Source organism: Lactococcus protaetiae (assembly GCF_006965445.1).
Taxonomy (GTDB): Bacteria; Bacillota; Bacilli; order Lactobacillales; family Streptococcaceae; genus Lactococcus; species Lactococcus protaetiae.
In genome coordinates, this window is sequence record NZ_CP041356.1 from 922,743 (window position 1) to 980,413 (window position 57,671).

The 57,671-nt window shown below is 38.2% G+C and carries 42 protein-coding genes and 8 pseudogenes (1 of these 50 only partly in view); 37 read left to right on the forward strand and 13 right to left on the reverse strand.

Annotation, left to right across the window (positions count from 1 at the left end; all coding sequences use genetic code 11):
• The first annotated feature begins 139 nt into the window (after positions 1-139).
• The 3 genes and pseudogenes from asnB to recA all read left to right on the forward strand — a co-directional run bounded on the left by asnB (position 140) and on the right by recA (position 4,687).
• Positions 140-1,731: pseudogene (asnB, locus tag FLP15_RS04635) on the forward strand (asparagine synthase B).
• A 287-nt stretch (positions 1,732-2,018) separates the two neighbouring features.
• Complete coding sequence (gene mutM / locus FLP15_RS04640) at positions 2,019-2,837, forward strand: DNA-formamidopyrimidine glycosylase (protein WP_142766187.1); 819 nt, start codon at positions 2,019-2,021, stop codon at positions 2,835-2,837.
• A 699-nt stretch (positions 2,838-3,536) separates the two neighbouring features.
• A pseudogene (recA, locus tag FLP15_RS04645) lies at positions 3,537-4,687 on the forward strand (recombinase RecA).
• 28 nt (positions 4,688-4,715) lie between these two features.
• Here recA and FLP15_RS04650 read toward each other — a convergent pair.
• Together FLP15_RS04650 and FLP15_RS04655 are read right to left on the reverse strand one after the other, a co-directional pair.
• A pseudogene (locus tag FLP15_RS04650) lies at positions 4,716-6,088 on the reverse strand (amino acid permease).
• A gap of 21 nt (positions 6,089-6,109) precedes the next feature.
• Positions 6,110-7,498, reverse strand: a complete 1,389-nt coding sequence (locus FLP15_RS04655; RefSeq protein WP_142766188.1) for an amino acid permease — start codon at positions 7,496-7,498, stop codon at positions 6,110-6,112.
• Positions 7,499-7,810: 312 nt separating this feature from the next.
• On the opposite strand from FLP15_RS04655, the gene FLP15_RS04660 reads away from it, so the two are divergent.
• The 3 genes from FLP15_RS04660 (at position 7,811) to FLP15_RS04670 (ending at position 9,701) form a co-directional block, all read left to right on the forward strand.
• On the forward strand, positions 7,811-8,194 hold the full coding sequence (locus tag FLP15_RS04660; RefSeq protein WP_142766189.1) for a YlbF family regulator: 384 nt from the start codon (positions 7,811-7,813) through the stop codon (positions 8,192-8,194).
• The gene (locus FLP15_RS04665) at positions 8,181-8,492 is read left to right on the forward strand and encodes a YlbG family protein (RefSeq protein WP_142767432.1); all 312 of its coding nucleotides are present in this window, start codon (positions 8,181-8,183) and stop codon (positions 8,490-8,492) included. The genes FLP15_RS04660 and FLP15_RS04665 overlap by 14 nt, the downstream gene beginning before the upstream one ends.
• A 690-nt stretch (positions 8,493-9,182) precedes the next feature.
• On the forward strand, positions 9,183-9,701 hold the full coding sequence (locus FLP15_RS04670; RefSeq protein ID WP_142766190.1) for a dithiol-disulfide isomerase: 519 nt from the start codon (positions 9,183-9,185) through the stop codon (positions 9,699-9,701).
• A 175-nt stretch (positions 9,702-9,876) separates the two neighbouring features.
• Here the strand turns inward: FLP15_RS04670 and FLP15_RS04675 are convergent.
• Positions 9,877-10,470, reverse strand: a pseudogene (locus FLP15_RS04675) (CYTH domain-containing protein).
• Positions 10,471-11,648: 1,178 nt separating this feature from the next.
• On the opposite strand from FLP15_RS04675, the gene FLP15_RS04680 reads away from it, so the two are divergent.
• From FLP15_RS04680 to FLP15_RS04690, 3 genes are read left to right on the forward strand one after another with little or no spacing between them, the layout of a single operon-like run.
• Positions 11,649-12,308, forward strand: a complete 660-nt coding sequence (locus FLP15_RS04680; RefSeq protein ID WP_120773135.1) for a GTP pyrophosphokinase — start codon at positions 11,649-11,651, stop codon at positions 12,306-12,308.
• On the forward strand, positions 12,295-13,107 hold the full coding sequence (locus tag FLP15_RS04685) for an NAD kinase (RefSeq protein WP_120773136.1): 813 nt from the start codon (positions 12,295-12,297) through the stop codon (positions 13,105-13,107). The genes FLP15_RS04680 and FLP15_RS04685 overlap by 14 nt, the downstream gene beginning before the upstream one ends.
• Entirely contained in the window at positions 13,107-13,988 is an 882-nt protein-coding gene (locus tag FLP15_RS04690; RefSeq protein ID WP_142766191.1) for an RluA family pseudouridine synthase, read from the forward strand. The genes FLP15_RS04685 and FLP15_RS04690 overlap by 1 nt, the downstream gene beginning before the upstream one ends.
• A 419-nt stretch (positions 13,989-14,407) precedes the next feature.
• Here the strand turns inward: FLP15_RS04690 and FLP15_RS04695 are convergent, their stop codons facing one another.
• Entirely contained in the window at positions 14,408-15,238 is an 831-nt protein-coding gene (locus FLP15_RS04695; RefSeq protein ID WP_142766192.1) for a peptidylprolyl isomerase, read from the reverse strand.
• Between the two features lie 384 nt (positions 15,239-15,622).
• On the opposite strand from FLP15_RS04695, the gene FLP15_RS04700 reads away from it, so the two are divergent.
• The 16 genes and pseudogenes from FLP15_RS04700 (at position 15,623) to FLP15_RS04760 (ending at position 30,242) form a co-directional block, all read left to right on the forward strand.
• A complete protein-coding gene (locus FLP15_RS04700; protein WP_142766193.1) occupies positions 15,623-16,261 on the forward strand; it encodes an amino acid ABC transporter permease in 639 nt (212 codons plus the stop codon).
• Positions 16,262-16,289: 28 nt separating this feature from the next.
• A pseudogene (locus tag FLP15_RS13805) lies at positions 16,290-16,550 on the forward strand (ATP-binding cassette domain-containing protein); the annotation flags it as partial.
• A 182-nt stretch (positions 16,551-16,732) separates the two neighbouring features.
• On the forward strand, positions 16,733-16,924 hold the full coding sequence (locus tag FLP15_RS13810) for a hypothetical protein (protein WP_223804779.1): 192 nt from the start codon (positions 16,733-16,735) through the stop codon (positions 16,922-16,924).
• A gap of 322 nt (positions 16,925-17,246) precedes the next feature.
• Positions 17,247-18,077, forward strand: a complete 831-nt coding sequence (locus tag FLP15_RS04710) for an amino acid ABC transporter substrate-binding protein (RefSeq protein WP_142766194.1) — start codon at positions 17,247-17,249, stop codon at positions 18,075-18,077.
• An 88-nt stretch (positions 18,078-18,165) separates the two neighbouring features.
• Entirely contained in the window at positions 18,166-19,197 is a 1,032-nt protein-coding gene (locus FLP15_RS04715; RefSeq protein ID WP_142766195.1) for a M20/M25/M40 family metallo-hydrolase, read from the forward strand.
• A 242-nt stretch (positions 19,198-19,439) separates the two neighbouring features.
• Positions 19,440-20,873, forward strand: coding sequence for an amino acid permease (locus tag FLP15_RS04720; protein ID WP_142766196.1), 1,434 nt, complete (start codon positions 19,440-19,442; stop codon positions 20,871-20,873).
• 115 nt (positions 20,874-20,988) lie between these two features.
• Positions 20,989-21,471, forward strand: a complete 483-nt coding sequence (locus FLP15_RS04725) for an SRPBCC domain-containing protein (RefSeq protein WP_142766197.1) — start codon at positions 20,989-20,991, stop codon at positions 21,469-21,471.
• Between the two features lie 113 nt (positions 21,472-21,584).
• On the forward strand, positions 21,585-22,403 hold the full coding sequence (locus FLP15_RS04730; RefSeq protein ID WP_142766198.1) for an ATP-binding cassette domain-containing protein: 819 nt from the start codon (positions 21,585-21,587) through the stop codon (positions 22,401-22,403).
• Positions 22,404-22,673: 270 nt separating this feature from the next.
• Entirely contained in the window at positions 22,674-23,414 is a 741-nt protein-coding gene (locus tag FLP15_RS04735) for an ABC transporter permease (protein ID WP_223804728.1), read from the forward strand.
• Between the two features lie 1,007 nt (positions 23,415-24,421).
• Positions 24,422-24,994 carry a hypothetical protein gene (locus FLP15_RS13025; RefSeq protein WP_223804729.1) on the forward strand — a complete coding sequence of 191 codons (573 nt, stop codon included), beginning with the start codon at positions 24,422-24,424 and terminating at the stop codon, positions 24,992-24,994.
• A gap of 119 nt (positions 24,995-25,113) precedes the next feature.
• On the forward strand, positions 25,114-26,193 hold the full coding sequence (locus tag FLP15_RS13560) for a cbb3-type cytochrome c oxidase subunit I (protein WP_280954088.1): 1,080 nt from the start codon (positions 25,114-25,116) through the stop codon (positions 26,191-26,193).
• A gap of 44 nt (positions 26,194-26,237) precedes the next feature.
• The gene (locus FLP15_RS13565) at positions 26,238-26,765 is read left to right on the forward strand and encodes a cbb3-type cytochrome c oxidase subunit I (RefSeq protein WP_280954089.1); all 528 of its coding nucleotides are present in this window, start codon (positions 26,238-26,240) and stop codon (positions 26,763-26,765) included.
• 228 nt (positions 26,766-26,993) lie between these two features.
• Positions 26,994-27,356: a hypothetical protein gene (locus tag FLP15_RS04745; RefSeq protein ID WP_142766199.1), complete on the forward strand. Its 363-nt coding sequence runs from the start codon at positions 26,994-26,996 to the stop codon at positions 27,354-27,356.
• A 253-nt stretch (positions 27,357-27,609) separates the two neighbouring features.
• A pseudogene (locus tag FLP15_RS04750) lies at positions 27,610-28,502 on the forward strand (NADPH-dependent FMN reductase).
• Positions 28,502-29,479 carry an FAD:protein FMN transferase gene (locus FLP15_RS04755; RefSeq protein WP_142766200.1) on the forward strand — a complete coding sequence of 326 codons (978 nt, stop codon included), beginning with the start codon at positions 28,502-28,504 and terminating at the stop codon, positions 29,477-29,479. The pseudogene FLP15_RS04750 and the gene FLP15_RS04755 overlap by 1 nt, the downstream one beginning before the upstream one ends.
• Positions 29,480-29,765: 286 nt before the next feature.
• Complete coding sequence (locus FLP15_RS04760; protein WP_142766201.1) at positions 29,766-30,242, forward strand: PAS domain-containing protein; 477 nt, start codon at positions 29,766-29,768, stop codon at positions 30,240-30,242.
• A 441-nt stretch (positions 30,243-30,683) separates the two neighbouring features.
• Here the strand turns inward: FLP15_RS04760 and lysS are convergent, their stop codons facing one another.
• Both lysS and FLP15_RS04770 read right to left on the reverse strand, forming a co-directional pair.
• On the reverse strand, positions 30,684-32,135 hold the full coding sequence (gene lysS, locus FLP15_RS04765; RefSeq protein ID WP_190288375.1) for a lysine--tRNA ligase: 1,452 nt from the start codon (positions 32,133-32,135) through the stop codon (positions 30,684-30,686).
• A gap of 460 nt (positions 32,136-32,595) precedes the next feature.
• The gene (locus FLP15_RS04770; RefSeq protein ID WP_142766203.1) at positions 32,596-33,690 is read right to left on the reverse strand and encodes a YeiH family protein; all 1,095 of its coding nucleotides are present in this window, start codon (positions 33,688-33,690) and stop codon (positions 32,596-32,598) included.
• Between the two features lie 77 nt (positions 33,691-33,767).
• On the opposite strand from FLP15_RS04770, the gene FLP15_RS04775 reads away from it, so the two are divergent.
• The 5 genes and pseudogenes from FLP15_RS04775 to FLP15_RS04795 all read left to right on the forward strand — a co-directional run bounded on the left by FLP15_RS04775 (position 33,768) and on the right by FLP15_RS04795 (position 39,781).
• Positions 33,768-34,598, forward strand: a complete 831-nt coding sequence (locus tag FLP15_RS04775; protein WP_142766204.1) for a LysR family transcriptional regulator — start codon at positions 33,768-33,770, stop codon at positions 34,596-34,598.
• A 382-nt stretch (positions 34,599-34,980) separates the two neighbouring features.
• Complete coding sequence (gene thiI / locus FLP15_RS04780; RefSeq protein WP_142766205.1) at positions 34,981-36,201, forward strand: tRNA uracil 4-sulfurtransferase ThiI; 1,221 nt, start codon at positions 34,981-34,983, stop codon at positions 36,199-36,201.
• Positions 36,202-36,546: 345 nt separating this feature from the next.
• Positions 36,547-37,958, forward strand: a pseudogene (locus tag FLP15_RS04785) (MFS transporter).
• Between the two features lie 451 nt (positions 37,959-38,409).
• The gene (locus FLP15_RS04790) at positions 38,410-39,009 is read left to right on the forward strand and encodes an FMN-dependent NADH-azoreductase (RefSeq protein ID WP_142766206.1); all 600 of its coding nucleotides are present in this window, start codon (positions 38,410-38,412) and stop codon (positions 39,007-39,009) included.
• Positions 39,010-39,347: 338 nt separating this feature from the next.
• Positions 39,348-39,781 (forward strand): annotated as a pseudogene (locus tag FLP15_RS04795) (OsmC family protein).
• Positions 39,782-40,093: 312 nt separating this feature from the next.
• On the opposite strand, the gene FLP15_RS04800 reads toward FLP15_RS04795, so the two are convergent.
• The 3 genes from FLP15_RS04800 to tyrS all read right to left on the reverse strand — a co-directional run bounded on the left by FLP15_RS04800 (position 40,094) and on the right by tyrS (position 44,708).
• Positions 40,094-42,133 (reverse strand): cation:proton antiporter, encoded by a 2,040-nt coding sequence (locus FLP15_RS04800; RefSeq protein ID WP_142766207.1) that lies wholly within the window; start codon positions 42,131-42,133, stop codon positions 40,094-40,096.
• Between the two features lie 591 nt (positions 42,134-42,724).
• Positions 42,725-43,195, reverse strand: coding sequence for a hypothetical protein (locus FLP15_RS04805; RefSeq protein ID WP_142766208.1), 471 nt, complete (start codon positions 43,193-43,195; stop codon positions 42,725-42,727).
• A 253-nt stretch (positions 43,196-43,448) separates the two neighbouring features.
• Positions 43,449-44,708 (reverse strand): tyrosine--tRNA ligase, encoded by a 1,260-nt coding sequence (gene tyrS, locus FLP15_RS04810; RefSeq protein ID WP_142766209.1) that lies wholly within the window; start codon positions 44,706-44,708, stop codon positions 43,449-43,451.
• A 636-nt stretch (positions 44,709-45,344) separates the two neighbouring features.
• Between tyrS and FLP15_RS04815 the strand changes: the two genes are divergently transcribed.
• Entirely contained in the window at positions 45,345-47,807 is a 2,463-nt protein-coding gene (locus FLP15_RS04815; protein ID WP_142766210.1) for a transglycosylase domain-containing protein, read from the forward strand.
• Positions 47,808-47,898: 91 nt separating this feature from the next.
• Here FLP15_RS04815 and FLP15_RS04820 read toward each other — a convergent pair whose 3' ends face one another.
• Both FLP15_RS04820 and pepA read right to left on the reverse strand, forming a co-directional pair.
• Entirely contained in the window at positions 47,899-48,435 is a 537-nt protein-coding gene (locus FLP15_RS04820) for a GNAT family N-acetyltransferase (RefSeq protein WP_223804730.1), read from the reverse strand.
• Between the two features lie 225 nt (positions 48,436-48,660).
• Entirely contained in the window at positions 48,661-49,728 is a 1,068-nt protein-coding gene (pepA, locus tag FLP15_RS04825; protein ID WP_142766212.1) for a glutamyl aminopeptidase, read from the reverse strand.
• Between the two features lie 829 nt (positions 49,729-50,557).
• Between pepA and FLP15_RS04830 the strand changes: the two genes are divergently transcribed.
• From FLP15_RS04830 to groL, 6 genes are all read left to right on the forward strand, one after another.
• Entirely contained in the window at positions 50,558-50,851 is a 294-nt protein-coding gene (locus FLP15_RS04830; protein ID WP_142766213.1) for a hypothetical protein, read from the forward strand.
• A gap of 32 nt (positions 50,852-50,883) precedes the next feature.
• Positions 50,884-51,201 carry a thioredoxin family protein gene (locus FLP15_RS04835; RefSeq protein WP_120773171.1) on the forward strand — a complete coding sequence of 106 codons (318 nt, stop codon included), beginning with the start codon at positions 50,884-50,886 and terminating at the stop codon, positions 51,199-51,201.
• A gap of 89 nt (positions 51,202-51,290) precedes the next feature.
• Positions 51,291-51,926 (forward strand): YtpR family tRNA-binding protein, encoded by a 636-nt coding sequence (ytpR, locus tag FLP15_RS04840; protein WP_142766214.1) that lies wholly within the window; start codon positions 51,291-51,293, stop codon positions 51,924-51,926.
• 258 nt (positions 51,927-52,184) lie between these two features.
• Entirely contained in the window at positions 52,185-52,574 is a 390-nt protein-coding gene (locus tag FLP15_RS04845) for a single-stranded DNA-binding protein (RefSeq protein ID WP_120773173.1), read from the forward strand.
• Between the two features lie 749 nt (positions 52,575-53,323).
• Positions 53,324-53,608, forward strand: a complete 285-nt coding sequence (groES, locus tag FLP15_RS04850; RefSeq protein WP_142766215.1) for a co-chaperone GroES — start codon at positions 53,324-53,326, stop codon at positions 53,606-53,608.
• A 184-nt stretch (positions 53,609-53,792) separates the two neighbouring features.
• Positions 53,793-55,415, forward strand: coding sequence for a chaperonin GroEL (gene groL / locus FLP15_RS04855; protein WP_142766216.1), 1,623 nt, complete (start codon positions 53,793-53,795; stop codon positions 55,413-55,415).
• A gap of 250 nt (positions 55,416-55,665) precedes the next feature.
• Here groL and FLP15_RS04860 read toward each other — a convergent pair whose 3' ends face one another.
• Both FLP15_RS04860 and FLP15_RS04865 read right to left on the reverse strand, forming a co-directional pair.
• Positions 55,666-56,478 (reverse strand): MBL fold metallo-hydrolase, encoded by an 813-nt coding sequence (locus tag FLP15_RS04860; protein ID WP_142766217.1) that lies wholly within the window; start codon positions 56,476-56,478, stop codon positions 55,666-55,668.
• Between the two features lie 98 nt (positions 56,479-56,576).
• Positions 56,577-57,671, reverse strand: partial view of an ATP-binding protein gene (locus tag FLP15_RS04865; RefSeq protein ID WP_142766218.1) — the 3' portion only. Its footprint extends 339 nt past the window's final position; 1,095 of the gene's 1,434 nt are visible here — the last part of the coding sequence; its start codon lies beyond the right edge, outside the window; its stop codon occupies positions 56,577-56,579.

A 57,671-nucleotide genomic window follows, 5' to 3' on the forward strand; every position in this document is an offset into this window, starting at 1 on the left:
GGTGAATCAAGGTTGTCAGTGTACTGACAGCTTTTTTCAGTGCTGATAGCCATTGATTTGATGTTCAGTTTTACATTTTTTATGAATTTTTCTGATAATTGTGATATAATGTTGAAAATTATGATTATTGGGGGAAATTATGTGCGGATTTTTATTTATGGGAACATCTGATTTGACGATAGCGGAGTTTAAAGCAAATTTGCAATTGATAGAGCATCGGGGACCAGATGACCAACAGCACGTTCGTGACACATTGGGAAATGATTTTGGCTTTCATCGTCTGTCAATCATGGATTTGTCGGTATGTGGTAGGCAACCATTTGGATTGAACGGCAAGCGGTTGATGTGTAATGGTGAGATTTATAATTTTATTATTTTACGAAAGTTTTTAGAGGCTCAAGGTTATGAGTTCGCTGGAAATTCAGACTGTGAGGTGTTGATTCCATTGTTTGAAACACAAGGTATTGAAAACATGGTGAAAATGTTAGATGCAGAATTTGCCTTTGTGTTGGTTGATGAAAATACGGGTGAAACCTTTGCGGCACGTGATCCGTTTGGGATTCGCCCATTATTTTATGGCTATGCCAAAGAAACAGGAAAGATTTGTTTTGCCTCAGAGGCTAAAGCGCTTGTAAAATCTTGTCGTGATGTTTCACCATTTCCACCAGGATATTATTATGCAAATGGTGAGTTTTATGTGTATCATGATATTTCAGCAGTGAAACAGATGGTAGAAGAACCTCTCGCAGAGATTTCAGGGCATATTCGCAGAAAATTAGAACGTGCAGTAAAAAAACGTCTACACGCTGATGCACCGATGGGATATTTATTATCTGGCGGTCTTGATTCATCCTTGGTTTGTGCGATTGCTGCTAGGGAATTGGAGCAGCCGATTAAAACTTTTGCAATCGGTATGGAAACTGATCCTATTGATTTGAAATATGCGCGTGAGGTAGCTGATTTCTTGAAAACAGACCACACAGAAGTTTTAATGACAAAAGATGATGTACTTGGTGCGCTTCGTGATGTCATTTGGCACTTGGAAACATGGGATATTACAACGATTCGTGCTTCTATTGGGATGTATTTGATTTGTAAATACATTCGTGAGAATACAGATTTGAAAGTTCTGATGACTGGCGAAGTTTCAGACGAAATGTTTGGCTACAAATATACAGACTTTGCGCCAAATGCGAGCGAATTTCAAAATGAAGCATCTAAAAGAGTCCATGAGCTTTATATGTACGATGTTTTGCGTGCTGACCGTTGTTTAGCGGCACATTCACTTGAAGCGCGTGTACCGTTTGCAGACTTGGATTTTGCAAACTATGTGATGTCTATTAATCCACAACGCAAACTCAATACCTACGGCAAAGGAAAATATTTGTTGCGCCATGCTTTTGAGGGGACAGAACTTTTGCCAGATGAAATTTTATTCCGCGAAAAAGCTGCTTTTTCAGATGCCGTTGGTCATTCAATGGTTGACTATTTGAAAGAATTTGCAGAAAATAAATATACTGATGAGGAACTAGCTACGGCTAGGGAAAAGTACCCTTCGCACACACCTTTTACTAAAGAATCACTCCTTTATCGTGATATTTTTGAAGAATTTTATCCTGGATATGATGGTTGGATTGTTGACTTCTGGATGCCAAATTCAAAATGGGTAGGTGAGGAAGTGAAAGACCCTCAGCACGTGTTTTGTCAAACTATGGAGACTCTGGCAAGTAGGAAGAAGCAGGGGATACGGTTAATTCGTGATATAAATGTTAAAATGATTACTGACAGATATTCTGTCAGTAATTTTGATTTCTGTCAGAGTTGACCCTTAGGTTGAAGGTTATAGTGTTTACAGTGAGAATGTCAATCAGGAAAATTATCGTGATATGATATCATGATGTGCGAAGTGTAATTGTGTAATTGCACTGATTGAAAGGATTCATAGAAATTTAGAATATGAATGTTGTGCCAGAATATCAATGGAGAAAGGAGTCCTGCTCGTCAGGAAAATTTGAATTATGCCAGAATTACCAGAAGTTGAAAATGTTCGTCAAGGCTTGGAGCGTATCGTGGTGGGGAAAAAAATTCAATCGGTAGAATCGAGATATCCACGCATGATTTTGACAGGTTTTGATGATTTAAAAGCTAAATTGACTCATCATGTGATTACGGGAGTTACGAGAAGAGGAAAATATTTAATCTTTGAGTTTGATGATGAATTTCGATTAATTTCACATTTACGAATGGAAGGAAAATATCGATTGATTGGACTTGAAGAATCGATTGAAAAACATGACCATATTGCCGTAAAATTTGCTGACAGCCAATTGATTTATGCTGATGTAAGGAAATTCGGGACATGGGAGCTGATAAGTGCTGACAAACTTTCAGATTATTTTGTCAGTAAAAAAATAGGACCAGAGCCAACCTATGAAGCTTTTGACGAATCCATTTTCCTAAAAAAACTGCAACATTCGACAAAGAAAATAAAGCCCTATCTCCTAGAGCAGACGCTTGTAGCGGGACTTGGCAATATCTATGTGGACGAAGTCTTGTGGCGGGCAAAGATTCACCCAGAAACAATAGCGAAAGTGCTGACAAAAGCAAAGGTCCATCTCCTACACGATGAAATCATTGAGCTTTTGGGACAGGCAGTAGCGCTTGGTGGCTCAACAGTTCGAACTTATGCTAATGCATTGGGTAAATCCGGCACAATGCAAGAAGAGTTAAAAGTCTATGGTAAGACAGGTGAACCTTGTGTACGCTGTGGTACACCGATTGAGAAAATCAAGGTAGCAGGTCGTGGAACACACTTTTGCCCAACTTGTCAAAAATGATAAGCACTGACAGTATTCTGTCAGGATACTTTGAAGTGATTACTTTATCAGTGGGAGATTCTTTCTCTTCCGCTGATGTTAGTAGAACGAAAGCAAAGCTTAGTGTTGCTTATCCCGCCACCTAAAAGAGGTGGGGGAATTGCCACTCCGACTAGGTGCTTTGCCTTTTGCTCTTGCTGCTTTAGCAGCTAAGCAAATGGACAGCGGAGCAACGAAGTTGCGGAGACCGTTCGCAGAACGGCGTGCGAAGCACGTAGCACCGTAGCGAGGATGGACAGCGTAGCCCAAAGGGCGAAGATAGCAGACACTTGCTTGGTTAAAAAAACATAAAATATCTTGACTAAAAATTAAAAAAATAAGTGACAAAGTTCAATAAAAAACGTATAAAATAATAGCGCTAGGGACTTATAAAAAATCGTGAAAAATGCTATAATTATACGGTAAGTTGTTTCATGTTTTGTTGATGTACCACACAGAGATTGCGATAAAAAAGTGAACCTTGTGTTGTCTTTGAACATAAGCTATAAAGCTCTCAGTGTAACAACTAGGCGACCCATAGACAAAGCGAAACTCTTTGGGACAGGGCGCACTAAATTAAGAAGTCTAGTTGCTTAACGACACCTACCGACTACAAAGGCTGTTTAAAAAAGTGGGATTGACTTCACAAGTTGAACAAAAAAGAAGAGATGGAGATAAATTTTGGCAACAAAGAAAAAAACAAATTTTGATGATATTACCAAGAAATATGGAGCAGAGCGAGATAAAGCATTAGCTGATGCACTCGCATTGATTGAGAAAGATTTTGGGAAGGGCTCACTCATGCGTCTCGGAGAAGCAGCTAATCAAAAAGTATCAGTAGTAAGCTCAGGTTCACTTGCACTTGACATTGCACTTGGTGCAGGTGGATACCCTAAAGGACGTATCGTAGAGATTTATGGTCCAGAATCATCTGGTAAAACAACAGTCGCGCTTCATGCTGTTGCAGCCATTCAAAAAGAGGGTGGGATTGCAGCCTATATCGATGCAGAAAACGCACTTGATCCAGAATATGCCAAAGCACTTGGGTTAACATTGATGAGCTCCTGCTCTCACAACCAGACTATGGTGAACAAGGTCTGCAAATTGCTGAAAAACTGATTACGTCAGGAGCAGTTGACCTTGTTGTTATTGACTCAGTTGCAGCACTCGTTCCCAAAGCCGAAATTGATGGAGAAATTGGTGATAGTTCAGTTGGTTTGCAAGCTCGTATGATGTCTCAAGCGATGCGTAAACTTGCAGGACACATCAATAAAACAAAAACAACAGCAATTTTTATCAACCAATTGCGTGAAAAAGTAGGTGTGATGTTTGGTTCACCTGAGACAACTCCTGGTGGACGTGCGCTCAAGTTCTATGCATCAGTTCGTCTTGATGTCCGTGGCTCAACAAAAATCGAAGAAGGTTCGGGTGATAACAAAACTCAAATCGGTAAAGAAACAAAAATCAAAGTTGTTAAGAATAAAGTTGCTCCACCGTTCAAAGTTGCGCTTGTTGACATCATGTTTGGTGAAGGAATTTCAAAAACAGGTGAATTACTGAAAATTGCAGTAGATGAAGGAATCATCAAAAAATCAGGTGCATGGTTCGCTTATAATGACGAAAAAATCGGTCAGGGAGCGGAAAAAGCTAAGGGATATCTCAAAGAACATCAAGAAGTCTTTGATGAGATTGACCACAAAATTCGTGCTGCACATGGACTTCTTGGAGAAGCTACAGAAACTACAGCAGATGAGGCACCAGCTAAAACAACGAAAGCTAAAAAAGTAGATCTTCCAGAATCAGAAGAAATTGAACTCGAACTTGAAGACTAATCAAAACAACAAATAAAAAAGCAGTTGGTTATCCAACTGTTTTTGTTTTTCTAAAGATAGTGATAAGTCCAAAAATAACAATCCAAATGACTGAACCAATGGCAGGAACAAGTGTCTCCTTAAAGAAGAAAAGAGAGATAAAGATAAGCCCAAAACCAAGAATTGCAATAGGGACTAGGAACTTTGCTCCTGGAAGTATAAAGCCTTTAGCATCAAAATCAGGAGATTTCCTAAATTTGAGATAAGCTACTAAAGTCATAAGATAGACGACCAAAAAAAGATTAGTCGCAACGCTTGTAATGAATACAAAACCATTAGAAACGGCAGGAATCATCGAAATGAAAGGAGTCAAAAAGATGAGCAATGATGTGAAAAATAGTGCATTTATAGGAATTCCAGATTTTGAGAATTTTGTAAATGGTTTTAAGATTCTATCACCATTGATTTTTGAGAGTGAGTAAAGATTGCGAGTTGTTGAAAATAAAGCAGAATTTAAAGCAGAAGCCGCTGAAGTTAGAACAACGAAATTGATTAGAGCAGCTGCCCATTTAATCCCAATAAGCTCGAAAATCATAACAAACGGAGATTTATCAGCAGGGATGTCTTGCCAATGATAGATGCTCATGATTGCAAGTAAAGCGCCGACATAAAACAAAATAATTCGCAATGGAATTTGGTTAATTGCTTTTTTTAGTGTTGGTTTGGGATTTGCAGTTTCTGCGGCAGTCATTCCGATGAATTCCATAGCTACAAAGGCAAACATTACCATTTGGAAGCTTTCAAAAAATTGGAAATTCCATTGGGGAAGAGATGAAAATTGTGGGTGATATTTGTTAAACTAACCGTATTTGAACCTGTATGATAATGGCTAAAAATCAAAATAATAGCGGTCAAAATTAAACCAATAATTGCTACAATCTTAATCATCCCAAACCAGAACTCTGTTTCCCCGAAAAATTTAGAATTAAGTGTATTGAGTGCAGTTAACAGAGCCAAAACGAAAACTTCACTCAACCAAATAGGAAACTGAGGCAACCAGAAGTTGATGTAAGTTCCGATTGCTGTCAGTTCTGCCATTGCCATGAAAATGACGACAAGCCAGTAAGACCACTGGATGAAATAACCGGGTTTTCCTCCTAAATATCGGGAAACAAAGTTCAAAAATGAGTGCTGGCTGGGGTCTTGATAAAGCATTTCGCCAATCGAACGTAAAAGTACAAACATTAAGGCACCAATGATAAGGTAAACAAAGATAATTGAAGGTCCAGTCAAGCTGATAGATTTTCCAGCACCTAAAAATAGACCTGTACCAATTGTTCCAGCAATCGCTATTAATTGGATATGTCGATTTTGGAGTCCTCGGTTTGATGTTTGTGTTTCCGTATTTTCATTTATTTTCATAATGTATTTATTATAGTCCTTTTATGAAAGATTTTCAGGATTTATTTTTTTAAAGTAAGAAAATAATCCAAAGAGAACTGTCCAGACTACAGCACCAATCGCTGGATAGAGTGTTTCTGAATTGAAAAATAGTGAAATAAATACAATGGCAAAAACTAAAACGACTAAAGGAACAGTTATCTTTGCTTTGGGAGTAAGAAAACCATTTGGGTCGAAATCAGACGATTTTCTATATTTCCAAAAACTAAAAACAGTGATGAAATAAACGATAAGAAATAAATTTGTTGTGCATGAAGCTGCGAAGTCAAAAGCATTTTTTATCTGAGGAATCAGTGTCAAGATTGGAGCAAAAAGAGCCAATGCGCCCGCTAAATAGAGCGCGTTGAGCGGAATACCATGCCTTGAAAGCTTTGTAAAGGCAGTTAAACCACCTCTGTCATGCTGTTTGGCAAGGGAATATAGATTTCTTGTCGCAGAGAAAAGAGAGCTGTTTAGAGCCGATCCTGCTGAAGTAAGCACGACAAAATTAACCAAGGCAGCTGCCCACTTTATACCGATAAGTTGGAAAACCATAACAAACGGAGATTTATCTGCTGGGACATTATTCCAGTCAAAAATTGCCATAATTGCAAGTAAAGCACCAACATAGAAAATAAGGATACGGACTGGGATTTGATTAATGGCGCGTGGTAATGTTTTTCTAGGATTGACTGTTTCAGCAGCGGTCATCCCGATAAATTCCATTGAGGTGAAGGCGAACATTACCATTTGTAAAGCACCGATAAAATTCCAAACACCACGTGGGAAAAGTTGGAAACCATTTAAAATATTAGCAAACGATACTGTGCCGTGTATGGTAACGTGATGAATTGTTGTTGTATAGCTAAATTGGCTGATCATTAATATAATTGCGGTAACAATCATTCCTAAAATAGCTGCAACTTTAATAATAGCAAACCAAAATTCTGTTTCACCAAAAAATCTGGCATTGAGTGTATTGAGACCAAAAAGTAGGGCCAACATGACAATTTCAATCAACCATAAAGGAATTTGGGGCAGCCAAAATTGAACGTAAGTTCCAATTGCTGTAAGCTCTGAAATACAAACAAAGACAAGAACAAGCCAATATGACCATTGGGTAAAATAACCAATCCGAGTTCCAGCATATTTGGTAACGAAATTTAGAAATGAGTGCTGGCTAGGATCCTGATAGAGCATTTCACCGATGGTTCGCAAGAAAAAGAACATTGCAATACCAATGATGATATAAGCGAAGATAATACTAGGCCCAGTCATACGGATTGTTTTTCCAGCGCCTAAAAATAGTCCTGTACCTATTGTTCCAGCGATAGCGATGAGTTGGATGTGGCGATTCTGTAGTCCACGATTTCCTTCTGTAGTCTGTTCCATAAAATTTTGACTTTCTTTCTTAATTTTCTGACAATTATTAATTAATATAAAAAACAGTATAACATACTCTGTAATATAAGTTCAAGTGCTAAAAAAAGTTTCTGTCAGTACTGACAGAAAACGTTCGGGATTGACAGGTATTGTGATGGCTACTTTCATTGTAATTGCACTTATATCTTGTTATAATTGAGTTTGGCTGCTTAGAACTCAGGAAAATAGATAAAAGTCTCCAATGAGCAAAGCTCATCTCCATCTTTTCCTAATTTTCATGAGTTCTGGACAATCAGCCTCACATCTTGTTATAATTGAATCATGCTAATCATTGATGAAAATTTACTAGAGATAGATGACTTAATCGACAAAATACTTGTAGAGTTTGCTAAATTTCCTGAAGTTAGGGCTTATAGACAAGCTAAATCGGATTTTTTGGATGACGAGAAACTCCAAGAAAAAATTGCGCGGTTAAATGAGAGCGCAGATTTCATCATTTTTCGTCCAGAATTAAAAGCTCTGCAAAAAGAAGTTAATGTTGATGATAAGGTTTATGCATTGCGTTTGGCTGAAAATGATATCCAGACCATTCTGTCAGTACTGACAAAAAAAATTACGAGTAGTATTTCTGAAAACATTATTGTTGATGAAAATTTACCATTGAAAGGAGGCGGACACCGTGGACGACATCATGGAACAGTTTGACAAAAAAGAAATTCGCCCATTAGAAGTGCCAGGACGAATAGCAATATATGTTTACTGCAACTCTTATAAGGGAACTCGCCAGCTGGCAAGATTTGGAGATGTAGCTTACACAAGTCAAAAGGCACATTACAGTTTGCTTTATGTTGATGAAGAGCAGCTTTCTGAACTCCTCCCAAAATTAGAAGAATTGAAGTTTGTAAAAAAAGTTCGTGTAGGACATCTTAAAGAGATGAATAAAAACTTTTCTGAGGCATTTTTACTGACAAATCAAGAAGTGAAAAAAGAACTTGAGGCATAATTGAGTAGTAAAAAATCTTGACTATGATTAGTGTTTATAATCTAAAAAATGAAGCAAGAAAATTATATCTATAAAATACGTTCATTTGTATATCATTTGAGTGTAGGACATTTTTTTGTTAAGATTAGTCAAGTAGGTTGGTTAGTATAGATTACAGAATAATCAACACAAGATGCAATCTCTAAATGATATAACATTGACAGTGCGTTTTGTCATTGTTTTTATCATGTATGTTTAACCTTATTTGTTTTTATATCCCTGATGACCATTCATCAGTGCTAGAGATTGTATGCTTTGAAGTGATTACTTTATTGATAGACCAATGTTAGAGTACAATCTCTAGGTGTAACAACTAAGCGACTAAAGTCGCAAGGCGAAGTGGTCTTGTCACTGAAGTTTCTAAGACCCTAGGGCAGTAAAACGAAAGCAGAGCTTGCCTTTTCAGTGAGTTGCGAATTCGACTAGGCACGTTCGTGCCGTAGCGAGAATCGACAGCGCAGTGAAACGGAGATAGAGCAAATGGACAGCGTAGCTCAAAGGGCTGAGATAGCACGCATTTGCTGAGTTAAAAAATTACTTTTAGTGCTGATTTTGCGCGATGAATGAGCGTTAAATAGAGTCACGAAAGTGATACAGTGAAGTAGTTCTTATTAAAAACTTAAATAGCATTAGATAACTAAGGAAAAAATTATGTTGGAGATTCATTATTATTTCACTCCTATTCTAGACCATTTGGAGCGATTCGACCAAAACGATTGGCACTTACATCCCATTGTGACCCTGCCTGCTGCAAAAGAATTGCGTGATGTAGAAGATTTGCCTAAAAATGTTGCATCGCTTAATGCCTGCCATGACCGTTTACAAAAAATCTCATTAGATTATCTTACTGTCACACTTTATGGACGGAAGCAAGGGCGACTGTTTTTGTTACTCCTTCAAGACTGTTTGTCTGAAATAACAGTTTTGGAGTATACTGACCAAATACGTCAAAAGATTTTAAAAAAGCTAAACATAGCAACGTCAGATTTTATGGAATATCGACAATTTGCAAAAAGACACTTGTCATTAGACCTAAAAGATTTCAGGAAAAATGATTTTCATGCTTCGCCCTCTAGTCTTGTCATTACTGACAAAGAATGCTTACATATGGAAAAATGCTCTCATCTTGCCTTACAAGATTATCTCAATCAAATTGAAAAAACTGCCTAAACAGGCAGTTTTTTGCATCACATTGAACCTAAGTGAAGCATTGAATCGGCGAATAAAGGACTTATCAGCGTAGCTGATAAGTCTGTCAGTATACTGACAGACTTTTTTGATTTGCTTATAGCTGACTTTTATGCAAAGATAGTGATAAAGTAGCTGTCAGTAACTTTATGAAAGACTACTTACGTAAATGACGCAAACAATCCAAAAATCGAACAACTTTTGATTTTGAAAAACGATATTCAACACGATTTTTTTCAAGAAACTCAAAGAAGTCTTTCTTTCCTTGTGTATTATCTTCTACTTCAAGCTCTAATTCTTAATCGGTGTGTCCGAGATAATCATTCTTATCTAACGCAGCAAGCCCAATAGGAAGTTGTTGCTCATAGCGAATCGTCGTCAAACTACCAATCAATGTAATTTCTTCTAAATTAATATCGCGCGCAGTAAGCAATTCACAAATTTCACTAAGGTCAGTATTCCCACAAGTGATATTTCGCTCACCTAATAATTGCTGCGCTTCTTCAAGGGTAAGAGCAATATTATATTCGATATTTCCAACTTCCTGTGGCACCTTCAATGTCATCTCAGCGGATTTATCAAAAGTCCGAATACGTAAAGCAAGCTTTTTTTTACGTAGTTTGAAATCTTTAGAATCCAAGTAATGATTTGTCTGCCTAACAGGGGTAATATGTGTAAATAGCTTCTTTAACTGGTCATATTCTGCTAAAGAGAGCAGCGATTTATACTCAATCTCCAAGTTCGTACTCATTTTAAATTATTAATAAAGCTGTTTACTGAGAAGCAATTCTAGCAAAAGTAGCTTTCCTTTCAGATATGTTAAAAATAGATATTAACTAAAAGTATAGCAAATCCTAAGATAGAAGTAAAGTTGAGTAGAAACATCTAAAAAATTCATAGTTCAAAAAATTTAGTTACCAATCATCGCGAAACCGCATTTCGAATGGCCTATGTTTGATTATCTGTTCGCTCCAAGTTGATAATCAAAAGGACAGCATATTCTCTGTTAGCAGATTTAGAGGCAGGCTAGTATAAAGGAAGTCAAGACTTATTCAGTGGGAGTTTCGTAAAACATTTGTCCATTTTCTCTAGTCGCTTCAGCGACTGATAAAAGGGCAACTCACCACTGAATTTAAGGTACAACCTCACATCTTCGATATGAGGTCACCTTGTCCAAGAAGCCTAGGCGCTAAAAGCGCCAACGCCCTATGGCAGTCGGACGAAATTCAAAGATTGCCATTCCGACTAGGTGCTTCAGTACCGTAGCGAGGATGGACAGCGTAGCCGTAAGGCGGAGATAGCACGCACTTGCTTCGATAAAGATAAATATATGATAAAGTGACAACAACTGATGAGAAACAAGATAAGTTATGTTAAAATATTAGATGTGATTGAAGTGATTACTTCATTGGTGGGAGAAGATAGCACGCACTTGCTAAGTTAAAGACAGAGAAAATGAAATGAAGTCAAGACTTATTCAGTGGGAGTTTCGTAAAACATTTGTCCATTTTCTCTGGTCGCTATCTTCGCTGCGCTACGCTGTCCTTTTGAGCAGTTAAGCAAACGGACAGCGGAGCAACGAAGTTGCGTAGACCGTTCGTAGAACGGCGTGCGAAACACGTAGCGCCTTAGCGAGCATCGACAGCCTTTTTATCAGCCGCTTCAGCGGCTAGATAAAACGGACAAATGTTTATCGCGTAGCCCAAAGGGCGGAGATAGCACGCACTTATTTTGATAAAATCATGAGGTTTCATTTCGCGATTAAAGTACAGAACAAACAAAATAAGAAAGGAAAACGCAAGAAAATTACCATGAATTCTTAGGGATTTTTAGAGATGATTAGTATAAAAAATAGTGTTAACTGTTATTTGTTTTTCGTATATTGATGTAGAGCGATACATGGAAATATTATTCTTGCATTATAAAATTATGTTTAATTGGGAAGAGTTTCTCGACCCGTATATCCAAACGGTCGGAGAATTGAAAATCAAGTTACGTGGAGTGCGTAAGCAATATTTGAAAAAAGGTTTATATTCACCTATTGAATTCGTTACAGGACGTGTCAAAAGACGTGAATCAATCATCAATAAGGCAAAAATGCGTGGTTATACTAGAGATACTTTATCCGAGATGGAAGATATTGCTGGTATCAGGGTCATGGTGCAATTTGTTGATGATGTTTGGGATGTACTCGAACTTTTGCGTAAACGTAAAGATTTCAAAATCGTCGAAGAAAGAGACTATATTAATCATCAAAAAGCTTCAGGCTATCGCTCTTATCATGTCATCATTGAGTATCCGATTGATACAATTGAAGGATTTCAGATTGTGAATGCAGAAATTCAGATTAGAACTTTGGCGATGAATTTTTGGGCAACAATTGAACATTCGCTGAATTATAAGTATGGTGGTTTAATTCCTGATGATGTCAAAGCCCGTTTGACAAATGCTGCGAGGGAAGCGGCTCAACTTGATGCGGAAATGGGCGAGATTCGAGAGGATATTCAGGAAGCGCAGCTACTCTTTGACCGTCCGCAACAAAAACAAGACTTTAAGAAAGAAAACGGAGAAGATAATGAACTTTGGTAAAAAAATCTGGCTCATCGGAAATTCAAGCGCAAAATCGAAAAAGACGATGGATAAATTGAGCAAGATTTTAAAAGCCGAACACTTTATTTTTGATGATATTAACCCTGAAATTGTAATCTCTGTAGGTGGTGATGGTACTTTATTACGCGCGATGCATATGTATGAATATCAATTAGATAAAGTACGTTTTCTAGGAGTGCATACAGGGCATTTGGGTTTTTATACTGATTTTACAGATGAAGAATTATTTGAGGTAGTTGAAGCATTGTATGGAGAAAATCCAGCAAAAGCGATTCGTTATCCTCTAATTAAAGTTCAAGTGAATTTCACAGATGGTTATAAAATTGTCCGTCATGTTCTTAACGAATCGACTATCCGCAGAGCAAGTAAGACCATGGTAGTAGATGTACGAATCTCGGATTATTTATTTGAGCGTTTTCGCGGGGATGGTCTGTCCATCGCGACACCAACAGGGTCAACGGCTTATAATAAATCAATCGGTGGTGCGGTCATGCATCCGAGAGTAAAAGCGATGCAGATTGCTGAAATTGCAAGTTTGAACAATGTTGTTTATCGTACCCTGGGCTCTCCTATGATTGTCGCTGAAAAAGATACGATAAGGGTGTGTCCTGCACCAGAAGATGATTATAGTTTAACCTTTGACCAGTTGACCTTTGAATATAAAAATATTGAATCAATTGAATATAGTTTGGATGGCACGACAATATCTTTTGCAAACTGTGCACATACTCCATTTTGGGAGAGAGTGAGTAAATCTTTCATCGGGGAGGTTGAATAATGCAATTCGCCTTCACGAATGATATTGAGGGAAGCATGGTCAAATCAATGCTTGGGCGACATGGCGTTTCAAAAAGACTGTTGGCAAAGATAAAATTTGATGGTGGGTTGATTACGGTCAATGGTGAGGAGCAAAATGCGATTCATAAACTACACCTTGGAGATGTTGTGACCATTACAACACCTAATGAACCAGACAATGAATTTTTAGTGCCTGATGACACTCCACTGAATATTTTATTTGAAGATGAACATTATTTAGTTGTTGAAAAACCAGCAGGTAAACCTTCAATTACTGGTTCTTTGCATCCTACAGGTGCGATGTCAAATGCTGTCAAAGGGTATATTTCCAGACAAAATTATGCGAATCAGACGGTTCATATTATTACGCGTCTTGACCGTGATACGAGTGGAATTATGTTTTTTGCCAAACATCGCTATGCTCATGCACTGATGGTGCAACATAAGTTTCGTGACACTCTAGAAAAAAGATATTTTGCTCTTGTAAATAGCGAAGGGCTTCCCGATTCTGGTGAGATTGACTTACCTATTGGTCGATGTGATGATTCTATCATCAAGCGTCAAGTTCGGATGGATGGAAAGGCGAAAACAGCGCTGACAAGTTTTGTCAGTGCTGACAGAAAAAATAATTTAGCTTTATTAGACATTACGTTGCATACAGGTCGTACCCATCAGATTCGCGTTCATTTTTCGCATCTAGGTTATCCACTTATTGGTGATGATTTGTATGGGGGTAACCATGATTTGATTGAGCGACAAGCACTTCATTGTCATCATTTACAGTTTTTACATCCTTTTACTGACGAAATGGTGCATATCGAACTTGATATGCCAGAAGATATGAAAAAATTACTGACATAAATCCTGTCAGTATACTGACAGAACACTCATCAAAGCTGAGCGTTCTTTTATCTGCTGATTTAACTTAGTAAGTGCGTGCTATTCCCCCCACCTCTATAAGGTGGCGAGATAAGCAGCACTATCTCCGCTTCGCTACGCTGTCCATTCGCTCTAAATCGCTAAAGCGATAAGGCGAAATGGCAAGCTCTGCTTTCGTTCTACTGCCCTAGGGTCTTAGCGCTTTAGCGCTTAGACTTCAGGGACAGGGTGACCTCATATCTTTGATGTGAGGTTGTGCCCTAACATTGGTGGGGAGAAAGAATCCCCCACCAATGAAGTAATCACTTCAATGCTCACTTTGGTCGCATTGAACTGACAGAATTTCATGAAAACAAAAAACTACTGACAAACTTGTCAGTAGTTTTTACTTTCTATACGAATTAGAATTTCCAATCTTTGATGATTTTTACACCAGTAATTTTTTCAGGATGAACAGGTGATGATTGTTCACCGCTTGTTGAATTAGCTTGAACTTCGGCTGAAGCAATCTTGTCCACAACATCCATTCCTGAGATGACCTGTCCAAAGACAGTATAACTACCATCAAGACTAGGATAACCACCTTTTTTGTAAGCATCAATAATTTTTTGTGGATATTTACTCTTATCTTGAATTTGGCTTGTCATATCTTGTGAATTTTGGACAATGAAAAATTGTGAGCTACTAGAAGTAGGTTGACCAGTATTAGCAAGAGAAAGCGCCCCGCGAATGTTATAAAGCTGATTTGAAATCTCAGTATCAAAAGGTTTCCCACCAAAAATCGAAGCACTACCTGTTCCTTGATTAGAAGGGTCACCTGTTTGAATCATGAAATCCTTAATCACGCGGAAAAATTCATTGTTTTTGTAATAGTCATGTTTAGCGAGGACAAGGAAGTTTTGAACGGCATTAGGAGCAAGCTTAGGGAAGAGTTTAATATTAATATTTCCAGCCGTCGTTTGAATCTGTACCTCAGCTTCATCACTTGCTACAGTGGTTGAAAGTTGAGGCAATGCTAGGTCGTTAAGGGCCTCTGTAGAATTCTTAACTGCGGGATGTAAAGTATAATTTGTTGGATAATCAGCAGCTTTAGCAGTTGATTGCGTTGTTTGAGAAGTGTTTTTTGAAGAATCAGCAGGTTTTCGGTTTGCAGAGTAAATCAAAAATGCGATGGCTGCTACTAAAATAATGCCAAGTAGTCCAAAAATAATAGAAGTTTTTTTCTTATTCATATGAGTATTTTATCATAAAAATAAGTAATTATAAATTTTTATCAAGTTATCTCTTGCAATTTTAAAAGAAAAGGTATAGAATAATAAAAAACATTGAAAGGAGAATCACAAATGAAAAACTTTACTTCACGTCATCATCATGTGCATAGGTAGAGGTTGTATCATACAAAGGTGTAGATACAACTTTTGAGTACGCTCAAGTATCTATGCCGGTGATTCTCAAGAGACCGGTTGTTAAAGACAATCGGTCTTTTTATTTGCTCGTACTCACCTTTGTGAAAGATATTTTTGGCTTAATGCTTAAGATATTCCTAAAAGCAAAGGTTATTTCTTTAGAAAGATAAGTCTGAAAATTCTTTATTTTCAGTCGAGAAAGGAAACTAAATGTCTTATATTATTGGGATTCTTCCCCAACTTGCTCAGGGATTTGTTATTACACTTCAGGTTTTTGTGATTACATTGATTATTTCTATTCCACTAGGTATCATTTTTGCTTATCTTCTACGTGTTCCTATCGTAAAATGGCTTTTAAATCTTTACATTTGGGTCATGCGTGGCACTCCCTTACTTTTACAAATTATCACAGTATATTTTGGATTACCCTTGATTGGAATAACGATTACTAATCGCCTGCTGTCAGTTTTGATTGCTTTTGTGTTAAACTATGCGGCTTATTTCGCCGAAATCTTCCGCGGTGGTATTGGAGCTATTCCAGAGGGACAATACGAAGCATCCAAAGTATTAAAGCTCAGCAAATGGCAAACAACACGGTTGATTATTCTTCCCCAAGTCGTCAAAATCGTTCTCCCTAGTGTAATGAATGAGGTAATTAACCTTGTAAAAGATAGTTCTCTTGTATACGTCGTAGGGATTATGGATGTGACTTTAGCGGCTCAAACAGCAATGAACAGAGATATTACTCTCGTACCGATTTACATTGCAGGGCTTTTCTACCTTGCTTTCAATGGTATCCTTACAATCATTGCTAAAATAACAGAAAAAAGATTCAGTGTTTATAAATAATCGTACTCACATCTTTAGAGGAGAAATCATGCTAGAAATTAAAAATTTAACAAAGAAATTTGGCGAAAAGAAGATTTTTGAAAATTTTAATCTAACGATTAATGACAGTGAAACACTTGTGATTTTGGGACCATCTGGTGGAGGCAAAACAACGTTATTGAGAATGCTTGCTGGTCTCGAAAAAATTGATAGTGGAACGATAAGCTTTAACGATGATGAAGTCACACTTAATCAAGAATATTTTGATAAAAATTTACTAGGTTTTGTATTTCAAGATTTTCAGCTCTTTCCGCATAAAACAGTCTTGGACAATCTTATCCTAAGTCCGGTTTATACACAAAATCAATCTAAAAAAGAAGCAACGCAGAAAGCGAAACTTTTGCTAAAAAATTTGGATTTGGAAGGTTTCGAGAAAACTTATCCTTATGCTTTATCTGGGGGCAAAAACAACGTGTTGCACTTGCTAGAGCGATGATGATTAATCCTAAGATTATCGGTTATGATGAGCCAACAAGTGCCTTAGATTCAGAATTGCGCAATCAAGTTGCTGATTTGATCTTGACAAATAAACAAGCAGGTGTAACGCAAATTGTCGTGACACATGATGCAGAGTTTGCGGAAAAAATCGCAGATAAAATTCTCAAAGTCAATCCGAGAAATTGAATATTGATAACTAACTGAGTTCGTCCTCCTTGAAAGGTGTGAAAAAAGATAAAGCTGTGAACCTGTCTGCGACAGAATCTCCAGCTTTCCTATCTCCGTAGTGCAACTACTACGCTGTCCATTGGCTTATACGCTGAAGCGTAAAGAGCCAAGTGGCATTTTTCAACCTTTCAAAACAGTCGGACTCACATCTTACTTAACTGAGTTCGGAGCGCTAAAAGCTAGGCGATTAGATAAATTGGAGAACCGTGCTTTCGCACGAACCTGAATTTTCCTAATTTCAGGATGAGCGTTCCTTACATCTTAAAGAAAAGGAAAAAATATGAAAAAATTACAAACACTATTTATTACATTTATCGCAGTTTTGGCTGTTGTTACACTTTCAGCTTGTTCTTCAGCAAAGGCAAAAAGTTCTAATACTTGGGCGACAGCGGAGAAAACTAAGTCAATCACAATTGGTTTCGATAATACTTTTGTCCCAATGGGATTTAAGGATAAAGATGGAACTTATAAAGGATTTGACATTGACCTTGCGAATGCAGTTTTTAAAAAGTATGGTATAAAGGTGAAATGGCAACCCATCAACTGGTCAATGAAAGAACAAGAACTAAAAAATGGTAATATTGATCTAATCTGGAATGGTTACTCAGTTACACCAGAGCGGAAGAAGCTTGTACTTTTCTCTAATGTCTATATGGAGGGTGGAGATGTGCTTGTTACTAAAAAATCAAGTGGTATTACCTCTGCGAAGGACATGAAAGGAAAAACAGTAGGTGTGCAATCTGGTTCATCGCAATATCAAGAATTTGAAAGTGAACCAAAAGTATTGAAGGATAGCGTTTCTGGAAACACAATTTCGCAATATAGTAACTTTGATCAAGGATTTCTTGATTTACAAAATGGTCGAATTAATGCTTTGCTTGTTGATGGTATTTATGCAAACTATTACCTCAAACAAGCTAAACAAACAGATAACTATAATGTTTTTAGTGCTGGGTTTGCTGGAGCTCCAACAGCAGTCGGTGCTAGAAAATCAGACAAGGAACTTATTTCCAAGATTAATCAAGGAATCGCTGGTTTACACAAAACTGGAGAGTTTCAAAAAATATCAGAAAAATGGTTTGGTAAGGATGTTTATCCAAGCTCAAAATGAATTTAATCGGACGAAATTCGAAGCCTAATGCTGCTTTATCCCACTAGGGATATTAGCAAGCACTTGCTTTGATGAAGAGGTGCTAATCATGAAAATAGAAGAAATTTTGGGAAAACTGGTATCTTTTAATACAGTTAATGATTCAGAAAAAGAAAAGATGTTCGACTTTATTCGAAATTTTCTAACTGATTATCATTTTAAATTCAAGAACGTCGGTGCCTGTCTTGTAGCAGAACGAGGTAAAAGTAAGATTGGATTTTTAGGTCATACAGATACGGTGCCAGCAAGTGAAAAGTGGATGACTAATCCGTGGGAACTTGTCCAAAAGGGTGATAAACTTTATGGTTTGGGAGTTTGTGATATGAAAAGTGGGATTGCGGCAATGTTGTTTGCTGCAACACAAACGGAAAAAGCAGTAACGTTTTATTTTACCTATGATGAAGAAATTGGGTTTGCGGGGGTCCGTGATTTAATTGCGGAAGAAGAATTTCCAGAAACAGTAATTATTTGTGAGCCAACAGATGAGCGCGTGCTAAATGCAGGGAAAGGATTATTTGAATTTAGAATTGACTTTTCAGGAGTAAGAGTGCATAGTTCAGTTGCTACTGATGATAAAAATGCTATTTTCAGAGCGACGGATTTTATAAATGAGCTTCGTTACTTTAGCGCAGAACTCCGTAAAAGTCAACCGAATAATAATTTTTCAATACCATTTACCAGTATGAATGTTGGGCAGATTTCAGGTGGAGATTCGGTTAATTCTACTGCTGAAAAATGTTGGATAGTTGCAGACTTTAGAACGAATCCCAACGAACACCAAAAAGTAAGAGAGAAGATAAAAAGATTATCAAATGAACAACCGATAAAACTTACAATTTTAAATGATATTGAACCTTTTGAAAATAAGATTTTAGAAGGGCAGATGGATAGAATATTTGATAAAAATTTTGAGGGTGATGATGGTATGACAGAGGCAAGCTTTCTTCCTCAGACCACAACACGTATCATCTATGGTGCAGGTCCAGATACCTCACACCAAGCAGACGAATATGTTTCACTAGAATCTTTGAAGCGTGTTGCAACTATTTATGAGAAGCTGATTGAGCAAAGTTCTCAGTAAATAGTTGATGAAGTCAAGACTTATTCAGTGGGAGTTTCAACTCCCCACTGAATTTAGTCGGACGAAATTCAAAGTTAGTGCTGCTTCATCCCCTACCTAAGAGGTAGGGGTGTTAGCACGTACTTACTTCGATAAAACTGTTGATTTGAGACCAAAAGTCATAAAAGTGATAGAATATATAAGTCATACTAACGAAACTTAGTGGTTGATGATAGAAAAAAATTAATATATAGGAAAATATTTTGGAGAATCAAAATCAGGTGAAGCGCAACCTTAAACAGCGCCATATTACAATGATTGCTCTTGGTGGTACGATTGGTACGGGTCTATTTTTGACTTCTGGAGCGACGATTAGTCAAGCTGGACCGTGGGGTTCAGTGCTTGCTTATGTTTTTATTGGGATTATGGTTTATTTTGTAATGACTTCCTTGGGTGAGATGGCGACTTATCTTCCGACATCAGGTTCATTTTCTGATTATGGAGGGAGATATGTTGATCCAGCGTTTGGTTTTGCTTTGGGGTGGAATTATTGGATTAATGGTGCAATTACAATCGCTGTCGATTTGACAACGGCTGGATTGATTACTCAATTTTGGTTTCCTCATATTCCTTCATGGATTTTTTCTGGAATTGCAACAATCTTGATTTTTGTGATTAATGTTCTTGCCGTGGGAGCTTTTGGTGAAACGGAATATTGGCTTTCAACGATAAAGGTAATTACTATTGTTCTATTTCTTATTATAGGTATCTTAACGATTGTGGGTGTTTTAGGGCAAGGCAATGTTGATGTGGCAGCTAATCTGACTGCTGGCAATCATGGATTTGTTGGTGGTGTATCTGGATTTGTTGGAGTGTTATTGATTGCAGGTTTCTCTTTTCAGGGGACAGAGTTACTTGGTGTAACTGCGGGTGAGTCAGAAAATCCTGGACAATCTATTCCGAAAGCGATGAATTCAATTTTCTGGCGGATTTTACTTTTTTATATTTTTTCAATCATTGTTATTGCGGCGATTATTAATTTTAAAGACCCACGACTGCTCAATCCAAACTCAACGGCAGTAATGAGCCCATTTACTATTGTCTTTAAAAACATTGGTTTTGCACTCGCGGCTTCTGTGATGAATGCTGTGATTTTAACTTCGGTTATTTCTTCTGCAAACTCTGTGATGTATGCTTCTACACGTATCCTTTATTCACTAGGGCAAGAGAACGGGGCGCCAAAATTTTTTGGACGTACTGCTAAAAATGGTATTCCGTTTTACGCTTTGCTTGCGACGGCAGTCATTTGTTTTATCACATTTTTAACAGGAATTTTTGGAACTCAAATTTATCTATTTTTGGTAGATTTGTCATCACTGACAGGTTTTCTGGCATGGCTTGGAATTTCTGTCAGTCATATTCGATTTCGCCGTGCCTATGTCGCACAAGGAAAAGATTTGAAAGATCTCCCTTATAAAGCAAAATGGTTTCCTTTTGGACCAATGGTCGCGCTTTTGATGACTGCAGCTATTGCGATTAATTTGGATCCCTCTATGCTTTTTAGTAGTCATTGGGGCGAAGGGCTTGCATTGTACGCTGCTATTCCAATCTTTCTTATTTTGTATTTTGGGTATAAATGGAAATATAATACAAAAATTATTCCGCTTGAAGAAGTAGATTTGAGCCGAGAAAAATAATAATGTATGATAAAATAAAGAGCGAAAGCTCTTTTTATTTGCTGACAACTTTGTCAGTAAGTTTTCAGTGCTGACAGAAAACTGTCAGTAAATTATTTTGTGAAAAAGGAAAAAAATGATTGAAATAAATATACGGATGGAAATTTCGGCTCCCGCTTCGGAGATTTTTGATGCTTTTGTCAATCCTGAAAAGATAGGGAATTTTTGGTTTTCAAATAGTTCGGAACGTTGGGAAAAAGGAAAAACAATAATACTGAGCTATGAGGAATTTGAAGCTAATGTACCGATTCAAGTCATGGATATTCGAGAAAATAGTCGAATTTTATTGACTTGGGGGCCGATTTCTGATGAACGGGCAGTTACGATTAGTTTCATGCAGGTTGATGAGAAAACGATTGTTGAGGTAAAAGAAGTTGGTTTCCAAGAGTATGAACGGTTGCTGACAGACCCAGTCCTTGCTGAGGTTCGTACTTATGAATATGAGGAAATTATAAATAATCTAATGGGCGGAAAAGGAGGTTGGACTTTTGTTCTAGCTTGCTTGAAAGCTTATTTAGAAAATGGTGTGACGAGCTTACGAACAGGCTTGCTTCGCTGATGAAATAGGATGCATCTTCGGATGCATTTTTGTTTGTCCTGAAATAATAAAAACTTGATTTGTATCAATTTTTTTACTGACGAAAAGTGGTAAATTCTATTTTGGAGAAAAAAATGAAAATTACGAATTTAGCCATTAAATTTGGTGATAAGGAAGTGTTACAATCTATCAATTTGCAGGTCAATAAAGGCGAACGTATCGCGATTTTAGGGCAAAATGGTTCTGGAAAAACAACACTTTTAAACTTAATCAACAAAACTTTAGTACCCACAGCAGGAAAAATTGAAGACGAAGATTTTGAGATTAATAATCAAAATCGCTGTTATATCATACAGCATGAGAATTTGCCGAGTGAGTTAAAGATTAAAGAAGCACTACACGTTTTGGCACAAAGTCCAGAGAATTTTGAAAAGGGATTAGGACTTGCTGAACATTTTGATTTAACAAAAGCTTTGGATAAGCGATTTTCTAAACTTTCTGGTGGTGAAAAGCAAAAATTATTCTTGATTTCAGCGATGCAAAATAATCCTGAATATTTCTTTCTCGATGAAATTACAACGGGGCTAGATTATAATTCCAGAGATGAACTATTGAGTTTTTTATCAGAAGTTTTCGAAGAAAGTCGGGCGACACTTTTTCTTGTCACTCACTATATTGAAGAAGCTTTGCGTCTGTGTAATCGTTTTGTCGTTGTTGCTAATGGACGAATCACACAGGACTTTACACGTGATGAACTAGTTCAGACTAACTTCTCTTTGGTGCAATTTGACCGTTTACAAGTTGATTTGACAGAGGAGTTGATTGATGAAAAAACTTGGACTTATAAGATTTCAAAGGATAAAATACCAGATATCTTGGGGACGAGATATGAGGAAATTATAAAATATAAACGTGATTTTGTAAGAAATCTTGGTGAAATCATTTCAGATTAGAGGTGTGGAAAATGATTTAATAAACTTTGACGTGCTACTTTAGTCGCTTTGGAGCAAGGACAGAACATTCTTGTTGAAAAAACATTGATTTGTATCAATTTTTTTACTGACAGAAAATGTTAAAATTTCTGTCAGTTTATTAGTGTCCAAAAATCAACTTACAAGGCACACAATTCATCTAAGGTTTTTACGAAAATGCTAGATGAATCAATATAAATTAACCACTGGAAAGCTGTCAGTATACTGACAGAAATTAATAAGTAATATAAAATGAATAATTTTTCAAAATATCTGATGACAGAGCTCAAACTACGCTTTCGAGTTCCGATACAACTTTTTTTCGTTTTTGGTTTTCCAATCTTTCTGATGATTGCATTTTCGGTCATTTTTGCAAAAAATAATCCGAGCTATCTACAAGAAAATTTAGGAATTATCATGATGTACGCGGTGTTATCAGCAAGTATTGCAAGTCTTTCAATAGAGATTTCTAAGTATAACGCTGACCAATATTACTCGATGCTGGAGAGGCGTGGTGCCAATAAATACGTCTATCTTCTTGCTCAGATTTTAGGCTTTGTCCTTATTGTTTTTCTATCAAGCCTTGTCATCCTTGTGATTGCAGTGTTTGCCTATCACTATCAGCTTCCTGATTTTGGTGTCGTGCTTCTTTATTATGTGAAATTATATCTTTATGCCATTCCATTTTTCCTCATTTCTATCATTATTGGTTTTGGAGTTAAAAATCCTGCCATTGCGAGCAGTCTGGGCCTACCCATTATGTTTGTCAGCTTTTTTCTATCAGGAATGATGATTCCATTTTCTCAAATGACAGGTATTATTCGAATTGTTTCCGCAAATTTCTTTCTGACACAACTTCTGTCAGCACTGACAGAAACGCTGACGCATCATTATTTATTACAGCCCAATTGGTTGGAAATTTTGCTCAGTGTGGCTGTTATTTTGCTTTTGGCAATCCATACAATCAGGCACAGCTCACTTGCAAAAAGATAGAAAGGAAGATAAAGTGAGAATAAAATTAAAAACTGATTATCCACCATGGTAAGTGGAATTTCTGTAAGTTTAACCAAGCAAGTGTCTGCTATCTTCGCCCTTTGGGCTACGCTGTCCATCCACCACAGGTATCCATTCGCTCTAAGCTGCTAAAGCAGCAAGGCGAAATGGTTCCTATGGTGCTACGCGCTTCGCACGCCGTTCTACGAACGGTCTACGCCGCTGTCCGTTTGCTTAGCTGCTAAAGCAGCAAGAGCAAAAGGCAAAGCGGGCAACTCCCACCTCTTTTAGGTGGAGGGATAAGCAACACTAAGCTTTGCTTTCGTTCTACTAACATTATAGGATGGAAACGATATAAGACACTCATGAGTGAATAACAGAATTAGAAATTATCAATAATTTTTCAATTTCTATCAAAACCGAACCAAAAAATTTTCTGTCAGTATACTGACAAGTTTTCATAAAAATTATTTATCAATGAATCGGGTCTGTCATTATTTTAACTTAGTAAGTGCGTGCTAAATCCCCACCAATGAAGTAATCACTTTAAAATCGAATCCTGTTTAATTTTTAAAAGTCCCTTTTAGAAATTAAAGTTTGCGTTTCTGCAAACCATCTCTCGTGCAGGCATAAGGCAGTATATCTGCAGTTCAACTACTAAATTTGCTAACGTAGATTTAGAGATGAATTAGTATAATCATCAAGTTTGGGTCGCTCAAAATCGTCAAAAAGAGATAAAAGCTAAAACTGTACGTTCACACGAACTTATAATTTCTTATCCTTTTGGACTACGTCGTCTACTCTCACTATGGCGTTAGAGCACCAAGTTGAGTAGCAACTCGTTACGCTTTTTACCGAGCACCTCTCACATCTTAATCAACTGAGTTCGGACGGCTAGAAGCTAGGAAAAAAGATAAAATCAAGAACTTGTGCGAGCGCAAAAGCTCAATTTTCCTATTTTTTACGCTTCTGAACGAGTTGTCCTCACATCTTAAAGGAATAAATAAATGCAAAAGAATCCCTATGCGCGTTTGAGAAATGTGTTATTTATCACATTGGTGATAACATTCTCAATCCTCATTGCTGGTGGTCTTTCAATTTTCAAAAATGAAGCACCTCGTCCTTCTCAAATTGTAAACGAGCAGGGCAAAAGCTTAGCAACCAAAACGCAACTCATCTCAGGACAAGCGACTTACGAACGCTATGGCCTTGGCGACTATGGTTCATATCTTGGAGATGGCGCTTATCTTGGCCCTGACTACAGTTCAGAAGCGTTACATATTTATATTCAAGGAATGTATAAATATAAAGCCCAAAAGTTGTTCAACAAAAACTGGTCAAACCTTTCTGGTATTCAACAAGAAGGTATCAAAGGTCAAGTGGTTAAAGAAATCAAGAAAAATCGTTACAATACCAAAACTCACCAATTGGTCTTGACCGATGCACAAGCTGCAGGTTTCAAATACGAAGAACAATATTATCACAAAATGTTCATCAACAATCCCACAGAAGCAGGCTTGCCAGAAAACTTGATTAAAGCACATGATGCAGGGCTTATCAAGCCAAAGGAAATCAAGTAGATTACCTTGCTGATTTCTTTTTCTGGGGCGCATGGTTATCTTCAACCGAGCGTCCTGAAGGAGGTTCAACCTATACCAATAATTTCCCATATGACCTTGAAGCAGGGAACAATGTTTCAATGACAGCAATCACTTGGTCAGCGATTTCAGTAGCTATCCTTGTTGCAGGTCTTGGTATCATCATCTGGTACGAACGTCGCTACAATCTTGAAATGGCAGACCGTTATGCTGAGGGAGATTTGCCTATCATTGATGCAGATAAAGCAATCACAAGTTCACAACGTAAAGTTGCTAAATACCTTGTGATTGTCGTCCTCCTTTTCCTCGTTCAAATCATGCTTGGGGAATTAATGAGTCACTTCTACGCCGAAAATTCTTTCTTTGGCTGGAATATCCAAAATATCTTCCCATTTCCAATTGATTTGACATGGCATTTGCAACTTGTTATTTTCTGGGTAGCGACTTCTTGGCTTGCCACAGGAATTTATGTTGTCCCTCGTGTTCTTGGACGTGAACCTAAACGTCAAGGCTTGCTCGTTGACTTATTATTTTGGGCATTAATCATCGTTGTTGCAGGGTCAATGCTTGGCGAATGGGCAGGAACAATGGGCTGGATGGGTAAAGTTTGGTGGCTTTTTGGACAATATGGCTGGAAATATATCGAACTTGGTAAATTTTGGCAAATTCTCTTTATCATCGGGATGGTGCTTTGGGCAGTTATCCTTGGTCGTGGATTTGTCCCTGCAATTCGTAAAAAAGCAAAAACGAGTTATCTCTTTGATAGAAAGCACTTAGCAACAATGCTCTTTGTTGGTGCACTTGCTATTCCATCGTTCTATGTTGCTTCTCTCTTCATCATGCCAGACTCACACGTTACATTCGCAGACTATTGGCGCTGGTGGATTGTTCACCTCTGGGTTGAAGGTGTCTTTGAAGTGTTCGCTGTTCTTCTTATTGGTTGGCTCATGGTTGATATGCGCTTGACAACAATTAAATCCACCATTCGTGCGCTTTATTTCCAAATGATTTTGCTTTTGGGTTCGGGTGTCGTTGGTATCGGTCACCACTACTATTGGATGGGAGACAATTCTATCTGGCTCGCGCTCGGTTCATCGTTTTCAGCACTTGAAGTTGTTCCGCTTTGTCTTTTGGTTTGGGAAGCTTATACGCACTATAAAGTTTACAAAGATTCAGGGTAGAGTTCCCTTATAAAGGAACATTCATTTTCCTTGCAGCCACAGGATTGTGGAATGCTTTCGGCGCTGGTGCGCTTGGCTTTTTGATTAACTTGCCAGCAATTAGCTACTTTGAACACGGAACAACATGGACATCAGCTCATGCTCATGGCTCAATGGCTGGGGTTTACGGAATGTTCTCAATTGCAATCCTACTTTATACAATGCGTTCAGTATCTAAGAAAGAATATTGGACACCAAAACGAGAAAAGATGGTGGTCTGGTCTGCTTGGTTGACCAATATGGGACTTCTTGGGATGCTAGTGATTACTTTGCTTCCAGTAGGGTATCTGCAATTGACAGATGCAGTTGAACACGGTTATTGGCATGCTCGCCTGACGAGTTTCTACCATAGCCCACTTGTTTCAGGATTACTATGGGCACGAATGCTTCCAGACCTTGTGTTTACAGCAGGAGTTATTGTCTTAATTATCATTGTTGTTGGAGCTTTCTTCAATCTGAAACCAGCAGAAAACGAACAACATGAAAAAGAATCAAAGATTATACTAGATGAACTTGCAGCAGAAAATAAGTAATTAGTATAAATTGATTTGTTTGCGTAGAAGCTTCCTTTATACTAATATGCCTAGATAGACATGAATCAGTATATTTAAAAATTGTTTAATATGCTGTAAAATGAAAAAAATTGATATTATAGTCGAACTCTAGAGCGCAATTCGCTATGAATAAAATTAGGAAAAATGAAAAAATATTTTTTTAAAAGTTTAGTCATATTATATGTTTTAAGTTATTTATTACCTTACATGAAGCTAATAAGTGTAGAAACTTATCATTTTCAAGCGCATTTTGGATTTGAATTTGTAAAGAAAAACTGGGTCATGTATTTGATTTTAGTCATCTTGTTCATCATTTATTACATCATGCGTGGAAAAAATAGAATTTATAATATTTTCGTTGGTACAGCTTTTACAGTAGTTAGTGTATTTACTTATAGTCAAGTTTTACATTTAGATGCTACAAATGTAGTAAATTCTCTAAATATGATGGGAAAGCTCCTGCTTCCAGGATATTATATCAGCACTTTATTTGGCTTACTGATAGGTATTTTACTAATGAATGAAGCTTTAAATCTTCCAGACAATAAGAAAAAGAAACTCGCACATTAAATGTGGGAGTTTTTATTATGAAACATTTTTGTAAAATAATGGTTGAGTTATGTTACAGATAAAATAAGAAAAAATCAGTATTGAACCTAATAAATATAGAGCTAAAAATACATAATGTAACCATTAAAATACTTTTAAAATCTGCTAGAAACAAATCATTTGACAAAACAACATAATGTTGAATATCTTCTTGACAAAGTTAGTGAAAAGGAATACAATTACAATGTATTTACAAAGCGAAAGAGGAAATGGGATGAAATATATCGCCATTGTCGGCACCAATGCTAGCTTTTCGTACAATCGAAAGTTACTTTGGTATATGAAAAAACACTTCAATAATCAAGCACAAATTGAAGTTGTAGAGATTACAGATGTGCCACTTTTTTGTGAGGACATTGAAGAAATTCCTACCAAAGTTCTAGAAATTGCAAGAGCAATAGAAGAAGCTGATGGTGTGATTTTTTCAACACCTGAGTATGACCACTCTATCACTGCAGGGTTAAAATCACTGATTGAATGGCTGTCATGGGTTCACTTCATCCATTGACGAATACACCCGTCATGATTGTTGGTGTGTCATTAGGGAATATGGGAACTGTCTTTGCTCAAGAAAATTTGCGTCAAATTCTAAGTTCGCCAGGACTTGATGCTTTTGTTTTACCATCAAATCAGTTTTTATTAGGGCGTGCAGCAGAGTCTTTCAATAGTCGTGATGAGCTGGTAGATGAACGAACAATCGGTTGGTTGGAGCACTGTTTTGGAAACTTTGTGACTTATACAAAGACATTGAAACCAATGCGAGCATTAGCAACGGATCGTACAGGAGCATCATCTCATACAAATCAGGAAGAAAAAGTACCACTCCTTGAAGAAGGAGAGGGTTGGTGGATTGAAGATACGAATCTTGGATTCCCAGTGATTTCAGATGCTGATACGGGAGCTTCAGAATATGAGGAACCTGACGAGGCGGTAAAATCAGCCTATGCACAGATTCTCGAAGAAGGTGATGGTTGGTGGATTGAAGAAATTGGACTTCATTCAGGAGCTAAAGAAGATGGAGCAACTTCGGCGTCTAAATCAACTCATGGTAAAGTTGCAGATGCTAAAGGACAACCTGATACCTCAACAGGTGCGTCAGAACACTGATGGAAAAATTAGACAAAATTGCAACAAAGAAAATATCAAAACGATATAGGGCATTAGGAACAGTCATTGATTTAACAATCTATGGAACAACTGATGAACAATTGTTGGAGGATGGCTTTCATCTCATCAAACATTATGAAGATATTTTTACAGTCAACCGTGCCCAATCAGAACTGATGAAGGTCAATGAAGCAGCCGGAATTAACGCTGTGCAAGTTTCAGACCCAGTGTATCAGTTGACAAAAATTGCAGTGGAAAAAAGTCAAGAGCATTTTGGTTTTAATGCAGCAATCGGTCCTTTGGTTAAACTCTGGCATATTGGATTTTCAGATGCTAGACTCCCTCAACAATCGGAGATTGATGAACGTCTAGAACTCATCAGCCCTGATGAGATTATTCTTAATGATGAAGAATTTTCTATTTTTCTTCCTAAAAAAGGGATGGAAATTGATTTGGGAGGCATTGCAAAAGGATACATTGCTGACCGAGTTCAAGACTTATGGCGAGCACATGGGATTTCTTCTGGAATGATTAATCTTGGTGGAAATCTAATTTTGATGGGAGAAGCTCCTCATCAAAAAAATAGAAAATGGCGTGTTGGAATTCGCAATCCGCTCAATAATAATGGTATTTCTATCGCTCAAATCTTGACAGGGGAAAGTTCAGTTGTGACTTCTGGTATTGCGGAGCGATATATGGAAGTAGATGGAAAATCCTATCATCATATTATTGACCCCGAAATGGGCTATCCACACAATAATCAGATTGCAAGTGTCACTGTTTTATCAAAACGCTCAATTGATGGCGAGATTGAGACGACAAGACTATTTTTCGCAGATCAACCAATTGAGGATTGGCTAGAGAATCATCCAGATGTTTATGGAGCAATCTTTATTAGTCGTGACAAAAAGATAAAGGTAGTCGGAATTCCTCAAAGCCAAGTCTATATTGCTGATTCGAGCTTTGAATTTGAATAAAGTCAAGACTTATTCAGTGGGAGTTTCGTAAAACATTTGTCCATTTTCTCTAATCGCTAAAGCGACTGATAAAAGGGCAACTCCTCACTGAATTTAGTCGGACGAAATTCAAAGTTAGTGCTGCTTCATCCCCTACCTAAGAGGTAGGGATGTTAGCACGCACTTATTTTGATAAAAATATAAAGAAAAGATGAACAAAATTGTAATCTAGGAGTATGAGAAGCGTCTGGATAATGCTTCTTACCTAGAAATAGATATGCTTATGTTTAAAACGGAGAGATAAGAAATGAAAGAACGTAATTTGATAGAAGAAGATGCCAAAACTTTTTTTGAGGATGGTTTCGTGAATTTTCCCACAGGTAAGATGGATTTACACTTATTGCGCCAAGTATTAAACACTATTCCATTTGAAATTGACCTTATTGATGCCAATGATGAATTTGTTTACTTTACTGATGGAGAAAAACGGATGCACCAACGTTTTGTTGAACAATTAGGTAAAAATTTGCTCGAACTGCATCCAGAAAAACCAGAACGCATTCGTCCAACGGTCAAGAAGATTTTGGAAAGTTTCCATGATGGTTCAGCTGATCACTATGAACAATGGTTCCCAATGGGAGAGCGTACTTGCTATATTAATTATTATGCAATTCGTGATATTGATGGAACTTATTTGGGGTGTATGGAATTTACAGGAGACATCAAACGTATTCAAGGATTCCGTGGTGTTCGCACCCCTCATAATTCTGGCAAATCAGAATAATTTAGCAGTAAAAAAGTTCTGTCAGCACTGACAGAACTTTTTTCTTACTGACAGACTACAAAAATACTTTTTGTCAGTACTGACAGTTTTTTTATCGAAATAAGTGCTTGCTAACACCCCTACCTCTTAGGTAGGGGGTGAAGCAGCACTAACTTTGAATTTCGTCCGGCTAAATTCAGTGAGGAGTTGCCCTTTTATCAGTCGCTTTAGCGATTAGAGAAAATGGACAAATGTTTTACGAAACTCCCACTGAATAAGTCTTGACTTCATCGCTGACAAATTTTTGGAATGATTTTGTCAGCGGTATTTTATAAAATTGAAGTGATTACTTCATTGGTGGGGGATTCTTTCTCCCCACCAATGTTAGTAGAACGAAAGCAGCACTTGCTAAGTTAAACATAAAAAAATACTCTCATCAGTCCTGACGAGAGTATTTTTTTATTATTTCATTGTTGGGAAGAGTAAAACGTCACGGATTGAAGTTGTCCCTGTGAAAAGCATGACCAAACGGTCAATCCCAATTCCAAGTCCACCCGTTGGTGGCATGCCGTGTTCAAGTGCCTCAACATAATCATAGTCAACGCCTGTCGCTTCGTCGTCACCAAGTTCTTTATCGCGCGCTTGAGCTTCAAAACGCTCCAGCTGGTCAATCGGATCATTCAATTCAGAAAAGGCATTAGCAAATTCATGACCATCAATGAAAAACTCAAAACGGTCAGTGAAACGCGGATCTTGTTCATTCATTTTTGCCAGTGGAGAAATTTCTTTTGGATGGCCATAGACAAAAGTCGGTTGAATCAAGGTTTCTTCGATGTATTTCTCGAAAAATTCATTGATGATGTGACCTGTTGTGAAGTGTTTTTCGACATGAATGTCATGTGCTTTGGCAATCTCCACAGACTCGTCAAAGGTCATCTCTTGCCAGAAATCCACACCCGTTGCTTCCTTAATCGCATCAACCATGTGAATACGGCGATATTTTCCACCCACATTGATTTCTTTGCCATTATATTCAATCACTTCTTTACCGATGATTGTCTTAGCCACGTGCTGGAAGATGCCTTCAGTCAAATCCATGATGTCATTGAAATCTGCGTAGGCTTCGTAGCTTTCAAGCATGGTAAATTCAGGATTATGTGTTTGGTCCATGCCTTCGTTGCGGAAAACACGACCGATTTCATAGACTTTTTCCATACCACCGACAATCAGACGTTTCAGATAAAGCTCAAGTGCAATACGCAGTGCCATGTCAAAATCGAGTGCATTGTGATGGGTGTAAAATGGTTTTGCAGCAGCTCCGCCAGCTTCATTGTGTAAGACAGGCGTTTCGACTTCAAGATAGCCGCGTCCGTCCATATAACGCCGGATTTCGCTAATGATTTTTGAACGTGTCAAGAAACGCTCAAAGCTCTCACGATTAGAAATCAGATCCAAATAACGCTTGCGATAACGCGTTTCCGTATCTTGCAGACCATGCCATTTTTCAGGAAGTGGACGCAGTGCCTTGCTCAGAAAAGTGAGATGGCTCGCTTTAATTGAAAGCTCGCCTGTATCTGTTTTCATGATTTCGCCCTTGACACCGAGGAAATCTCCAAGGTCAGCTGTTTTGAAAATTTGATAATTTTCTTCACCAACTTCATCTTTACGGACATAAATCTGAATCTGACCTTCGCGGTCTTGGAGATGGGCAAAACCAACTTTCCCTTTTCCGCGTTTTGTCATCAAACGACCAGCAACAATTCCCTGAAGTGCAAGCTCATGAAGCTCTTCTTTAGTTTTGTCGTCATATGCTGCGTGGAGTTCAGCAGAGTTATGTGTACGTGTAAATTTATGTCCAAATGGGTCAATTCCTGCTTCGCGCAGATTTTCCATTTTTTCGCGACGGACTTTCATTTGGTCATTAAGTTCTTCAATTTCAGCCAAAATATAGCTCCTTGTAAATTTTATTCTCTCTATTTTATCATATTTTCACTGATTTTACAGAGGAAAATTGATAGAAATGAGAATGCTTTAGCTTAACAAGTGCGTGCTAATTCCCCCACCTCTATAAGGGAGGAGGATAAACAGCACTATCTCCGTTTCACTGCGCTGTCGATTCGCCTAAAGCGATAAGGCGAAATGGTAAGCTCTGCTTTCGTTCTACTGTCCTAGGGTCTTAGTCGATTGCGATTTGAACTTGCCACTTTATAGGATAGCCGTTTGCGCTTCAGCGCTTAAAGATATGCTAGTTGTTACACCTAGAGGTTGTACCCTAACATTGGTGGGAGGAGAAAAAATCCCCCACCAATGAAGTAATCACTTCAAAGCAAAAAATGAAAAATCAGTCAAATTCTTATGGCTGATTTTTTCATTATCAAATATGCGCACCAAGTCCCAAAGAAATGCAAGCCAACACCACCAAAATGATGATAATGGTACTAAATAAACCAAGAAGTAGCGGTTTGAAACCAAGTTTTCTCAGAGATTTGATATGAACCCCAAGACCTAGTGCAAACATTGCTGTAGTAAGAAAAAATTGTTGGAGCAACTTGATATTTGCAGCAATAGATTTTGGAATGATATTGAGCGTTGCAATAAACATCAGGATAATAAATCCAACGACGAACAAAGGTAAAAGAGCAGGACGCTTCACTTTTGTTCCCTCTTGATAGAGTTCATGTTTATCAATAATCTCAACTTCTTTACGACGGAAAAGTCCTAGTAAAAAAACAACTGGAGCAAGTAAAGCGACTCTAAAGAGTTTGACTAAGATTGCAGTAGTTAATAATACACCACCACCAGCAATTCCAGCGGCAGCAGCAGCCTGAGCAACTTCATGAGTCGAACCTCCAATAAGGGTGGCGCCATTTCCTAAACTCATACCGAGCAAATGATAAATAAGAGGACCAACACCAATCATAATTGTCCCAAATAGGACAACCAATGCGACGGCAGCAGCCACTTTTTCTTCAGTTGCCTTGACAGTACCTTGAATTCCAGCAACAGCAGCAGCACCACAAATTGAAAATCCAGAGGCAATGAGTGTAACTAAATCCTCATCAATACCTAGCAAGCGTCCGAGGAAGAAAGTCGCAACAAAAGTAATGGATACAGCGCAGATATCTGTTATAATGACTCCCCAGCCCAGACCAAGTACTGTTGACAAAGAAACTTGAAGGCCCAAAAGGGCAACTCCCCAGCGTAGTAAACGCTTCGCAGCTACACCAATTCCTGGTTCAAGAGTTTCTGGAATAGATAAAAGATTGCGAGCAGCGAATCCCAATAAAATTGCCAATAAATTTGCACTGAGGGCTGGGAAATAGACACCCTCAATCATACAAGCGAGACCAATAATGGCACAAATGATTAATCCAGGCCAAATATTTCTTTTTAGGGTTTGGACAGGAGATTTTGCGGTAGGAGTTCCTAATCTTTCTATGTGAAAAGATTTCTTTATAAAATTATTCATAGAGTGATTATAGCGCGCTTGAGTTTATTTGTAAAATAAATTATAATAATCATATTGATTAAAAAAGGTAATTAAAAATGTTTTCATTGTTTAAAACTTTTGTTGCAGTGTACGAGACTAAAAGCTTTACTCGTGCAGCCCAACAGCTCTATTTCTCGCAGCCAACGGTTACGGTACGAATCAAAAAACTAGAAGAAGAACTAGGTACTTCCCTTTTCTTCAGAGGAAAAAATCACGAAGTTATCCCAAGCGAAGCGGCAAACCAGCTTTATAATAGAGTTGTGGATTTACTGGAGCAATGGTCAAAAATAGAGCGAGATCTCCAGCAAAACACTTCTAAACGACAGTCATTTAAAGTTGCGGTGTCTCATAGTGTGGCCGGTAGTGTAATGCCTCAAATTTTTCAAGAATTTATGCCAGAGATTAATCATTTGGAGATGGAAATTTCAACTTTTAATTCAGATAAAGTTTTTGATTTAGTTTCTAATCATGAGTTGCATTTGGGAATTATTGAAAAACCTTTGATGGGAGCGCAGACTAACACTTTTTCTATTTATGATGACGAGTTGGTGCTTGCAGGCAATCTTGAATCGGATTTATTTTTTATTCGTGAAAAAGGTTCAGGGGTCAACCATTATACAGAGCAATTTTTGAAAGAGTGTGAAAGTATCCCGAAAAACATTGTTACAATGAACAGTAATGAATTGATTGTTAATCATCTGAAAGCTGGATTTGGTGCTTCAATCATCTCAAAACGCTTTATTAATAATGAAATTCCTTTTGTAAGATTGGGAGAGAAATATAAGCGAGTATTTTATGGTGTAACTTATCTTGATGAGTATCAACCTTCTATAAAAAAATTAACCGAGCGTATTAGAATACTAGGAATGAAAGCAAAAGAAGATTGAAAAAATGAAGTCAAGACTTACTCAGTGAGAGTTTCGTAAAACATTTGTCCATTTTCTCTAGTCGCTGAATCAGTAAGAGCAAACGAAGTTGCGTAGACCGTTCGTAGAACGGCGTGCGAACCATTTCGCCTTGCTGCTTTAGCAGATTGCGATTTGAACTTGCCACTTTAGTGACTTAGTGAAATCGACAGCGTAGCAAAGCGGAGATAGAGTGAATGGATACCTGTGGTGGATGGACAGCGTAGCTCGAAGGGCGGAGATAACACGCACTTGCTTTGATAAAAATTAGAAAATATACTTTGAATTTTGATAGATAGAACATAGTTTTATTATTTTTTGGTATAATTGAGTTCGCAGAAAAAATCTGAAAGAAATAGGAAATATGGTAGTTTACGATGAAATTATGGTTCGCTATGGTGAACTTTCAACGAAGGGGAAAAATCGAGGATTTTTTATCAATCGTCTGGCAAAGAACATTCGAGAAGTTTTAGCTGATATTGAATCGCTTAAAATTACAGCGGTACGCGATAGAGCGCATATTGAGTTGAATGGGGCAGATTATGAAGAAGTTTCTCGCCGCTTAACAAAAGTATTCGGTATTCAAAATTTTTCGCCATCTATCAAGGTAGAAAAATCAGTTCCAGCTTTGAAAGAGGCTGTGGTTGGATTGTTTGGCGAAATTTATCAGAAGGGTCTTACTTTCAAAATTGCCGCAAAGCGTGCAGACCACGGTTTTGAACTAGATTCAACGGAACTTAATTTGGCTTTGGGTGATGTTGTGTTTGACCATTTTGAATATGCAGCGGTACAAATGAAAAGACCTGATATTACATTACGTGTAGAAATTAGGCAAGATGCAGCTTATCTTAGCTATGAAACGCTTAAAGGTGCGGGTGGGATGCCTGTTGGAACGGCTGGACGTGGTCATCTTATGCTTTCTGGTGGGATTGACTCACCTGTTGCAGGGTATTTAGCACTCAAACGTGGTGTTGAAATTGAGGCGGTTCATTTTGCATCACCTCCTTATACCTCGCCTGGTGCGCTTAAGAAAGCGAAAGATTTAGCTGCAAAATTGACTGTTTTTGGTGGTTCAATCACGTTTATTGAAGTGCCATTTACGGAGATTCAAGAAGAAATTAAGAGTAAGGCACCACAAGCTTATTTGATGACGCTGACAAGAAGGTTTATGATGCGTGTGGTTGATTGTATCCGTGAAGAACGTGGAGGAAAAGTGATTATCAATGGTGAATCTTTGGGGCAAGTGGCAAGTCAAACACTTGGTTCAATGTCAGTCATCAATGAAGTGACTACTACGCCAGTCATTCGTCCTGTTGTTACAATGGATAAAATCGAGATTATTGATATTGCTGAGAAGATTGATACTTTCAATCTTTCAATCTTGCCTTTTGAAGATTGTTGTACTGTTTTTGCACCACCAAGCCCTAAGACGAATCCTAAACTTGAAAATTGTCTTCAATATGAAGCACGTTTGGATGTTGAGGGAATGGTTGAGCGAGCGGTGGCTGGTATTATGCTTACGACCATTACTGGTGAAAACTGGGACCAGAAAGAAGCTGTTGAAGAGTTTGCTGACTTGCTTTAATAATGATGAAAGCTTCGCTCGATAGTGGAGCTTTTAGTTACCGTTCTTGAGTCATTTGAACTTGACGGAATGAAGAAGTAAGGCTATAATTACTAATGGTATTAAACAATATTGAAATTTTAGGTGTTCTAAACTGATCTTAATTATTCATTCCGCTTCGTCGTTCATCTGCGGAATGTAGCCGATTGGATAGACTAAGACATTATTTTTGAAAGCCCTCTAAAATTTTTAGAGAATAAAATGGTAGAGTCCCTACTCTAAACGATAAAAATATGAAAGAGCAATTGCGTGTTTTCATATTTTTATTTGTTTTTGGATATAGGGGTATTTTTTGAAGGAGGTTCTATGACTGGAAATAGAGTAAAAGCGCTAATTGCGATTGGAATTTTCATTTTTATGTCTACCCTGGATGGGTCAATTGTGAATATTGCCTTGCCAACCATGTCACGGGAGCTAAATGTGACACTGGCTCAGGTGACTTGGGTTGTGACTACTTATTTAATTGTCATTTCTGGTGTGATTTTGATTTTTGGTCGGTTGGGGGATTTGCTGGGAAAGGCGAATATTTTTAAACTTGGTGCCTTGATTTTTACGATTGGCTCATTTTTGGCTGGACTGGATTTTGGTGGTGGCTTAACTTGGCTTTTGTTTGCACGGGTGGTGCAAGCTGTGGGTGGCTCGATGTTTATGGCGACTTCTTTTGGTCTGGTGGCTGAGATTTTTCCAGCGGAGAGTCGTGGTCGTGCTTTAGCAATTAATTCGATGTTTGTATCGGTAGGTTCTATCGCTGGTCCTGCGATTGGTGGTTTGATTTTGCAGATTGCAAGCTGGCATTATATTTTTTGGATTAATGTTCCGATTGGAATTGTAGCTTATTTGTATGGCTCACGTGCATTGCCGAAAGAAAAAGGGCAAGGAACGGTGCGAGATGTGGATTTCGTTGGTTCGTCTGAGATGTTTGTTTGTCTTGTTTTGCTCTTTCTTGGAATCAATTTTGGACAGATCATTGGCTGGGGCAATCCTTTGATTTGGGGTGCTTTTATTGGTGCGATTGTTTTCTTTATTTTGTTTGTTTATACAGAAAATCGCAAGGAAAATCCGCTGATTGATTTGGGAATTTTTAAGACTAAATTATTTACGATGAGCATCATTACGGCGATGTTGAACTTCACTGCTGGGATGTTTGTAAGTATCCTTTTGCCGTTTTATTTGCAGGATTTTCGGTTGTTATCGCCTGGTGTGGCTGGGATTATCATGATGGCTTATCCTGCTTTGATGTTGGTTTCAAGTCCGATTTCAGGTGTTTTGGCAGATCGGTTCAATAAGGAATGGATTACTTTTATCGGAATTTCGGGATTATCTTTGCACAGATTGGTTATTTGTTGATTAATGAGCATTCGAGTATGCTTTTTGTGGTTGTGGCATTGGCTTTGCATGGTGCTTCGGTTGGATTTTTCCAAAGTCCAAACAATGCCTTGATTATGTCAACGGTCGAGAAGCGTTATCTCGGTATCGCAGGCTCGGTCAATTCGCTTGGACGTAATATTGCTTTTGTGCTTGGAACGTCGCTGGGGACGATTTCGCTTTTTCTTGCGATGTCAGTGTTGTCGGGGCATACGGTTAATACTTATGTTAAGAGTCAACCGTTGCTGTTTTTGAATGGTATGCATATTGCTTTCTTTGTTAGTTTGACTTTGACGATTATTACTTGGATTCTTGGTTTGGTGCGATTGGTGGGAAAGCGGAAAAATGCTTGAGTTTGTTTTCTGTCAGTATAATGTGCGCTGATGATTTGATAACGGTCAATTTGGCCGTTTTTTTACTGACAAGATTTCTGTCAGTAAATTTTTTTCTGTCAGCATGTTTACATGTGTAAATTTTCACGTACTAATTTTTAAAAGATATGAAAAAAGTTTGATATAATATTTTTTGTACTCACAAATGAAGTCAAGACTTATTCAGTGGGAGTTTCGTAAAACATTTGTTCATTTTCTCTAGTCGCTGAAGCGACTGATAAAAGGGCAACTCCTCACTGAATTTAGTCGGACGAAATTCAAAGTTAGTGCTGCTTCATCCCCTACCTAAGAGGTAGGGGTGTTGCGATTGCGACTGGGCGCTTCAGCGCCTTAGCGAGCATCGACAGCGTAGCCCGAAGGGTGGAGATAGCACGCACTTATTTTGATAAAATTATTTAAAGGAAATAGAAAAATGTCTAAACTTCTCGTTGTTAAAGGTCACCCACTTACTGCTGAATTTTCAATGTCACTTAAAGGACTTGATGCTTTTGTTGAAGCTTACAAAGCTGCTCACCCAACTGATGAAATCGAAGTGCTTGATGTTTATAAAGAAAATATTCCAGCGCTTGACGCTGAACTTGTTGGTGGAATGTATGCAGGTGAAAAAGCGACCGCTGAACAACAAGCGCTTCTTAATGCTTACAGCTCATATACTGAACAATTTGTAACAGCTGACAAGGTTGTTATTGCTAACCCAATGTATAATTTAATGATTCCTGCTGAATTGAAAGCTTGGATTGATACTTTGAATGTTGCTGGTAAAACGTTTAAATATACTGCTGAAGGGCCTGTTGGACTTTTAGGTGGTAAAAAAGTTCTTCAACTTCAAGCCAATGGTGGTTTTTATGAAGGAAAAGATCCTGCAACTTTCTATATGTCATCAGTTTTTGGTTTCATGGGTGCTGATTTCAAGCAAATCGCTATTGAAGGTCATGCCTATGCTCCAGATCAAGCAGAAGCACTTCTTGCTGCATTTATTGAAAAAGTTGAAGCAGAAGCTACAAGCTTCTAATCGGAAGAAGTCTGTCAGTATACTGACGGGCTTTTTATTTAAGGATACTTCTAAAAATAGCAGTTTTTAGAGGTATCCTTACTGACAGAGCAGTGTTATCAGCTTATCATTGGTGAATTAACGGCTGTCATTATCTGTAAATTTTAACTTAGTAAATGCGTACCATCTCCCCCATCTCTTAGAGATGACGGGACAGTGCTTAGACTAAAGTCGCAAGACCATTTCGCCTTGCAACTTTAGTCGCTTAGTTGTTACATCAGAGGTTGTACTCTAGCATTGGTGGAGGGGAAAGAATCTCTCACCAATGGGGTAATCACTTCAATGAGAAAGGTTTTTTTATGGTAAAACATATTTTTAATTCAGAGATTGATTGGGCAGGCGGTCGCAATGCTGTCGGTAATTTGCAGGCGGGTGTGCTTAAAGAAAAGATATCTGTACCAAGCTTGATGGATGGACCGGGTGAGGGGACGAATCCTGACGAGATGCTACTGGGAGCTGCCAGTACTTGTTACACCATTACTTTAGCTGCGATGCTTGAGAGAAATGCGATTGGTCTAATAAATCTCAAAGTGGATTCAACAGGTGTGGTTGATGTTACAAACGGTGTTTTTACTTACGAAAAAATCATTCATCACGTTTTTCTAAAGTTGACCCAGAAGCAGATGAAACGAAGGCACGCAAACTTGCAGAACGTGCTGAAACGAGTTGTATGATTTCAAGAGCAATTCGTGGCAATGTCCAATTAGAAACAGTAATAACAGTTGAAAGTTGAGCAGTATTAAATTGTTCTGACGACTCCGTAGAAGCTCAGTTGACTATTGTGAGTGATTCTAATACAAACCCAAGGTTTTTAAAAGTCAAAGTTTGCGTTTCACGCAAACCACTTCTTTCGCTTACCATTTCGCCTTGTCAGATCTGCTGGATTGCGATTTGAACTTGCCACTTTAGTGGCTTAGTGAAATCAACATCATAGCCATTTAATAATTTCGTTGCGTAAAATTAAAGGTGAACTAGTATAAAAATGAAGTCAAGATTTAGTGTTGTTTTGATGAAAAAATATCTGTCAGTATGCTGACAGATATTTTTATTTTTTACGCCGTTCTAAAAAGTCAAAAAGTAGACTGCGCTGGTTACTTGCTAGTGTGTAATCTTCAAGGACATTAACATTAAGACGCATATCCTTGGCTTCTCTGGCTGTGAGTTGACCCGAACTCTCATATTCAAAGATTACTTTACGCTCAAGATAGTAGGCGCGCATCATTTCTGTTAAATTGGTCGGTTGAGCTTTATTCACAAGTCGTGAGATATGCCCACCAGTTGCAACAATTTCAGCGGTTCTAAGCCGTTCTGCTTGAAGAAAATGGAGAAGCTGGTCATCAAATACACCCTGTAAGTTATCTAAGGCTTGCAAGATAAGTTCTGTATTACTGAAATAAAGCTCTGTGATTTGAGTACGAGTGGTTTCGATTGCATCTTTTGTTTTTTTGAAACCAAAATCAATATGTAGGAGTTTAGATAAAAGAAGATGAAAACCACGTACAATGACAACGTAAATAAATTGAATACTGGAAACGAGAGAGTGAGCAACAGAAGACTCTAAAGAGTGAATGTATCGTTGATAAGTTCGGTAAGTATACATTGAAATCTTATTCTCACGAAGTGCGACTTCAAGCCCTTCTGATTCAAGACGAATAATCAAAAGTTGCAAATCATTATAATCAATGGCTAAGTCAGTTGATTCTTGTTCAATAATCAACTGTTGGATACGCTCTTGGTAGGCATCTATGGCAATACGATAACCTTGAGGATTTTTTGCTTTTTTACTATCTTTGACTAATTCTTCGACAACGTCGGTAAGAATTGAGATTTTAGAAATATTGTTGACTTTCACGACTTTTTTGATTGCAAAGAAAGGCAAAATAAACATTCCAACTAAAAAGCTAAGTCCTGTCACCGCAGCGGCTAAAAAGACAAGAACGGGCTGTGAATCAATGACATTACGAGGAATGAGGAGAATAGTGGCAATACTTACAGTACCTTTTGAACCAGCAAAAGTAAGTAGTAAAATATCATTCCAGTAAGCGATAAAGGTTTGTTTTCTACGGATAGATTGAATCCAATAGTATAGCGCAATAATAGCAAAACGTAGAGCAAATAGTCCGATGGTTAGGACAACAGCAAGCAATAATAAATAGGCTGATGAGTACACAGGACTCATCAGTAAAGGAACAACGAGCTGGTATAATTCAATGCCGAGGAAGAAGAAGACAATGGAGTTTAGAATAAAAGTGAGTGTGTCCCAAATGGTGCTTTTTAATTTTGCGACTTGAGCATCGAAAAGTGTCGTTCGTTTAAGACCATTTGCTGACATTACTCCTGCTACAACAGCTGCGATGATACCAGAAACATGAAGCTCTTCAGCAATCAAAAAAGCGGAGAGGGGAATGGCTAATTCGAGTAAGAGGTAACCTGGAACATCTCTAGCATCCACATCTTCCAAAAGCCTTAAAATAAGATTTTTCAGATAGATGAGAACAAAACCGATAGCGCTCCCTCCAATTGCAGAAAGGACAAGCTTCAGCGTAGCATCAGGTAGGGAGAAATATCCTGTGATTAAAGCAACCAATGCGATTTGAAAGGCAATGATTCCAGAGGCATCATTGAGTAGACCCTCTCCTTTTAAAATGCTCATGACACGTTTAGGGAAACTAAAGTTCTTAGATAGAGCACCAACGGCAACAGCGTCTGTTGGTGCAAGGCTGGCGCCAAGAGCAAAACAGGCAGCAAGTGGGATTCCAGAATAAATCCAATGAGAAATGAAGCCAAGTCCAAGTGCAGTAATAAAAACTAAGGGAAAAATAAGGACAAGAATGACTTTACTGTGTTTTAAAATATGTTTGACATCTGCTTCCTCGCTCTCACGAAAGAGTAATGGCGCAATAATAAAGCCAAGGAAAAATTCAGGAGCAACGTGTAAAATTTCATCAGCGCCAAAAAAACCCAAAATTAGTCCAAAAACCACTTGAATCAGTGGGAGGGCAAGTTTTGGGAAAACTTTGTTAAGGACGTTTGACAGGACGAGTGTTAGAAGGAACACGATGACATAAAAAATGGTATGGAGCATAGATTCCTTTCTTTTTATGAAGTCAAGACTTATTTAGTGGGAGTTTCAACTCACCACTGAATTTAAGGTACAACCTCACAGAGCTTCGATATGAGAGGTCACACCTCCGCTTCGCTTCGTTATCCATTCGCTCTAGGCGACTAAAGTCGCAAGGCGAAGTGGTCTTGTCCCAGAAACCTAAGTGCTAAAGCACTAACGCCCTAGGGCAGTCGGACGAAATTCAAGGATTGCCATTCCGACTAGGTGCTTTAGCACCATAGCGAGGATGGACAGCGTAGCGAAGCGGAGATAGTGCTGCTTTGATAAAATTAAGAATTGTTTATACTAGTTCATCTCTAAATCTGCGTAGCAGATTGATTTGGTAGATGAATTGCAAATATACTGCCAAGCTTTGCTTGCTAAGCAAACGGACAGCGTAGCGAAGTAATTTCTAAATGGAATATTTAGAAATTAAACAGTATTAGTAGGATAATGCGATATTTTACAACACAAATAACCTCACAAATCACTGACAGATTTCTGTCAGTAATTATTTCAAAAATGATAAGTTAAACTGACACCAAAAGAGCGAATTTTCAAGGACCAAATCGCTTATTTCGGACGTTTTTTAATTTGTTCTTTTTTAGCTGCAATCTTTTCTTCAATTTTTGAGTAGTCTTTTTTCGTCAACAAAGCTTTGCAGCGTTTGAGTTCAAGTTCAGTTAATTGACGTTTAATCTTATCTTTACGAGCAGCATCAAATTCACCGCTTTGGATATAGTCTAATTTTTGCTCAAGAATTGATTTCTTATTTTTGACGACATCAATGTAGTATTTAAGCTCAGAAATTTCTGTTTTTGAAGCCTTTTTGGAACGCAACTGACCAAGTTTCTCATCTAAATGAATTAATTTTTTAGAAATCATATCAATATGAGAAAGAAGTTTGGTCTCTTTTTCTTCAGTTGTAAGCGATGTGAAAGCATCAAGTTCTGGTGTACTTTCATCATCATCATTTTCAGAGCGTTTATCTAAATACAGTTCACGAAGAGTTTTTAATTTTTCTTCAATATCTTTATCTATCATTTTTATCACCTAAAACTGTTCAATGATAACATTATAACATAAAGCTTTAACAAAAAAAATACAATGTCTTAAATTTTTATCAGGGACAATGCATGAGAAAAAAGAGCCATGAAGCTCTTTTTTAACTTGGCAAGTGCTGCTTTCGTTCTACTAACATTGGTGGGGAGAAAGAATTCCCCACCAATGAAGTAATCACTTCAATTTTTTCAGAAACTTTCACAATGTCAAGGCTATTGTGAAAAAATGATTTTAATCAATAAGTGAGTACAAAATTTTTCTTTTTACCACGACGAATTACAGTAACCTGTCCGTCAATTTTGTCAGCAGCTGACAAAGTATAGGTCAAGTCAGTCACGCGCTCACCATTGATATAAATCGCACCGTTTGTAATATCTTCTCTGGCTTGACGTTTAGAACTTTCAATGCCAGCAGAAATCAGTAGTTCAACTAATGACAAATCTTGGTCAGCACTGACAGTATAATGGGGAACAGCTTTTAAACCAGCCAAAATATCTTTAGCTTCTAAGGCTTTTAAATCTCCTCCACCAAAAAGAACTTGCGTAATTTTGACAGCGTGTTCATAAGCTTTTGTACCGTGAACCAATGTTACCACTTCTTTTGCTAAAGTTTTTTGAGCCAAACGTTCATGTGGTGCAGCTTCAAATTTGATACGGATTGCTTCGATTTCATCTAGTGTCAAAAAAGTAAAAATTTTGAGCATTTTGATTGCATCAGCATCATCAACATTGAGCCAAAATTGGTACATTTCATAAGGTGAAGTTTTTTCAGCATCAAGCCAAACTGCATTTCCTTCAGATTTACCAAATTTTTTACCGGTACTATCAGTAATAAGTGGAATGGTAATCACGTGTCCTTGTTTGTCAGCTTTCCGACGCAGTAATTCTGTTCCAGCGGTCATATTTCCCCATTGGTCAGAACCTCCAAGCTGTAATGTGACATTATGAAGTTGATTCAATTCGTAAAAGTCATAACCTTGCATGATTTGATAAGCGAATTCGGTGTAAGAAATTCCCGTTTCCATCCGTTTTTTAACAGATTCTTTGCTAATCATATAATTTACTGTGAAATATTTACCAACATCACGCAAAAAATCAATGAAAGTTAAGTTTTCAAACCAATTATAGTTGTTGGTCATCTCAGCTTTGTTTTCACCATTTTCAAAATCAAGAAAACGTTCAAGTTGGCTACGGATTTTACCAGACCATTCTGTGACAGTTTCCTTGGTTTGAAGAGAACGTTCATCATCTTTAAAAGAAGGGTCTCCGATGAGTCCAGTTGCCCCACCAACAAGTGCATAGGGTTTATGCCCAGCGAGTTGCAAACGACGCATGGTTAAAATTAGAACAAGATTTCCTAAATGAAGAGAATCTGCAGTAGGGTCATAACCGACATAATAAGAAACCATTCCCTCCGTGAGCGCCTTACGGAGCAGCTCTTCGTCAGTTGTTTGGAAAATCAAACCACGTGCTTTAAGTTCGTCAAAAATGTTCATTTGTTAAATCCTTTCGTTTAAGATGTGAGCACGATTGCTCAGAAATGATGAAAAATAGGAAATCTAGTAGAGAAACAGAGTTTCTTGGAGAGATTTATCTTTTTTCACTCATTTCTATCGTGCGAACTCAATTATACCAAGATGTGAGCACGATTGCTCAGAAATGATGAAAAATGCCAGTTGGATTTTTGTGCCTCAGTAAATAGCTTCGCATGACCTCAGGACATTTGTCCGTTTGCTTAGCTGCTAAAGCAGCAAGAGCAAAAGGCGAAGCACCTAGTCTAGTCGCAGTGGCAACCGACTAGGTGAAACAACTAGCATATCCGTAAGCGCTAAAGCGCAAACGGCTATCCTATAAAGTCGGAAGTTCAAATCGCAATCCAGCAAAGCTGGCAAGACTAAATGGTAAGAGCAAAAGGCAGTGGCTGTAAATGAGCAAAGCTCATAATGCCAAATGGCAATCCAATGGACAGCGTAGTGCTGAAAGCACGGAGATAGGAAATTTCAAGCTTCTTTGCATAGCAAAGGTTCTGGAATTTATCTTTTTTCACTCATTTTTATTCATATGAATTCAATTATACCAAAAAAGTTTCCGAAACGTGCGAAAATTTAGAGTAAATTTGGTATAATAGGGGCATGAAAAAAGACCCGATTGATTCTAAAGAAGAAATAGAGAATCGACTTCAAGATAAAATGGAGGCTAGAAGGCGTCAGAAAAAGGCGAGTTCAGCTAAGAACACAAAGAAACAAGCAAAATCAGATGATACTGGTGATAGTAAAACAGCTTGGTCAACAACTTTTAGTGTTGTTCGCGGAGTAAGTGTCATTTTTGGTATCATTTTTGTCATGTTAGGAGTATTTGGTACTGCAGCTGGAATAGGCTATTTTGCACGTCTTGTGGAGAAAACAAAGGTTCCCGCTAAGTCTGAAATGTTGGCAAAAATCAATGATATTCATGGTGTTTCAGTCATTAATTACTCAAATGGTCAGCCGATTTCTGATATTTCGAGTGACCTTGTCCGAGTGACTGTGGCTGGAGATGCAATCTCAAATAATGTAAAGAATGCCTTGATTTCTACGGAAGATGATACGTTCAAAACAAATGATGGTGTTGTTCCAAAGGCTGTTGTTCGTGGGATACTTGGCTCTGTTGGTGGTGGTACAAGTTCTGGTGGGTCAACGTTGACTCAGCAGCTCATCAAACAACAAATATTGGGAGATAGTGTCACTTTTCAACGGAAAGCGAGTGAAATTGTTTATGCCCGTGCCTTGAATAATTATTTGACTAAAGACCAAATCTTAACAGATTACCTGAATGTTTCGCCTTTTGGTCGAAATAATAAGGGACAAAATATTGCAGGGGTTCAGGAAGCTGCACTGGGGATTTTTGGCAAATCAGCAAAAGACTTATCCATTCCAGAAGCTGCTTTTATTGCAGGATTGCCTCAAAGTCCAATCGTTTATTCTCCATATAATGCAGATGGTTCTTTGAAATCAAAAGAAATGCTGAGCTACGGGCTGTCTAGGCAGAAAGATGTTTTGTTTAATATGTATCGTGGTGGTTATATTACGAAAGCTGACTACGATAAGTATAAAGTTTATGATATTTCGAAAGAATTTTTGCAACCTGCCACTGCTCAATCACAAGAGCATGGCTATCTCTACAATGTTGCTTATACTGAAGCGGTAAACCATATTTATGACTATCTTGTACAGCGTGATAAGGTCTCGGCTACTGAACTTGGAAATGACAGTACAAAACAGCATTATCGCGACTTGGCTGAACAGGCTCTCCAAAATGATGGTTATGAGGTAACTACAACCATTAATCAAACGATTTATAGCGCTATGCAAACTGCTGTTGCACAGCATGGGGGAGAGCTTCAAGATGGAACTGGTGAAGTTCAAACAGGGAATGTTTTGATGGATAACTCTACAGGAGCTGTAATTGGCTTTGTTGGTGGCTTGAACTATGCTCAAAATCAGAATAACCATGCGTTTGACACTCAACGTTCGCCAGGTTCTTCTATTAAACCGGTATTAGCGTATGGTCCTGCAATTGATATGGGCTTGATGGGGTCAGCCACGATGCTATCAAACTATCCGGCGAAATATTCTTCAGGTCAGGATATCATGCACGTTGGAGAGAAGGGGTCCAACACAATGATGCCATTGGGAGAAGCCTTAGATGTATCATGGAATATTCCGGCTTATTGGACTTATCAAGATATTTTGAAATCAGGGAAATCTTCAGAACCTTATATGAGCAAAATGGGTTATGACATTAAAGATTATTCAGTAGAATCATTACCATTGGGTGGTGGTGTTGACCCTACAGTAGTTCAGCATACGAATGGTTATCAAACTTTGGCAAATGGTGGTGTGTATGAGCCTTATTATGTTGTTCAAAGCATTAAAGATGATACAGGCAAGGTAATCTATCAACACCAAAATAAACCAACACAAGTTTATTCTGAAGCAACATCAACGATTATGGAATATCTGCTGAATAATGTCATTACATCTCAAAAAACGTCAACTTTCTATGGAGTGTTGTCACAAATTAATCCAAGTTTGGCACAAAATGTGCAGTGGACAGGGAAAACTGGGACAACAGATGATTATACAGATGGTTGGTTGATGCTCTCAACTCCTACTGTGACACTGGGAAGTTGGATTGGACATGACAATAATTCTCCAATGGGTTCACTCACACCTTACTCTAAAAATGGGACTTATATGGCAAATCTGGTCAATGCGATTAATGCAGCTGACCCAACAATTTTTGGGCCAGGTAAAAAATTCCCAGATCCCAACAAAGATCCAAATGTCACAAAATCAAAGGTTCTTGTGTCTACAGGGGAAAAAGCAGGAAAAATCTCAGGAGGGGCCTTGAATGGAGTTAGCATAAGTGGCGCGACTACAACTAGTTTCTGGGCAACAAAAGCTGGAGCACCAGTCACTCAGTATAACTTTGCAATTGGTGGTTCAAGCTCAGATGTAGCTGATGCATGGAGTAAAATCTTGCCAAACTATAAATCTGAAATCACTAAAAGTTCAACAACGCCTTCCTCTTCTTCAAAAAAAGCTAATAATTGAATGCTGATGGGCTAAAATTTTTTTGTCAGCATACTGACAGAAAAATAAATTGAAAAAACTTCGAAGAATATTATTTTCTTCGAAGTTTTTGTTATTTTAAAAGTTTTGTCAGCACTGACAAAGCATCAAGATAGTGGTCATTTTTACAAGAGGCAATATTTTTTTCGTCAGTAATGAAATAGCTAAATTTTTCATAAAGTTTGACAGCGCGTGAACTCCAAGTCTGAGTGTGGAGGTAAAAGTCTTGATTTTTGTCGAGCTCAACCATTCTCTTTGTAATAACGGTCAGTAAACTTTTGCCGAGTCCTAAGCCTTGAAATTCTGGTAAAACGGCGACCCAGTGGAGCTTTGGAACTTTAGCATCACCCTTAAAGTCCCACCAAGCAGTTGCTGTTGCTACTTTTTGTCCGCCAGAATTTTCAAGGAAAATAGTACGTTTTTCTGTTTCTGTCAACACTGACAAAAACTTGTCAGTAAAATATTTAAGTGCTAAATCTTCGTCAGTAAATTCGCCAACTGCTGTTTCAATTTTTGCCCAATCTAGCTCATCTCCAAGCTGAAAATTAACAACATGGAAACCATCCAAAAGTGGATAATCAGGGATTGGTGAGCCTGCAGGTCTTTTCATAATAAAGTCGAAAAAAGGAAGGGATTTATCTAACAACAGTACCTCCGAGTTTAAATTTTGAGATCTGCTTTGTCATCAACAAGCTAAAGGTTTACCAAGAGCAAATTATATGATGGGCTGCAGATATACTGCCTTTTACTTTTGCAAGTTTTGCTTGATGAGCAAATGGATAGCGGAGCGAAGTAGAGATAACTTTCGAGTGCTATATTTGAAAGTTACGCAGTACTAATAGTTTTTGACTTGAGCAACTTTCTCAGCATCAAGGGAATTTACGATAGCGCGCAAAAAGTTTTGGGCTTGATTGAAGTCATCAAGGTTGAAAATCGTTTGGTGACTGTGAATGTAACGAGCAACAACACCGATTGTCGTTGAAGGAATACCAGCATTTGCTAAGTGAGCAGCACCAGCATCAGTTCCACCTTTGGCGATGTAAACTTGTGTCTTGATATTTGCATTTTCAGCAGTATCAAGTAGGAAATTTTTCATACCGGGAAGCATGATATGACCTGGGTCAAAGAAGCGCAGCGTTGTACCAAGACCAAGGCGACCATTGTTATCTCCGAAAGTATCACTTGCAGGCGAGCAATCTACAGCAAAGAATAAGTCAGGATTGAATTTTGTTGTTGCTACTTTTGCGCCACGTAGTCCCACTTCTTCTTGGACATTTGCTCCGATAATCAGTGTAATCGGAAGTTCCTTATTTTCCAAAAATTCGAGTAATTCAAGAATCATCAAACAGCCATAACGGTTATCCCAAGCTTTAGAGATAACATTTTTACCATTTGCACTCAGAATAGTTTCTGTTTCTGGAATGATGACATCGCCCTGTGCAACGCCATATTCAGCAAGTTCAGCGGCATTATCAAAACCAGCATCAAAAATGATATCTGAAATAGCTGGCATACTAGGAGTTGCACCTGTTCCACGAAGAAGATGTGGAGGCAATCCACCGGTCACAACAGGGATTTTTTTGCCTTGACGTGTGAAAAGAGTGAAGCGTTGTGCCGAAACGACGAGAGGATTCCAGCCACCAAGTGAAACAACACGCAAAGTTCCGTCAGCTTTGATTTCAGATACCATGAAGCCTACTTCATCCATGTGTGCAGCGACCATAATCCGTGGTGCATTTTCTTTTTTGCTTTCTTTAGTGACAAAAATACCACCGAGTCCATCAAATTCGGGAGTGTAGCCAAGCTCAATCATGCGTTGTTTGAGGTACTCGCGTACAGGTGCTTCAAATCCAGAGGTTGCTTGAAGCTCAGTGAGTGTTTTGATTTTGTTGAAAAGTTCCATTTTTTCTCCTTTATACTAGCTCAGCATTGAAGCTGCGTTAGCAGATTTAGTAGTTGAGCTGCAGATATACTGCTTTGTTAAGCAAGCGGACAGCGTAGACCGTTCACAGAAGCGTGCCTTGCGACGATTGAGAAAACCCTTGCTTTTTCTCACCTGCGAACTTTAATTTCCAAAAGGAATTTTTGGAAATTAACCAGTATCAGATAGGTGCGAGGTATTTGTTCGTGCTATCTCCGCCCTTTGGGCTCCGCTGTCAATGCTCGCTACGGTGCTGGAACACCTAGTCGCAATCGCAATTTTCCCACCTCTATAAGGTGGCGGGATAAGCAGCACTATCTCCGCTTCGCTACGCTGTCCATTCGCTCTATCTCCGTTTCATTGTGCTGTCAATTCTCGCTACGGTACAAACGTGCCTAGTCGAAGTCGCAACTCGCTACGTGCTTCGCACGCCATTCTACGAACGGTCTACGCAACTTCGTTGCTCCGCTGTCCGTTTGCTTAACTGCTAAAGCAGTAAGAGCAAAAGGCAAAGCGATAAGGCGAAATCGCAAGCTCTGCTTTCGTTCTACTGCCCTAGGGTCTTAGCGCTTTAGCGAAATCGACAGCGGAGCAAAGCGAGATAGACTTCAGGGACAGGGTGACCTCATATCTTTGATGTGAGGTTGTACCTTAACATTGATGGGGGAGCAACCCCGCCAATGAAGTAATCACTTCAATCGCTAACTTACAGCACACCATCATGATGTCAAAATTTACTGACAAACTTTTATCAGTACGATTTTGAGGATTTACACTATAATTATAGCAGGATTTATGGTAAAATTTCACTATGAAAAAAATATTGAAGTTTGGTTTAGGTATTGTTGCAGGAGCAGCAACCGCTCATGTGGTCTATCATGGTTATAAATCTATGGAAGAAAATCTACTTCGTGAACTGACCGATACAGCACGACAGCATTTTTCTGATGAGAAAATTGATGCCGTATGGATTTTTGAAGACCCAGACCACGGGGCGTATTTCAAAGGCGGTATCGTGAATGGCAACAAAGCTATTTCTTTTGAGATTAATGCAGAAACTTTAGAAATCTCAAGTGAGAAAAATACAAAAATCAAACTGACATAAGTTTGTTTTTGATAAATATTGGAGGAAAAAATATGATTATCCCTAAAAATATTGAAAATTTGGCAGAACTTGTCAAGGCACCTGGAAAACACGTCTTCTTCTTCACAGCTGGTTGGTGTGGCGATTGTAACTTTATCAAGCCTAAAATGCCAGAAATTGAGGCTGAAAACTCAGAATTCGAATTTATTGAAGTAGATCGGGATGAGTACATGGACGTAGCAGTTGAATGGGGAATTATGGGAATTCCAAGTTTTGTTGTCATTGAAGATGGCAAAGAAACAGCACGTTTGGTCAATAAACTTCGGAAAACAAAAGAAGAAGTTAATACATTTTTGGCAACAGCTAAATAAAAAAAGCACTGTCAGTACACTGACAGTGTTTCTGATACAATGTCAAAGCTGTCAGCATACTGACAAAAACTAAAGAGGAAAATAATAGAATGATTGCAACTTACAATACACATGTAGGTGATGTTTTGATGCTCATCGTAGCAAATGATGAAGGAAAAAAAGTCAATTTTGAGCGCAAAGGAAAAATTGCTCGTGTTTTTGTTGAAGAAACAGGAGCAACTGTTGGATGGAACATTTTTGAAGCAAAATCAATTCTGTCAGCACTGACAGAACTTGAACGTAATGGACAACTTTTCCTGTCAGCTGATGATGTTGAAATTCTTAATAAAGAATTTAGAAAATCAGGTTTTGACGAAGTGCTCGTCTACGACGCGCAACCAAAATTTGTTGTAGCTGAAATTGTTGAAATGGAAGAACATCCTGACTCTGACCATCTTCATGTTTGTAAAGTCAATGTTGGTTTCAAAGAACCTGTTCAAATTGTCTGTGGAGCACCAAATGCAACAGTTGGCTTAAAAACAGTAGCCGCTTTACCAGGAGCAATGATGCCAAATGGTACGCTTATTTTCCCAGGTGCATTGCGAGGAGTTTTATCTTTTGGAATGCTTTGTTCGGCGCGCGAGTTGGAACTTCCGAATGCTCCACAAGTTAAAGGAATCATTGAACTTTCCCAAACATTATCAGTGGGAGAAAAATTTGATTCTAAAACGATGTGGAAAGCATGAAGTCAAGACTTATTCAGTGGGAGTTTCGTGAAACATTTGTCCATTTTCTCTAGTCGCTATCTTCGCTACGCTAAGCAAACGGACAGCGGAGCAACGAAGTTGCGTAGACCGTTCGCAGAACGGCGTGCGAAGCACGTAGCCACCGTTGCAAGCATCGACGGCATAAGCCGTAAGGCGGAGATAGCACGCACTTGTTTTGATAAAAAATGTGACAAATTCCTTTTGTTTACGTATAAGTAAACAGGAGGAATTTTTTTAATGAATAAAACAATGCTCATCGGCAGACTCACTAGTTCAGCCGAACTATCGAAAACGTCAAATGACAAATCCTACACTCGTATCACATTAGCCGTTAATCGCCGTTTTAAAAATGAAAATGGTGAACGAGAAGCAGATTTTATCTCAGTAGTATTTTGGGGAAAATTAGCAGAAACGCTTTCTTCTTATTCCAAAAAAGGAACGCTTATCTCTGTAGAAGGAGAAATAAGAACTCGAAACTATACAGATAAATCCAATCAGAAACACTATGTCACTGAAATTTTGGGAATGAACTACGACCTACTTGAAAGTAGAGCAACGATTGCTTTAAGAGAAAACGCAGCAAAGACGGAAGAAATATTACTCGAAGCCGAAGAATTACCTTTCTAATACATCAGATGGATGAGAAAACATATTTAACTTAGCAAGTGAGTGTTATCTCCGCCCTTTGGGCTACGCTGTCCCTCCTTGCTATGGTGCTACGTGCTTCGCAGACCGTTCTACGAACGGTCTACGCGCTGTCCGTTTGCTTAGCTGCTAAAGCAGCAAGAGCAAAAGGCAAAGCACCTAGTCGGAGTGACAATTTCCCTACCTCTTAAAGGTGGCGGGATAAGCAGCACTATCTCCGCTTCGCTACGCTGTCCATTTGCTCTAAATCGCTAAAACGATAAGGCAAAATCGCAAGCTCTGCTTTCGTTCTACTGCCCTAGGGTCTTAGCGCTTAGACTTCAGGGACAAGGTGACTTCATATCTTTGACGTTAAGCAGACTGTCGCAGCTTTAGCTGCGTACAGGTCGCTTAGTTGTTACACCTAGAGGTTGTGCCCTAACATTGGTGGGGAAAGAGAATCTCCCCACCAATGAAGTAACCACTTCAAACAAGTTTATACCCATAATCTTAAACAAATTGATACTGCTCCGCCACTCGATTAATTGATAACAGGGTGTGCCGATTACAGTTATTACTGATGGAATCAATATAATATAATAATCAATTTAGCAGTGTCACATTGATACACAATAGAAAGAAGTTTTTTCTTGACTAAAACTGACCTTTGAGATAAAATAATAATCAGAGTTAGCACTCTTTATCTTAGAGTGCTAACAAAAATAGAAAAATTAACTTACGGAGGTATTCTCATGTTAAAACCTTTATTTGACCGCGTAGTATTACGTGTGAAAGAAGAGGAAGAAAAATCAATTGGTGGTATTGTACTTGCAGCTGCAGCTCAGGAAAAGCCGCAAATTGCTGAAGTTATTGCCGTAGGACCTGGAAAAACGACAAACCACGGCTCACTCGTTGCACCGACAGTAAAAGTAGGAGACACAGTTGTCTTTGAAAAATTTGCTGGAAGTCAAATTAAAGTGGATGGAGAAAACTATCTTATCGCCCACGAAAGTGACCTACTTGCCATTCTTGATTAATATAAAACTGATTAAATAATAAGTTGAGAGGTCTGCACTAAACGAAAATGAAGATAGAGTAGTTTAACTTTTTTGTTTTATATGCTTACAAATTTTAGCTTTGAAACCAGAGGAGTAAACAAATAATTTTCGTGATTTTAGAACAGACAATCTTCACACCTTAAATCTTAAAGGAGATGAAAAAATGTCAAAAGAAATTAAATTTTCAAGTGATGCTCGTACTGCAATGATGCGAGGAATTGATATTCTAGCGGATACTGTAAAAACAACATTGGGACCTAAAGGACGTAATGTTGTTCTTGAAAAATCGTACGGTTCACCATTGATTACTAACGATGGGGTAACAATTGCCAAAGAAATTGAGCTTGAAGACCATTTTGAAAATATGGGAGCAAAGCTTGTGAGTGAAGTAGCTTCAAAAACAAATGATGTTGCAGGTGACGGAACAACTACCGCAACAGTGCTTACTCAAGCCATTGTCCGTGAAGGGTTAAAGAATGTGACTGCTGGTGCCAATCCAGTTGGAATTCGCCGTGGTATAGAATTGGCAACAGAAGCAGCTATTGCAGCAATTAAAGATATGGCAATCCCTGTTCATGATAAATCAGCTATTGCACAAGTTGCAACAGTTTCATCAAGAAGTGAAAAAGTCGGTGAGTATATTTCTGATGCAATGGAACGTGTGGGAGCTGACGGTGTTATCACTATTGAAGAATCAAAAGGAATGCAAACTGAGCTTGATGTTGTTGAAGGAATGCAGTTTGACAGAGGTTATCTCAGCCAATACATGGTTTCCAATACTGAAAAAATGGTCGCTGAATTGGATAATCCGTATATTCTTATCACTGATAAGAAAATCTCAAATATCCAAGAAATCCTACCTCTACTTGAACAAATTTTGAAAACAAATCGTCCATTGCTTATTGTTGCTGATGATGTGGATGGGGAAGCACTTCCAACACTTGTGCTCAATAAAATCAAGGGTGTATTTAATGTTGTCGCAGTCAAAGCACCAGGATTTGGTGACCGCAGAAAAGCTCAACTTGAAGATTTGGCAATTTTGACGGGTGGAACAGTGATTACTGAAGAACTTGGTCTTGATTTGAAAGATGCAACACTTGACGCACTTGGTCAAGCTGCAAAAGCAACAGTTGATAAAGAACACACCACAATTGTTGAAGGTGCTGGGATGCCAGATGCCATCGCCAATCGTGTTGCGATAATCAAAGCACAAATTGAAAAAACAACATCAGATTTTGACCGTGAAAAACTTCAAGAACGCCTAGCGAAACTTGCTGGTGGTGTAGCCGTTATTAAAGTTGGCGCTGCCACAGAAACAGAACTTAAAGCGATGAAATTACTCATTGAAGATGCTCTTAATGCTACGCGTGCGGCCGTAGAAGAAGGTATTGTTTCAGGTGGAGGAACGGCTTTCGTTAACTCAATCACTGCTCTGGATGCCCTAGAATATGAAGGTGACGTACAAACAGGAATTAATATCGTACGTCGCGCTCTTGAAGAACCAGTACGTCAAATCGCTGCCAATGCTGGATTTGAAGGTTCTGTTGTTATTGATAAACTTCGTTCAACATCAGCGGGAACAGGATTCAACGCTTCTACTGGTGAATATGTGAACATGATTGAAACAGGAATCGTGGATCCAGCGAAAGTCACACGTTCTGCTCTTCAAAATGCAGCTTCAGTGGCTGGATTGATTTTGACAACAGAAGCAGTCGTTGCAAATCAACCAGAGCCAGCAACTCCAGTTCCACCAATGGATCCTTCAATGATGGGTGGCATGATGTAAAAAACTCATTACCAAAGTAGAAGATTATTAACTAAAAAGTCTCTTGAATATTCAAGAGACTTTTATTATTATCAACACCTATTAACAGCGTAAAAAATAAAAATAAAAAATATTCTTTGTTGAGTTTCATTTAAGAAAATGCTGTTATAATTGGGTATACTCCTAAAAAATATCTTTTATACTAATCCAAAACTAAAAAAATGCTCGCTGGCAAACCGAGCATTTTTTTATATATTATTATAAGATAAATTCAAATATCGAATAATTTACTTGCGTGTTCATGACTTGTATCAATAATATTAACTTCACGCTTAGTATCAACATCATGTTGTTGGAGATATCCATCCATTGTGAGATGAGCAAGTTCTTTGATATTATTATGAAGACTCAGATGTCCAAGAAAGATACGTTTTGTTTTGTTACCAAGTATATTAAATGCAGCTTCTGCACCATCTTCGTTAGACAAATGGCCTTGGTCGCTTAAAATACGCTGCTTTGTTTTCCAAGGATACCCACCCATACGAAGAATCTCTATGTCATGGTTGGATTCCATCAAATAACCATCTGCGTTTTCAATAGTTCCACGCATTCTATCAGAAACATACCCTGTATCGGTTAACATGACGAAGCTCTTATTGTCTTTCATGAAACGGTAAAATTGTGGCGAAATGGCATCATGACTTACTCCAAAAGATTCAACATCTAAGTCTCCAAAAGTCATTGTTTTTCCCATTTCAAAAATATGCTTTTGCTCAGAAGGAATCTTTCCTAGCGCATTTTTTTCGTCCAGCTCAGACCAAGTGAGTGTATTGGCGTAAAGGTCGATTCCGTATTTTCTAGCCAAAACACCGATTCCTTTGATGTGATCGCTATGCTCATGAGTAATCAAAAGTGCGTCTACATCGTGGATATCGCGGTCAATTTCTGCGAGTAAACTTTCTATTTTTTTTCCTGAAAGTCCAGCATCAACGAGAAGCTTCTTTTTAGGTGTTTCAAGGTAAAAAGAATTTCCTGTTGAGCCAGAGGCCAAGATTGAGTATTTAAATCCGTTTTGTTCAGTCATAAACACTATTGTAGCAGAAAATCCCAAGCAATGCATGGGATTTTTTTATTTTATTGAAGCTTAGCACGTACTAAACTTTGAATGAATAAGTTTTGGCTTCATTCTTCACTAAATTCATCCCAATCATCGGAAGCGACATCATTATTTTCTGGTAAATAAGGAAGGGTGAAACTAAAAGTTGTTCCTTGTCCGCTGCCAGAAGAAGTGGCAAAGATTGTCCCACCGTGCATTTTTACGATGTCATGAACGATGGAGAGTCCAAGACCAGTACCTCCAACCTTGGAGTTTCTTGATTCATTATCTACTCGATAAAAACGGTCAAAAATTTTAGGAAGAGCGGATTTTGGAATTCCCATTCCTTGGTCAGAAATTGAAATTAGAACATCTTTTTCACGCGTTTCTACTGAAATTGTAATTGTTCCTCCATTTGGAGAGTACTTGAAAGCATTGTTGACAATATTATCAATGACTTGTGCAATCTTATCAGTATCAATCTCAACCCAAACAGGATTATCTGGGAATTTGCGTACAATAGTAAAATCTGCTGTAAAAAAATCGTTTGGGTCGGTTTCCAAAATTTTATCGAGGCGGTTGATTTGAAAATTCAAGAAAGCAACGAGGTTAATCATCTCTTTGTTTAGTATAATTTTATCTTGGTCCATTCTTGAGAGTGTCAGAAGGTCAGAAATCATACGAATCATTCGGTCAGTTTCACTTAATGAAACATTGATAAATGAGGTTGCGATTTCTTTATCGTCAATCGCTCCATCTTCAAGAGCTTCAAGATATGCTTTGACTGAGGTAAGTGGAGTTCTAAGTTCATGCGAAACATTTGAAACGAATAAACGTCGTTCACGTTCAGCTTTATCTTGTTCAGTCATATCATGTAAAACGGCGATAATACCAGAAATAAAACCAGATTCACGGCGGAAAAGAGCGAATTTGATGCGCAAGGCAATAAATTCGTTACTTGAAATACGAGTTTCAATCGTGATTTCAGGCTCTTTTTCTAGCAAATCATAAAAACTATATTGATTGGCAATGTCGAGAATGTCAACAATATTTTTTTGCATCAACTCAGGTTCGGTTGTATTGAGATAATTTAGAGCAGACTTATTGCACATGATGATATTTCCGCGTCGATCAGTAGCAATAACGCCATCAATCATATATGCCAAAATACTATCGAGCTG

Excerpts from the sequence above, each read along its gene's own strand:
- mutM (WP_142766187.1), top strand. The coding sequence starts at position 2,019 with ATGCCAGAATTACCAGAAGTTGAAAATGTTCGTCAAGGCTTGGAGCGT.
- FLP15_RS04655 (WP_142766188.1), bottom strand. The coding sequence starts at position 7,498 with ATGGAACAGACTACAGAAGGAAATCGTGGACTACAGAATCGCCACATC.
- FLP15_RS04660 (WP_142766189.1), top strand. The coding sequence starts at position 7,811 with ATGCTAATCATTGATGAAAATTTACTAGAGATAGATGACTTAATCGAC.
- FLP15_RS04665 (WP_142767432.1), top strand. The coding sequence starts at position 8,181 with ATGGAACAGTTTGACAAAAAAGAAATTCGCCCATTAGAAGTGCCAGGA.
- FLP15_RS04670 (WP_142766190.1), top strand. The coding sequence starts at position 9,183 with ATGTTGGAGATTCATTATTATTTCACTCCTATTCTAGACCATTTGGAG.
- FLP15_RS04680 (WP_120773135.1), top strand. The coding sequence starts at position 11,649 with ATGTTTAATTGGGAAGAGTTTCTCGACCCGTATATCCAAACGGTCGGA.
- FLP15_RS04685 (WP_120773136.1), top strand. The coding sequence starts at position 12,295 with ATGAACTTTGGTAAAAAAATCTGGCTCATCGGAAATTCAAGCGCAAAA.
- FLP15_RS04690 (WP_142766191.1), top strand. The coding sequence starts at position 13,107 with ATGCAATTCGCCTTCACGAATGATATTGAGGGAAGCATGGTCAAATCA.
- FLP15_RS04695 (WP_142766192.1), bottom strand. The coding sequence starts at position 15,238 with ATGAATAAGAAAAAAACTTCTATTATTTTTGGACTACTTGGCATTATT.
- FLP15_RS04700 (WP_142766193.1), top strand. The coding sequence starts at position 15,623 with ATGTCTTATATTATTGGGATTCTTCCCCAACTTGCTCAGGGATTTGTT.
- FLP15_RS13810 (WP_223804779.1), top strand. The coding sequence starts at position 16,733 with ATGATGATTAATCCTAAGATTATCGGTTATGATGAGCCAACAAGTGCC.
- FLP15_RS04710 (WP_142766194.1), top strand. The coding sequence starts at position 17,247 with ATGAAAAAATTACAAACACTATTTATTACATTTATCGCAGTTTTGGCT.
- FLP15_RS04715 (WP_142766195.1), top strand. The coding sequence starts at position 18,166 with ATGAAAATAGAAGAAATTTTGGGAAAACTGGTATCTTTTAATACAGTT.
- FLP15_RS04725 (WP_142766197.1), top strand. The coding sequence starts at position 20,989 with ATGATTGAAATAAATATACGGATGGAAATTTCGGCTCCCGCTTCGGAG.
- FLP15_RS04730 (WP_142766198.1), top strand. The coding sequence starts at position 21,585 with ATGAAAATTACGAATTTAGCCATTAAATTTGGTGATAAGGAAGTGTTA.
- FLP15_RS04735 (WP_223804728.1), top strand. The coding sequence starts at position 22,674 with ATGAATAATTTTTCAAAATATCTGATGACAGAGCTCAAACTACGCTTT.
- FLP15_RS13025 (WP_223804729.1), top strand. The coding sequence starts at position 24,422 with ATGCAAAAGAATCCCTATGCGCGTTTGAGAAATGTGTTATTTATCACA.
- FLP15_RS13560 (WP_280954088.1), top strand. The coding sequence starts at position 25,114 with ATGACAGCAATCACTTGGTCAGCGATTTCAGTAGCTATCCTTGTTGCA.
- FLP15_RS04745 (WP_142766199.1), top strand. The coding sequence starts at position 26,994 with ATGAAGCTAATAAGTGTAGAAACTTATCATTTTCAAGCGCATTTTGGA.
- FLP15_RS04755 (WP_142766200.1), top strand. The coding sequence starts at position 28,502 with ATGGAAAAATTAGACAAAATTGCAACAAAGAAAATATCAAAACGATAT.
- FLP15_RS04760 (WP_142766201.1), top strand. The coding sequence starts at position 29,766 with ATGAAAGAACGTAATTTGATAGAAGAAGATGCCAAAACTTTTTTTGAG.
- lysS (WP_190288375.1), bottom strand. The coding sequence starts at position 32,135 with ATGAAAGTCCGTCGCGAAAAAATGGAAAATCTGCGCGAAGCAGGAATT.
- FLP15_RS04770 (WP_142766203.1), bottom strand. The coding sequence starts at position 33,690 with ATGAATAATTTTATAAAGAAATCTTTTCACATAGAAAGATTAGGAACT.
- FLP15_RS04775 (WP_142766204.1), top strand. The coding sequence starts at position 33,768 with ATGTTTTCATTGTTTAAAACTTTTGTTGCAGTGTACGAGACTAAAAGC.
- thiI (WP_142766205.1), top strand. The coding sequence starts at position 34,981 with ATGGTAGTTTACGATGAAATTATGGTTCGCTATGGTGAACTTTCAACG.
- FLP15_RS04790 (WP_142766206.1), top strand. The coding sequence starts at position 38,410 with ATGTCTAAACTTCTCGTTGTTAAAGGTCACCCACTTACTGCTGAATTT.
- FLP15_RS04800 (WP_142766207.1), bottom strand. The coding sequence starts at position 42,133 with ATGCTCCATACCATTTTTTATGTCATCGTGTTCCTTCTAACACTCGTC.
- FLP15_RS04805 (WP_142766208.1), bottom strand. The coding sequence starts at position 43,195 with ATGATAGATAAAGATATTGAAGAAAAATTAAAAACTCTTCGTGAACTG.
- tyrS (WP_142766209.1), bottom strand. The coding sequence starts at position 44,708 with ATGAACATTTTTGACGAACTTAAAGCACGTGGTTTGATTTTCCAAACA.
- FLP15_RS04815 (WP_142766210.1), top strand. The coding sequence starts at position 45,345 with ATGAAAAAAGACCCGATTGATTCTAAAGAAGAAATAGAGAATCGACTT.
- FLP15_RS04820 (WP_223804730.1), bottom strand. The coding sequence starts at position 48,435 with ATGAAAAGACCTGCAGGCTCACCAATCCCTGATTATCCACTTTTGGAT.
- pepA (WP_142766212.1), bottom strand. The coding sequence starts at position 49,728 with ATGGAACTTTTCAACAAAATCAAAACACTCACTGAGCTTCAAGCAACC.
- FLP15_RS04830 (WP_142766213.1), top strand. The coding sequence starts at position 50,558 with ATGAAAAAAATATTGAAGTTTGGTTTAGGTATTGTTGCAGGAGCAGCA.
- FLP15_RS04835 (WP_120773171.1), top strand. The coding sequence starts at position 50,884 with ATGATTATCCCTAAAAATATTGAAAATTTGGCAGAACTTGTCAAGGCA.
- ytpR (WP_142766214.1), top strand. The coding sequence starts at position 51,291 with ATGATTGCAACTTACAATACACATGTAGGTGATGTTTTGATGCTCATC.
- FLP15_RS04845 (WP_120773173.1), top strand. The coding sequence starts at position 52,185 with ATGAATAAAACAATGCTCATCGGCAGACTCACTAGTTCAGCCGAACTA.
- groES (WP_142766215.1), top strand. The coding sequence starts at position 53,324 with ATGTTAAAACCTTTATTTGACCGCGTAGTATTACGTGTGAAAGAAGAG.
- groL (WP_142766216.1), top strand. The coding sequence starts at position 53,793 with ATGTCAAAAGAAATTAAATTTTCAAGTGATGCTCGTACTGCAATGATG.
- FLP15_RS04860 (WP_142766217.1), bottom strand. The coding sequence starts at position 56,478 with ATGACTGAACAAAACGGATTTAAATACTCAATCTTGGCCTCTGGCTCA.